The sequence below is a fragment of the Rhizobium herbae genome (genome assembly GCF_017873135.1).
Classification (GTDB): Bacteria; Pseudomonadota; Alphaproteobacteria; order Rhizobiales; family Rhizobiaceae; genus Pararhizobium; species Pararhizobium herbae.
The window spans coordinates 841,396-897,377 of record NZ_JAGGJV010000001.1 but is presented as its reverse complement, the minus strand read 5'-3'; the positions used below and the strand labels follow the sequence as shown (position 1 = coordinate 897,377).

Genomic DNA, 55,982 nt, shown 5'->3' with positions numbered 1-55,982 from the left:
CCCGGGTCTCACTGTCACATTTATCATACTTATGCGCCATGCGCATGGCACCCATGCTGCAATGCACCTAGCCGCGTTTCAAAAATAGTCTATAAACCCGCTCAACGAACACGGACGCAAATCTGTTGTTCATGCGAATGCCAGATGGCAAGAGCTGCACGGTCTGAACATGGTTGGTCATCCTTCTCCTCCTCCCTCCGGGTGGCCAATTTCAGACTGTGAAGAGTCCGCTTGAGCGCTCCTCCTCCTCAAGCTCGCGGACATGACCGGCTTGCCGGTCAGCGGGCGATGCTTCGGCATCGCCTTTGTTTAGAAAACCCGCTTGTCCATGACGGACAGGCGGGTTTTTCCTTTTCAGGCCTTTAGAAAACGCCGCCTCTTACGGGCGGTCGAGATGGATCGTCACCCAGCCGTTGCGCCAGATGGTGCGCACATGGCGCAGATGCTGGCCGTTATAGGCCGAGAGCACTTTCCAGCGCTGGGACGCGAGAATTCCCGAGAGAATCACCGAGCCGCCGGGTGCCAGATGGCTGGCGAGCTGCGGCGCCATCCTGATCAGCGGGCGGGCGAGGATATTGGCGATGATCAGGTCGAAAGGTCCATGCGCGGCAAAGGCCGGCGAATGGAAGCCGGGGGCTGTCACTGTTGTGATACCCGTGGCGATGCCGTTGCGTTTGACGTTCTCGGCTGCGACTCGGGTGGCGATCGGGTCGATGTCGGTTGCCAGCACCGGAACCGGCTTCAGCTTGCGCGCCGCAATCGCCAGCACGCCGCTGCCGGTGCCGAGATCGAGCGCATTGCGGACCTTGCGGGCGCGCATGACGGTTTCGATGACCTCGAGGCACCCTGCCGTCGTGCCGTGATGGCCGGTGCCGAAGGCCTGGCCGGCGTCGATCTCGATGGCGATATCGTTGAGGCGGACCTTGTCGCGGTCATGCGAACCGTGGACGAGGAAACGGCCGGCGCGCACCGGCGACAGGCCTTCCAGAGACTTGGCAATCCAGTCGACATCCGGAATGATTTCCCGCTCGATCTTGGCATTCGGGAATTGCGCGGCGATGACGGCGGCGAAGCGCTCGCGCATGGCCTCTTCCTCGTCGAAGTCGAGATAGAGCGAGGCTTCCCAGATGTCCTTCTTCTCGTCCATCTCCATCGTGGCGATGGCGTAGCCCTCATCCTCGAAGGCATCTGTCATCAGGTCGAGCGCGACTTCGGACAGTTTCTCGGTCGTGGTGATGAAGAGGCGCAGGTCGCTCAATGTCTTTGTCCTTGTCGGCAAGTGCTTGCCGTTGGGACGGCTTGCGCGGCTCTAGCATGCCTGCCGATCAAACGTAAAGCAAAGTCGGCACCTTAAGACCTGGTGAGGTTTTCCAGTTTCTTGACAGCGGTATCCGGGTTCTCGCCATAGGCGATCGTACCGGTGAACTTGCCTTCGGCATCCAGCAGGAAAACCGACGCTGTGTGGTCCATCGTATAGTCGCCGCCCGGGTTCTTTTCGTCCAGTGGAACTTTCTTCGCATAGACCCGGAACCCCTTGACCATCTCCATGACCTTGTCCGGCGGACCGGAAATGCCGGTGATGCGCTTGGAGACGTTCGAGACGTACTGGCCAAGAATTTCCGGCGTGTCGCGCTCCGGATCGACGCTGATGAAATAGGCCTGCAGCTTGGTGCCGTCCGGATCGACCTTTTCCAGCCAGCCGTTCAACTCGAACAGGGTCGTCGGGCAAACTTCCGGGCAATGGGTGAAGCCGAAGAACAGGGCCGTCGGCTTGCCGGTGAAGGCCTTTTCGGAAATCGGCTGGCCGGTCTGGGATACGAGTTCGAAGGGAACGCCGAACGGGCCGGCGGCGATCTGATCCTTGGAGGTAGTCATCTCGTAGCTGAGCCAGCCGAGTGCGGCTGCGACCACGGCGACGGCCGCCCAAAGAACGATGCGAAGTGCTTTCATGATGATGTCCGGTCCGGTTCGCCAATCTCGATGACCAGATAGCCCTTTGGCACCGGCGTTGCAAATGGTCGCGCAGCCAGCGTCAAAATGCGGCAGGTCCGGTCAGAAGCACCAGGAGAGACTGTTTTCCGCCATTGTCAGGAACATCTCCGGCCCCTGGACGATCCATCCGAGAAAGGCCGCGGAAAACAACAGAAAGCCCGCGCCGGCCAAGGCTATGATCATCAGCGGTTGCGGGTGCTTTCTGGCATCATCTTGCATGGCGCCGATGATACCCTTCGGCTTTCCATATGAAAAGCCGCAATCGATGCGTTCGCGGTCCGGTTGGGGGGGCGCCGGTCATGACGCCGTTAGAATTAAGCGGCCATTTTAGCAAATGTTTAATTTCTGTTTGCCATGTTCGGAATGCGTGAAGGAGTACGAATCTCTTTGCCGACATGACGTCGCCGGTTCTTATCCAGCCCGGTCTCCCGCATCATCGTCCGCCAGGCCTCTTGAGGGGCAAACTGGCCGGCGCCTCTAGCAGCCTCGCGTCGTCCATGCCCAAGGCATCGGGTTCCGCCGAAACCGGGAAGAATTCTGATCATGAACAACAATGCCATCAAGCAATCCGGTGCCTATCTGGAAATCGTTTCCTTCCATCTGGGCGATCAGGAGTTCTGCATCGACATCATGGCTATCCGCGAAATCCGCGGTTGGGCGCCGGTGACACCGATGCCGCATACGCCGCCTTACGTTCTCGGTCTGATCAACCTTCGCGGCGCCGTCATCCCGGTCATCGACATGGCCTGCCGCCTCGGCATGAAGATGACCGAGCCGTCGGAGCGCTCGGCGATCATCGTCACCGACATTGCCGGAAAGCTGGTCGGCCTGCTGGTCGAGCAGGTTTCCGACATGATGACGATCAAGAGCGAGGCCCTGCAGCCGGCGCCGGAGATCATTCCGGAGGCACAGCGTGCCTTCTGCCGCGGCATCGTTGCCTTGGAAAAGAGCATGGTCTGCTTCCTCAACCTCGATACGGTCATCGCCGACGAACTGGCGCAGGCCGCTTAAGCCGAACATTTATGGTGAGAACCGCGGAGACCGCCTGGGCTTGACCCGGCGGTCTCCGCGCGTTTTGCGCTGGTGTCAATCACCCCGCGCGAACCTATGGCTTGGCCCGCCGCTTGCGTCGGTCTAGTCTGAGCCCGCCGGGAATCCCTCGGGCATTGAAAGCCGCAGCTGCCGGAATGATGGAGACCGCCCGTGAAATGTCTTTTGCTCGTCGATATCCAGAACGGCTTCTGCTCCGGCGGAAACCTTGCCGTGCCGAATGGCCAGGATATCGTGCCGATTGCCAACCGGCTGATCTCGGAGGGTGAATATGATCTGGTGGTCGCATCACAGGATTGGCACCCGGCGGACCATGGCAGCTTTGCCTCGCAGCATCCCGGCAGCCGTCCCTTCGAGATGGGCACGCTGGGCGGCGAGCCGCAGATGCTCTGGCCCGATCACTGCGTGCAGGGAACAAGCGATGCCGATTTCCATCCGGACCTCGACACGGCACGGGTCGGCTATGTCCAGCGCAAGGGGCAACGCCGCGACGTCGACAGCTATTCGGCGTTTCGCGACAACGACCATTCCGCCTTGACGGGCCTGTCGGATTATCTCGCCGAAAAGCGGGTCGACGTTCTCGATGTCTGCGGGCTTGCGACCGATTATTGCGTCAAGGCCTCGGCGCTTGACGCCAAGGCGATGCTGCCAGGCACGGATATCCGCTTCGTTGCCGATGCCAGCCGCGGGATCGATGCGGCCGGGGTCGAAGCTGCAATAGCCGAAATGGCAGCGGCGGGCATCCGTATCATCACGTCCGCCGATGCGATCGGTAGCCGTTGATTGCGTCACACACGATGATGGGCTTACTTCGGCGCGCCGTTCGTCCAGGTCACCGGCTGCTCGAACAGCGGAATGGTCGAGATCGACATCTTGGCGGAACCGTCGGTCAGCTCGCGCGAATGGGCAAGATAGATCAGCGTGTTGTTCTTCTTGTCGTAGATGCGCGTGACGATCAGTTTCTTCCAGATCAGCGACAGTCCTTCACGGAATACTTCCTCGCCCTTCTGGCTGAGGCCGATATCGCCGATTGTCACCGGCCCGGTCTGGCGGCAGGAGATCGAATTGTTGGACGGATCCTCGAACCAGTTGCCGTTTTTCAGGCGGTCGATGACGCTGCGGTCGAAATAGGTGACATGGCAGGTCACGCCTGAAACTTTCGGGTCGGTTACAGCATCGATGGTGATGTCGTTGCCGAGCCAGTCGACACCGACTTCGCCGACCGTTTCGGCTTGCGCTGGAAGGGAAACAAAGCTTGTCGCAAGAAGTGCGCAGACACTGACGAGGCGGATGGGAAGCGGCATTTTGGTTCTCCGGATGCGATGCCATCTCACATAGGATGTCTGGCCGGCAAAGCAAGTCTCGGCGCCGGAGCTGCACTGGGTGCCGCTTGAGATGTCAGCCTGTACTGGACAGGGGCCGCGCTGGGCCTATCGCGCCGGCTGTGGCGGCCCGCATCTGGGCGGCAGCGCCGGCCAGCGCCCGGGCACTGGCAGCCGATGCCGCGTGCAGGCTTCCGGCGATGCTCAGCCTGTCACGTCCCATCGCCTTGGCCTCATAGAGCGCCACATCTGCCTGCACCATGGCTTCGGCAAGCGAGCCGCCCGGATCGGCCATGGCGATACCGATGCTGACGGTCATCGCGATGCTCGTGCCTTTGGCGCTGGCCGGGGTCGTTCTGACCGCCGTGCAGATTGCCTCGGCGATTTCGGCCGCTTCCAGCCTGCCGATGCCGCGCATCGCGATACCAAATTCCTCGCCACCCAGGCGGCCGAGAATACCGCGTCCGGCAAGCGTTTCGCGTACAGTCCTGGTGAAGTGCGCGAGCGCCACGTCGCCGCCAGCATGGCCATGGAGGTCGTTGATCTGTTTGAACCGGTCAAGATCGAGCAGCATGAACGCCGTCTGGCGACCAGACGCCTTTTCGGCTGAAAAAATCCGCTCGAGTTCTGTCATGAAGGCGCGGCGCGACAGGGCGCCGGTCAGATCGTCATGGGCGATCATATGGCGGAGATTGGCGATCACCCATCCGTGCAGCATCAGGATAATGCCGAGAAAAAACAATGGCATGACCAGTGCCCGGGCAGCCAGGATCGCTGTCGTCCAGAGCGGCTCCGCGGCGCTGCCGAACGCGTCGAAACCAGTGGTAACGGTCGCGGCCCGCAAGGCGTGAAGGGTAGCGACCGCGAAGGCGGTAACGCAGCAAAACAGCATATAAGGCGCGATCGCCCGCTCCTTTGGCCAATGGCGGACGATGCTGGCGCCGATGAGGAGGCAGATCAGGCTCGAGAACCCGGCGCCGACCGATACCCGCGCCGCAAGGCTTTCGACCGCATAGCTGAAGAACAGCAGCACCATGGTGAGGCCGGCAAGGGTGATTGCGACCGGCCAGATGCCGAGCGGCGGCCTGCCGAGGAACTCTCTGAAGCCCTTCAGGGTGAGCAGGCAGGCGGCGACCGTCAATGTCGCACCGCCCACGGTGTGGAACCAGGCGGGCGCGACACTTGCCGCCAGGCTGACCGATGCCGCAAGGGCTGCGAGCGCGCAGGCGGCGCAGAAACGTGCGATACCCGGCACACCGGTCGTGCGCAGAGACAGGAGCACGGGGAACATCACCACGAGGGAAATGACTGCGATGGCGGAAAGAAAGCTCATGGGCACGAATTCCTGCCGAGTGGGCGCTCAAAAAAGTTTTGGTCCGTTCATGCGGATAAGCTCGAATTGGTATTATTGGCGCTTTAATTTTTTCGGCCGAAATTCGCTGCAATTTTACCCAATCTACCCGTGCCGGCACAATTTCCACGGGTATTTGGGAAGTTTCCGGTCAAGCGGGGCAAAGTTGTGCGAATGGCGCGCCGAAATCACGTCCAAGTGGTATTGCACGCCGCCGATTTCCGCGGTGATTCGCTGGCGGCTTCGATGAACTTCAGACCCCAGCCGTCCCCGCCCAGCGGGGTCTCACGGCAGATATCCGGTCCGGCGGCAAAGCCGTCGGACGACAGGGTGATGTCGAGAAAAATGCCGCTCATGTGAGCGTCTCCTTATTCTCGCCAAAAATAAAGGCTCTGAGACCGGACGCAAATGCGGAATTTTGAGCTTCGGCTTGAACGCTGGCGGCGATGCGCCGGTGTTCCAGGGGCTCTACAGACCATGATGTCCCGGGCGGGAAGGGATGCCTTTTTCGCCTTTTTTGCCCGCGGCAGGTGCCGCTCCTCCTATGCCCACCATGCTCCGCGATATTCTCGGAGCCCGCGTAAAGGAATTGGTTACCATACTTTGTCATTCTTTGGATCGACCGGCAGGCCCAGGCAAGCGCACGATTTGGCGCATGGCGGGCATTGGACCGGCTTCGGCGGCAATGCGTCTCGTTGCCTTCCGATTGAGTAATGCGTTTCGGGTAACGAGTATCATGGCGTTAGCGGTTGAAAAGTTAAGTCACGTCGCCTCTTCCGGCAGGGCGGGTTCCCGTCCAGGGACGGCGCCGCGGTTCTTGTCCGGTGCGACCATTGTCGGCATCGGAATTGCCGCCTCGGTCTGGATGGTCGCAACCTTCGCGGCGATGCAAACCATGGGGCCTTCGCTGCCGTCCGGCAAACCCGCTCGATTGGAGGCCTCGCTTGGGCTGAACGCGATCGTGCGCGCCGCCCCGCAGCAGCGCGTGGTGCGGCTTTCCAAGTTTTCCCGGCTCACCGTCCTGCCGCGCATGAACCTCGTCGCCAGCGTTGTCCCAGCAAGGAGCATCGCTGCCGTCGCCATGGTCAAGCCGGCGGTGGACTTTGCCGAGAAGACACAGGTGCTGGCGCTGGCGAAGGCTGCGGCGGCCAGAGGTGACGGCGTGATTACCGGCTCGACGCCGGTCGTGGCCAATGCGCTTGTCGAAACCGTCTCGCTCAAGGACCAGGGCCTGACCAAGCCGTTCAGTCTCGTCATGCCGCAGCCCGCGTCTTCGCTGGGCGGCATGTTGCCGGATCTCGGGCCGCTGCCGCTCGCCAAGCCGAAAAGCCTGGCCGATAGCGCGGACAGGACACCTGCCGACAAGACACTGGCCGACAAGACACTGGCGGACCGGGCGAACAGGAAGCCCGCGGTGAAGGAACTGGCCTATGCCAAGCCCGATTTCCCGATGGACGACGACAACGAGGTTCGCCCGACCTTCCGCGGCAAGAAAGGCATCGCCTACTACGATATCTCGGCTGGCGTCGTCTACATGCCGAACGGCGAGAGGCTGGAGGCGCATTCCGGCATCGGCAAGATGCGCGACAATCCCGACTATGTTCACGTCAAGATGAAGGGGCCAACCCCGCCCGGCACCTACAAGGTGACGCTGCGCGAATCGCTGTTCCACGGTGTCGAGGCCGTGCGCCTGACGCCGATCGACGGCGTCGCACCGCACGGCCGCGACGGCCTTTTGGCCCACAGCTACCTGCTGCGCAACCGCGGCGATTCACACGGCTGCGTCGCCTTCGAGGAATATCCGCGCTTCCTGAAAGCCTTCAAGCGCGGCGAGATCAGCCAGATGGTCATCGTCAAGAGCATGAAGGGTTTCTCCGCGCCGAAGCGCACCTTTGCCTCGCTGTTTTCCAAGGGGGCCTAAACCGAGACCTCTCCGCTAGAGCGTTTGAAGATGAAGCGCTCTGGCGGCTCTATTTGCTCATCGCGTGTCAGCCGTTGGCCCGGCCGCCTTTTGTATGATCGGTCTCCTGCCAACGGATCAGGAGACAGCCTATCCCGCAATATGCTAATATGCTTATGTTGGGAGAGGAACATGTTTACTCCAGATCGGGCGATCCTCGCCGCGCTTGGTTTTCTGGTCTGCGCCGCAACGCCGCTGGCTGCAGCCGAGTCGATCGGCAAGGCGGTCCATATCAAGACAGTGGTGACGGGCGCGAGCGGTGATCTGTCGGTCAACGACGCGGTTTACCAGGACGAACGGATCCGGACGTCCAAATCCGGGCTTGGCCAGTTCGTGTTCCGGGATGGCACCAAGCTGGCGGTAGGGTGGGGCTCGTCCGTCGTGATCGACAACTTCGTTTTCGATGGCTCCCGCACGGTGAAGAAGCTGACCGTCAAAGCGGCGAAGGGTACGTTTCGCTGGGTCAGCGGAAATTCGAAACACGCGGCCTATGAAATTTTGACGCCCGCCGGGACGATCGGCGTGCGCGGAACCGCGTTTGATTTCTATGTCGGTGCCGATGGCACGACCGCCGTCGTGCTTTTGAACGGCGCGGCCACATTCTGCGGCGCGGGCGGCTGCAGGCAGTTGACGCGGCGCTGCGACTGCGTGGTCGCCAGGCCCAACGGACGTCTCACCGATACCCGTCGCGTGGACCGCGGTATCTTCAAGACCCTCGGCAACAGCCGGGCGCTACCGTTCCTGTCGGGCAATCAGACGCTTGCCGCGACCGCGGGCGCTGGCGGCTGCGGGCTTGCCAGCGCCGCGGAAATTCCGCGCGATGACATCACACCCCGCGATATCCGCAAGGCTCGCCCAACGCCGAGCAAACCAGGGAAAGAGGACAAGCCTGACGAGGAAAAGCCGCGCCCCGAGCCTGACAAACATCACCACCATCACCATGACGATCATCACGGGCATCACGGGCATCATGACAAGCCCGACGGACACGGCAAGCATGACAGGCCGCACGGCGATCGCGACAAGCATGACAGACCGCATGGTCATCGCGGCGATCATGGCCATAGGGACGGTCAAGACAGGGGGAAGTCAGATAGAGGATAATACTCCTGCTCGGAGATAGCGCAGATCACCTGGACCCCACCTTATCTTTTCTCGCCGCCGTGTTCGGAAAGTGTTCGGCCCTGCGGGTGATGCGGCGATAGAACTCGGCCAGATCGACAGTCAATCCCGAGGCCTTGCGTTTTGCAGTACGCAGGGCCGCGCGCGCAGCCGGCGATCGCGAAGCCAGGGCCTCGATCAGCTGCCCGTGGGCATGCTTCAGGTCGATAAACTCAGTTGACCTGGCGAGGCCCTCGTCGCCTACCACCGCGAAGGTCCGCGTTCGCGTACTCCTTCCCTTCAGCGCCAGCGCCCCGGCCTCGATCAGGGCATATTGCGGCGCCAAATCTGCCGTACTCTCCGACACGAGAATGTCGAAACAGACGTCCTTACAGGCCGTCTCGATGCGTGCGGCAACATTGACCGTGTCGCCGACGGCCGAATAATTGAAATGAGTCTCTGCCCCCATGTTTCCGACGCAGGCAATGCCGGTGTGAATGCCGATGCCGATGCCGACGGTCTGTCCATTGCCAAACCCGAACGCGTCGTCGGCGTTGAGGTGGGCAAGCGTTTCGCGCATGGCCAATGCCGCGTGAACCGCCTTGCCGGCATGGTCTTTGACGTCGACGGGTGCGTTCCAGAAGGCCATGATCGAATCCCCGATGAACTTGTCGAGCGTCCCTTCGTTCTCGATGACGTGGCGGCTGAGGGCGTCCAGAAATGTGTTCAGGAATGCGACGACGGCGGTGGGCGCCAGCCGCTCGCTGATTTCGGTGAAGTTCCGGACATCCACGAACATGACGGTCAGTTCCCGGTCATCGCCACCGAGACGAAGGGCGTCCTGCGTATGCTCGATGCGGTAGAGAAGCGAGGGGGAAAGGTAGTGGCCGAAGGCCGCGCGAACCTCCCTGCGCTCCCGGTCGATCACCAGGAAGCGGAATGCGGTCGCCGAGAAATGCGTGATCGATCCGCTGATGATCGGCGCCAGGGGATCCAGCAGAAGGCCGCCGTAGAGGAAGGCGAGCCAGGAGGCGGCAAGCGCGAGCGCCGTGATCAGGATGCCGCAGGCAAGCGCCATGGCGGGACTGACGAATGTGGTCAGGATGACGAGCGCCGTGCCGACGATCGCAATCGCCAGTATTTCGAGGCCGTCCGCCCAGTCGGGGCGCGATAGAAACCGCCCGGAGAGGATCTGCTCGACGGTCTGGGCCTGGAGCGAGACGCCGGGCACGTTGCGCCCGAGCGACGTCGTGCGGATGTCCTGGAGGCCCGCGGCCGAGGTTCCGATGAAGACGATGCTGCCCTCAATGGTCTTGGCTATTTCGGGGGAGACACCGCCGGCGGCCAATATCTGCCGCGCCGAAATATACCTGTCCGCTCTGTCGGGACTGACATAAAGCCAGAGTTCGCCGGCTGCCGTCACCGGGACGACGAAATCACCGACCTTGATCAAGGTAATGGTGTCCGGCACATCGGGCGCGTTGGCCAGCACATAGGTGGATGCACCCTGTGCGACGCGCAGCGCTTCGAGTGCGAGATTGGGATAGAGCTGCTCGCCGTCGCTCAGCAGCAGCGGGACGGTGCGCACCACCGCCGACGGATCGCCGGGATTCAGGCTGATATGCCCGATGCCGGCCGCTGCGGCTGCAAGCTGCGGCCGCAGCGGCGTGGCGCTGTCGAGGCGGGGAGGCGCATGGAAGGGCGGTTCGCCCGTAAAGGCAAAGCCGGCCTTCATTTCCGGCCGGTAATGTCCCTCGTTGGACAGGGCAAAACCGAGTACGACCGGCTTGTCCGCTATTGACCGGGCGAAAATCTCGTCATTGTCGGGCAGCTGCCCCAGCAGCGACGGATCGATCCCCACGACATCGCGCATGACCGTGCGCGGCGAAAGGCGGTCTGGTTCGGAGAAGAGAATGTCGAAGGCGATGGCCGACGCCCCCATCCCGGAAAGCCGGTCCACCAGCATGGCCATGCGATCCCTCGGCCACGGCCACTGGCCGAATTCCCTGAGCGAGGCTTCGTCTATGTCGATCACACGGACCGGCATGTCCTGGAACGCCCTCGGGACAATGCGTTGATACTCGTCGAACGCGACTTCGCGGGCCTGCCGCATGAGCGGCGGATCGCCGGCCCGCAGGATCGTCAGGATCGCGACGATCACCAGACCGACAATGACGCCAACTTGCTGTGCGCGTGTCATGATTACGCCATCTGCCCCTCGTGTGACGGGAGCCTAGCACAACGAGCGGCGATGCGGAAAACAAGACCCGGCGGCGATTGTTTCCACGATGGCAGGCTCAACGGCCGGGTTGTCTTTTTTTGCCAAGCTGACTGGATCTGCACCGGTTACAAGTTCACCGTTCTCAGCAGCCGGGAAGAGGAAATGGCGAAGGGCCTGCTGAGTGGCGGCGAGATGAAGTTCTATCCGCAGGGCGCCCTTACCAGGCAGGAGACCAATTCAGTCAGGCCGAAGCCCAGGAGTAGCTGAACAGTTTAAAGTAACATTTTCAGGGAGTTGTGATGACGCCTCGGATTGGCGGCGTCCAATTCAGGCCAGCGGGTCAGACGATGATTTCCGTTCCGGGACGCCAACGCAATTTGGCGAGGCTCCGCTGAGCGAGGTGTTGTTCGAAAAACCTTGAGCTTGTCGCAGGGAATAACTCCACACAGTCAAAGATCTACGTGACGTGCACCCTTGACCCCGGCAAGCTCCTTTGGTTCCGGGGCGCTCGCGATCCATACCGAACCGCTTTCCTCAGCGCCAAACTAACTAATTGATATACTGAGAATAAGTGTTGGATGCTACGATTAGATAAGACGCCCACGGATTTCATGCCGGAGGCTTTCCGAGCGCCGGGCTGGGAATTGCATGGAAGCCAAAGGCGGCCGATGGTCGCCTTTGGCTGGAAGCCGCATCGAGCGGCCTTTTCGTGTTACAGGACGAAATACCCCTTCGACAGCGAGATCGCATCATCCAGGTGAATGGCGAAATCAGCCGTCTTGTCGCCGTTGGTGTCACCATAGATGTAGGTGTCGGAGGCCTGCTTGACAGTGCGCAGTTCGCCGGCCTTGCCGGTGAAGGCGGCGGCGCCCAGGTACGTGAATGCCTGATCGCCTGAAGCTGACGCATTCGCGTCGATGGCCGACAGGTCGATCCGGTCACCGCCGGTACCCGAGAAGTCGAAGATCGTGTCGCGGCCGCTGGTCGACACGGTCGTGTCGGTCAGCGCTTTGAAGGCGAAGGTGTCTGCGCCCCTGGCACCCGTCAGATCATCGGCGCCGAGGCCGCCATAGAGCGTGTCATTGCCGCTGCCACCGTTCAGGACATCATCGCCTGAGCCGCCGGCAAGCAGGTTAGCACCACCATCGCCGGTAAGCTTGTCGGCGTAGCTTGAGCCCGTCAGCTGCTCGATCGACACATAGACGTCGCCCTTGGCGTCGCCTGTGTTGATGGAACTGTTGGCAAGACTTGCAGTCACGCCGGCCGTGGCACCGATATAGGACGCAGTGTCCGTCCCGGATCCACCGTCAAGCTTGTCGGCGCCGGTACCGCCGTTCAGGACATTACCGCCGGCATTGCCTGTCAGGGTGTCGGCGTAACTGGAGCCGAGCAGACTTTCGATGTCCGTCAACTTGTCGCCAGTTGCGTCGCCACCAGATGCCGTACCTGCCAGGAGGCTAACCTTCACGGCTGCCGATGAACCAGCATAGCTCGCGACGTCGGTATCTGCGCCGCCATCCAGAACATCCGCGCCAGCGCCGCCCTTAAGGAGGTCGTTACCCGCGAGCCCCTTGTAAGTCTCGTTACCGCTGCTCGTATTTCCGGCAACAGGCAAACTGTCGTCACCTGTGGTGCCGGTATAGACAACTGTATCCGGTATATCCGGCGTGTCCGGTGTGTCAGGCAGGGTATCGAGATCAGTATTGCCGTAAACGATCGGTTTGTTGTCGTAGAAGGCGAAATCACCGTAAGCGCCATCGCCGATCTGGTTGTTGATGATCTTGATCGTCGAATCGTCCACCGGGCCGCCGCCGAAACGGCCGTCGAGATAGACGGTGTAGCCACCGCCGGCCAGACGGTTGTTTTCGACCGTGATGTTCGACAGGCCACCAAAGTAGTTGTCGAGCATCACCGCCGAGGTCTGGCTCTGATCGACGATAACGGTGTTGTGGAAGATGTGGATGTCGTGACCGGCATTGACCTCGATGCCGTCATAGTGAGCTTCGCTGCTGCCGCGGAAATCATGAATGTAGTTGTCGCCGATTTCCGACGGACCGCTGACATTGATACCGTTTTCGATGTCGTGGATATCGTTGCGCAGGAAGGTCCCATGGCCGTAGATGCCGTTACCACCCGCGCCGCCGTCAATTTCACTGTCCTGCAGCGTGAAACCGGTCGCGCCGTCCATGACCTTGATGGCTGTCCATGCTCCATTGGACGACACCTTGACGTTGCTCATCGTGACGTTCTTGGCATCGATGATGACATCGCCCGTGATGTCCATGTTGCTGATGACGGCGTTGTCCTGCGTGATATGCAGCGTGCCGTTATACTTGGTCAGGGCTACCCCGGCCTTGAGGCCTGTGTTGGTTGCATCGGGAAAGCCTGCCGCTTCGGCACTCACCGCGCTGGTGGCCACGGCATCGGCCGCTACGGCTGTGCTCAGCGTGCTGGTGGCATTGGCGGATTTCGCAGCCGCCTGAAAACCTTCGGTACCTTCCGCGCTCAGAGCCGTTTTGGCAAGAGTCGTTCCGGATGCGCTCTGCTCGTTGCCAGCCTGGGAGATGCTGACCCGAGCAGCGTCGATAGTTGCGCTGTCGTCAGTCGATATCGATGAATTGGAGACGAACTTGAAGGGCCTGTCGTCAGAAATCCCTTCCTCGTGGCGAACGTCGCGCGCACCAAAACCTTCCATGACATGAAAATCGTGATCGGCGGTGTCGAAGGAACTATTCAGCGTACCTTTGGTTGGAACCGTTGCCTCATGAGACTCGTTTGCTTTGTCCTGGTCGATGATGCCAAGAGGATTGACCTCCAGGTAATCGTTCGCCAAAAAACCACTTTCGGTTGCATTCAGTAATGTTCGTGCCACTGTACTATTGCCTTTCTCCTCAGCCTTGAACCCCGTTTCAAGAATGTCCTACTACCAAATCTGGCTACCTCTTTTAGATGAGCCGGATCTGCAATAGGGAGGAGTAATACGGCTTTAGGATATGTGCAACGCAGCTAAATCGCTGAAGTATATTGTGGCACTCTGCCTCTTTCATGCCTTACTGTTGCCGCAAAAAATGCGGGTCAAGCCGCTCGTACTGAAATATTTGCCGAATTTTAAGCGGCTCATTTCAACCTAAATTTTCGCCGTATTTTTAAACATTGACAGAAACTCACAACCTTTTGTGTGACTACTGGCTTGAAAAACCTCATAAAAAATTTGAATGCTTGTCCGGTTCGTCTGAGAACTGGAAAAGGAGAAACACGTGCGTCTTTTTTTTTAAAAAATAATCTTGCGCAACCAGGGTAACTAAAGGGCGTGCATCTCGGCTACTTCGGCGCGATTTCGAGTGCGATGCGAAATAGAAGGGCTCACAGAATCGGGCAATAAGGCGCTAGTCCGGCAGAGCCGGATTCAACCATGGGTTGGGTCTCCGTTGTGCAAGGTTTTCTTCGAACGGTTGGTACGCGTAGTCGGGTACGGTCATGTATCAGGCCTTTGCTTGCGGCTCGATTTTGACCGCTGACCGGTATTGGTCTGCCCGCTGAAAAGTGGTCTTTTTTGAAGTATGGCCTAATGGGCAGGGTAAATCGATGGCGGAGGCCATCCGCTCGATAGGCGTGACGGAAGTCACAGATTACCGCTGGCGGGCAGAATACGGTGGCCTGAAAGGCGATCAGTTGAAGCGCCTGAAGGAATTTAAGACCGAGAATGCCCGGATTTGGCGGGCTGTTTCCGATCCGACCCTGGACAAGATGATCCTTGCGGAGGCTGCGAGGGGAAACTTTTAAGCCTCGCCCGCCGCCGTGGGTGTGCAGGTCATGTCACCAAAAAGGACCACTTTTCAGGGGGCAGACCACTAATACAATCTTTTTAAACCCGCTCCACAAACCCGTCCAGCACCCGCTTCTGTCCGGCCCGGTCAAAATCGATCGTCAGCTTGTTGCCCTCTATGCCCGCAATATTCCCATTGCCGAACTTGATGTGGAACACCCGGTCGCCGACGGTGAACTTGGAGGGTTCGTCGATCTTGGACTTGGCGATCAGTTCGCCGTCGATGGTGCGGGCCTTGGGGCCGCTCTCGCCGTAGCCGATTCGGTCGATGGAGACGCCGGAGCGGTTGCCCCAGTTGTCGCGGGTGGCGTCGGTCTTGTTGGCCTGGGCGCGTTTCCAGCCGGGGGTGGAATAGGTATTGGCAAACGGTTCCTGCTTGTCGAAGCGCGACTGGCCGTAGCCGCCGCGATTGTAGCCGCCATAGGACTGGTCGGCTTCCGACACCTCGACATGGGTGACCGGCAGTTCGTCGAGGAAGCGCGAGGGCAGGGTGGATTGCCACAGGCCGTGGATGCGGCGGTTGGAAACGAACCAGATGTGGCAGCGGCGTTTTGCCCGCGTCAGGCCGACATAGGCAAGGCGCCGTTCTTCCTCCAGGCCTGAGCGACCGCCCTCGTCGAGCGCGCGCTGGTGGGGAAACAGGCCTTCCTCCCAGCCGGGCAGGAAGACGGTCTCGAATTCCAGGCCCTTGGCCGAATGCAGCGTCATGATCGAGACGGCGTCGAGCTCGGCGTTCTGCTCGACATCCATCACCAGCGCGATGTGTTCGAGGAAGCCGCGCATGCTCTCGAACTGCTCCATCGAGCGGATCAGTTCCTTCAGGTTTTCCAGCCGGCCCGGCGCTTCGGCCGACTTGTCGTTTTTCCACATGTCCGTATAGCCGGACTCTTCGAGGATGGTTTCGGCCAGCTCGGTGTGTGGCGTGGTCTCCAGCAGGCCCTGCCAGCGTTGGAACATGGTGACGACGTCGAACAGCGACTTGCGCGGTTTCGGCTTCATCTCGTCGGTTTCGACGATATCGGCGGTGGCTGCCAGCATCGGGATGTCACGCTTGCGGGCATAGTCGTGCAGGGCGCGCACGGTGGTGTCGCCGAGGCCGCGCTTGGGGGTGTTGACGATGCGCTCGAAGGCGAGATCGTCGGCCGGCTGGCAGACGAGGCGGAAATAGGCGAGCGCGTCGCGGATTTCCAGCCGCTCGTAGAAGCGCGGACCGCCGATGACGCGGTAGTTGAGGCCGAGCGTGACGAAGCGGTCTTCGAACTCGCGCATCTGGAAGGAGGCGCGCACCAGGATCGCCATGTTGTTGAGCGGGTGCTGGTTGCGCTGGAGCTGCTCGATCTCCTCGCCGACGGCGCGGGCTTCCTCTTCCGAATCCCAGGCGGCGTGGACCTGCACCTTGTCGTCGTTCGGATCGGTGCGGTCGGTGAACAGCGTCTTGCCAAGGCGGCCTTCGTTGTGGGCGATCAGGTGGGCGGCGGCACCGAGAATGTGCTCGGTGGAGCGGTAGTTGCGCTCCAGCTTGATCACCTTGGCGCCGGGGAAGTCCTTTTCAAACCGCAGGATGTTGTCGACTTCGGCGCCGCGCCAGCCATAGATCGACTGGTCGTCGTCGCCGACGCAGCAGACGTTCTGCGGCACGCCTTTCGGACGCTGGGCGAGCAGCCGCAGCCACATGTACTGGGCGGTGTTGGTGTCCTGATATTCGTCGACGAGGATATAGCGGAACTTGTCGTGGTACTCGCGTAAGACATCCGGGTTGGTGCGGAACATGCGGATCGGATGCAGCAGCAGGTCGCCGAAATCGCAGGCGTTGAGCGTCATCAGCCGGGCCTGATAGGCGGCATAGAGTTCGCGGCCCTTGCCGTTGGCGAAGGAGCGGGCGTCGCCTTCCGGGATCTCGGCGGGGCCGAGCCCCTTGTTCTTCCAGCCGTCGATCATCTGGGCGAACTGCTTTGCCGGCCAGCGCTTGTCGTCGATGCCGTCGGCCTGGATCAGCTGCTTGATCAGGCGCACGACATCGTCGGTGTCGAGAATGGTGAACGAGGACTTGAGGCCGACCAGTTCTGCGTGGCGGCGCAGAAGCTTGACGCCGATCGAGTGGAAGGTGCCCATCCAGGGCATGCCCTCGACGGCGCCGCCGACGAGAACGCCGACGCGCTCCTTCATTTCGCGGGCAGCCTTGTTGGTGAAGGTGACGGCGAGGATCTGCGAGGGGAAGGCACGGCCGGAGGCGAGGATATGGGCGATGCGGGTGGTCAGCACGCGGGTCTTGCCGGTTCCGGCGCCGGCCAGCACCAGAACCGGGCCGTCGAGGGTTTCCACCGCTTCGCGCTGTTCCGGGTTCAGGCCGGAGAGATAATCGGGCACCCGATGCTGGTCGCGCGCGGCCATGGCGCGGGCGGCAATACCGGCGCTCTTTGGCGAAGGTGGCGCCGCCTCGAAGGCGCCGCCGGCGGGTGCCAACGGTGCCGGCTGCGGGCCGCCGCCACGCTGCGGGCGCGGCGCCGGCTCCTCGTCGAAGAAGGGAATATCGTCAAAACCATTGCTCATGCGGCTCAATGTAGTGATTCGGAGCCGAAAGGCCAGAATTCCGTTCTGCTTTTATTCTGTGAAGTCCTGCTTCTTTGCGGTTACAATCGCTTTTCCGCCGCGATCAGGGACGATGATCTGTATCGAAGGCCGGATCGACGGGAACCTGCAGCGCGGTCGCCAGCTGGTTGGTCTTGGCGGCGAGCGATATGACGCGCAGCAGGTCGGCATGCTGTTCGTCCGTCATGCCCTTGGCTTTTGCCGCTGCCGTATGCGAATGGGCGCAGTAGCCGCAGCCGTTGGTGACCGAGACGGCGATATAGAGCATTTCCTTGACGAGCGGATCGAGCGCGGACGGCGTTGCCATCACGGTCTTCACCTCGGCCCAGGTCTTTTCGAGCAGGTCGGCGTCGAAGGCGAGGTAGTGCCACATATTGTTGATGAAGTCGGACTTGCGGGTGGCGCGGATGTCGTCGAACACGGCTTTGACGCGGGGATCGGCTTCCGGGCTCTGATGTCTTGCGATGGTGCTCATGGGGTCCTCCGATCGTGGCCAAGCTATTGGCGCCAAGCGGTTTTGTCGAGCGCCGCTCCAGCCCAGGGAATTGAAAAGGGCTTTTATTACAATTGCGTAATGATGGCATTCCGGGATTGCCCGCAATGCGGCAAAAAGGGATAGTTGCGGCTAGTGACGGGTTTCGCGCGCCACAGTGGCCGGAACCCCTGGTTTCAATTGGAGTTCCGCATGCGGCTTTGGAAGCAGCTTTTGATCTGCCTGGTCATTCTCGTCGTCGGCCTTGGCGTCTGGGTTCGCTTCGTGCCGGGCGCCGCCGCGATGCTTTCCAAGGCTGGCGTGCCGCAGCAGCTGATCGCCTATGCCGCGAAACCGGCGGATGCCGCCAAGGATGGGCAAGGTCAGGGCGCACAAGACCAAGCTGGGCAAGGGCAGAGTGGACGAGGGCAGGGTCGGGGCCAGGGTGGCGGTGCGCCGCTGGTGGTCACGCAGCCGGTCGACAGTGCCGTCGTCAACGACAGGTTGAATGCCATCGGCAACGGCGAGGCCATCCTGTCGGTCAGCGTCACGCCACTTGCGACCGGCAATTTGACCGAAGTGCTGGTGAAGTCCGGCGACCGCATCGGCAAGGGGCAGGTGATTGCCCGCCTCGACAGCGACGAGCAGAAGATCGCCGCCGCGCAGGCGAAAGTCGCGCTGGACAGCGCCCGCGAAAAGGTCGAGCGCAACCGCAAGCTCGGCAACGCCGTATCGGTCGCGATCCTGCGTGAGGCCGAATTTTCCATGCAGGCAGCCGAACTGGCGTTGCAGACGGCGGAGCTGGACCTGAGACGCCGCGACATCGCCGCCCCGTCCGGTGGCATCGTCGGCATCATCACCGCGCATCCGGGCGATTACGTCACCACCTCGACGCCGATCGCCGTGGTCGACGACCGTTCGCAGATCCTTGTCGATTTCTGGGTGCCGGAACGCTTTTCCACCAAGATCGCGGTCGGCCAGGATATTTCTGCGACGGCGATCGCATTGCCGACCTCGGAGCTGTCCGGCGTCATCGACGCCATCGACAACCGCGTCGATCAGGCCAGCCGGACGCTCAGGGTCCGCGCGCGGATCGACAATCCGGACGACACGCTGAGGGCCGGCATGTCGTTTTCCGTTTCCGTGCGGTTTCCCGGTGATCACTATCCGACGGTCAATCCGCTGGCGATCCAATGGAGCGCCGATGGCTCCTATGTCTGGCGTATCGAGGCGGAAAAATCGCAGAAGGTTCCGGTCAAGATCATCCAGCGCAATTCCGACAAGGTGCTGGTCGACGCGGAATTGGCCAAGGGCGATGCCGTGGTGATGGAAGGCGTGCAGCGCCTGCGGGACGGCGGGGCCGTTCGCATTGCCGGCGAGCAGCGGCAGCAAAAACAGAAGCCGCAGCAGGGTGACCAGGAACAGAAGGTCTCCGAGGCGGAGGCCGCCAAATGAGCGGCGGGTCGGAACATCAAGGCGCCGGCCGGACGGCCGGCTTTACCGCCCTTTTCATCCGCCGGCCGATCTTCGCGCTGGTGGTCAACACGCTGATCATCGTCGCAGGGCTCGCGGCGTTGAACGGCATTGAAGTTCGCGAGCTGCCGCAGGTCGACCAGCCCGTCGTCTCCGTCAACACGACCTTCGACGGCGCTTCGCCGGAAACGGTGGACCGGGAGCTGACCTCGGTGATCGAGGGGGCGGTGTCGCGCGTGCAGGGCATCAAGGGTATCTCTTCGACCTCGCAATACGCCCAGAGCCGGGTGACGCTGCAATTCTCTGACACGACCGATATCGGCCAGGCGTCCAACGACATTCGCGATGCGCTCGGGCGGATATCGAACGACCTGCCTGATGATGCCGACGAGCCGCGCATCGTCAAAGCCGATGCCGACAGCCAGCCGATCCTGCGGCTGGCGCTGACATCCGACACGCTGTCGATGGAAGACCTGACGCTTCTGGCGGAAAACGAGATCACCGACCGGCTGGCGGCCGTCGAGGGCGTCGCCGACGTGCAGATCAACGGCGACCAGGAGAAGATCTTCCGCATCGACATCAACCAGTCGAAGCTTGCCGGACGCGGGCTTACGGTCGCCAATCTGCGCACCGGCCTTGCGAGCGCATCGCTCGATGTGCCGGCGGGATCGCTGACCAGCGTCAACCAGGACATTTCGGTGCGCGCCACCGCCGACCTGCAGACGCCGGAACAGTTCGAAAACCTCATCCTCGGCGATAATGTCCGCCTCGGCGACATCGCGACGGTGACGCTCGGTCCGGACATCGGCACCTCGTCGCTGCGCTCGGACGGCCGTCAAGGTATCGGCCTCGGCATCATCCGGCAGGCGCAGTCCAATACGCTCGATATTTCCGAGGGCGTGAAGAAGGCCGTGGCGACCATCGCCGAAATCCTGCCGAAGGGAACCCAGCTCAAGGTCACCAGCGATGACGCTGTCTTCATCGACGGCGCGATCCACGAGGTGGAGATCGCGCTGGTCGCCTCGGTGATCATCGTCACGCTGGTCATCTATCTCTTCCTGCTCGACTGGCGGGCAACGCTCATTCCGACGCTGACGATGCCGATCGCGCTGATCGGCACCTGTGCGGCGATCTATCTCGCCGGTTTCTCGATCAACATCCTGACGCTGCTGGCGATCGTGCTGGCAACAGGCCTGGTGGTGGATGACGCGATCGTGGTGCTGGAAAACATCGTGCGACGGCGCGGCGAGGGGATGGGTCCCAGGGCGGCGGCCGTGCTTGGCACGCTCGAGGTGTTCTTCGCCGTCATCGCCACCACCGCGACGCTTGCCGCCGTCTTCGTGCCGCTGTCGTTTCTGCCGGGGCAGACGGGCGGTCTTTTCCGCGAATTCGGCTTCGTGCTGGCCTTTGCCATTCTTTTGTCCGCCTTCGTGTCGCTGACGCTTTGCCCGATGCTCGCATCGCGCATGCTCAAGCCGCATGGCGAGGAACATGGCCATACGGGGTTCATGGGCAGGATCGGCGCCTTCGCCGCCGCGTTCTACCGGCGGTCGTTGCGGGCCTGCCTCAATTCACCGCTGATCGTTTTCATGGTCGCCATCATGGTGACGGCTGCCGGTGGCGGGGCGTTCACGCTGCTGAAATCGGAGCTGACGCCGACCGAGGACCGGGCGCGCATCATGCTGCGGGTGCAGGCGCCGCAGGGCGTTTCGCTGGAATATACGCAGGAACAGATGCGCCGCGTCGAAGATGGGCTGAAGCCGCTGGTCGACAATGGCGAGATCGCCAATGTCTTTTCCGTTTCCGGCCAGGGCGGCTCCGTCAACACCGGTTTCATGGTTCTGACGCTGGCGCCGTGGAGCGACCGCGACCGCACGCAGCAGCAGATTTCGGCTGATATCACCAGGATAACGGCGAATATTCCGTCGATCAGGGCTTTCCCCATCCAGCCGAACAGCCTCGGCATTCGTGGTGCCGGCAACGGCCTGCAGGTGGCGCTGGTCGGCAACGACTATGCGAAACTCGGCGATGCCGCGTCAAAACTGGTGCGCCAGATGGAAGACAGCGGCCGATTCGAAAACGTCCGCCTGAACTACGAAGCCAACCAGGCACAGCTTTCCGTGACGATCGATCGCGAGCGGGCTTCCGATCTCGGCATCGATATCGTCGGGCTGTCCTCGGCGCTTCAGGCCATGCTCGACGGCAACAGCGTGCTGGATGTCTATGTCGAGGGCGAGTCCTATCCGGTCAAGCTCTTGTCGACGACCAATCCGGTCAACGATCCGACCGACCTGCAGAACATCTTCCTGAAAACCGGCGACGGCAAGATCGTGCCGATGTCGACCATCGCTTCCGTCGAGGAAAAGGCGGTCGCACCGCAGTTGTCGCGCGAGCAGCAGTTGCGCTCCGTCTCGCTTTCGGCGGGTTTGACCTCCGGCATTGCGCTTGGCGATGCCCTGACGATGGTGGAGCAGATGGCCGAACCGCTGTTGCCGCCGGGTTCGCGCGTCGTGCCGCTGGCCGAAGCCGCGACGCTGAACGAGAACGCCAATGGCCTCTTCGTCACCTTCGGTTTTGCCATCGTCATCATCTTCCTGGTTCTGGCGGCACAATTCGAAAGTCTCGTCAGCGGGTTGATCATCATGACGACCGTGCCGCTCGGGCTCGCCTGCGCCGTCTTTGCCATGCTGCTCACCGGCAATACGCTGAACATCTACAGCCAGATCGGGCTGGTGCTTCTGGTCGGCATCATGGCGAAGAACGGCATCCTGATCGTCGAGTTCGCCAACCAGCTGCGCGACCGTGGCGAGGATCTGCGTTCGGCGATCGAGAATGCGGCGAACATCCGTCTTCGGCCGGTGATGATGACGATGATTGCCACCATCGTCGGTGCGGTGCCGCTGGTGCTGGCGAGCGGCGCCGGCGCCGAGGCCCGCGTGGCGCTTGGCTGGGTGCTGGTCGGCGGTCTCGGACTTGCGACCGTCGTGACGCTCTATCTGACGCCGGTCGCCTATCTGGTCATCGCCCGGTTCACCAAGCCGCATGTCGACGAGGAGCGGCGGCTGCAAAGTGAAATGCAGCACGCCGAAACCCTGCAACTGGCAGAGGCCGCCGAATAAGCGGGACGCGGCCGGTCGCGCGTGATGGGCTATTTATCCCCTGTGTCTCGACAGTCTCACATTGTCGCAATTCTTTGCTAGAGCCTTTCTGGTAACAGATGAGGTTCTGGACAAACTGATTCCGATTTGCACAGTAGCGCGTTGAAATCTAAGAATTTCCGCTACGTGCGGCGGTTGTTCGGGGGAGGCATATGGCGTTGAAGGCGATCAAGGCGGGTAACCGCAACGAAACCGGCATAGCCGCCGCCCTGCGTTTGATGAGCGACCGGTTCGGCGATCGTTTCCAGACCGGCGAGGCCATCCGCGCCCAGCATGCCCACACCACGACCTATATTCCGGCACAGCTGCCCGATGGCGTCGTCTACCCCGACAGCGCCGCCGAGGTGGAGGCGATCGTGGCGATTGCCAGCGAACACGGCGTGCCGCTGATTGCCTTCGGGACGGGCTCGTCGCTTGAAGGCCATATCAATGCGCCGCATGGCGGCGTCAGCGTCGACATGAGCCGCATGGACAAGGTGCTTGAGGTCAATGCCAGCGATTTCGATTGCACCGTCCAGCCGGGGATCACGCGGGAAGCACTGAACGTGTATCTGCGCGATACCGGCCTGTTCTTCCCGATCGATCCGGGCGCCAACGCCTCGATCGGCGGCATGGCCTCTACCCGGGCGTCCGGCACCAATGCGGTGCGCTACGGTACGATGAAGGACAATGTGCTGGCTGTGACCGCGGTGACGGCGGGGGCCAAGGAAATCCGCACCGCCCACCGCGCCAAGAAGTCGTCCGCCGGCTACGATCTCACGCGCCTGTTCGTCGGGGCGGAGGGCACGCTCGGCATCCTCACCTCGATCACGCTCAGACTGCAGGGTATCCCCGAACTGATCGCCGGCGGCGTCTGCTCGTTTCCATCGGTGGGTGACGCCTGCAACACGGTGATCCTGACAATCCAGTCGGGCATTCCCGTCGCCCGCATCGAACTGCTCGACGCCTTGCAGATGAAGGCGAGCAACGCCTATTCGGGACTGTCCTTTCCGGAAGCGCCGACGCTGTTCGTCGAGTTTCACGGAAATGCTGAGAGCGTCGCGCTGCAATCGAAGCAATTTGCCGAGATTGCCGCGGAATTCGGCAGTTCCGAATTCCAGTGGACGGCCAATACGGAGGAGCGCAATGCGCTGTGGAAGGCGCGGCACAATGCCTACTGGGCGCAGAAGAGCCTGGCGCCCGGCCTCGCCATTCTGTCCACCGATGTCTGCGTGCCGATCTCGCGGCTTGCCGACTGCGTCGAGGCAACCCACGAGGATATTGCCGCGCACGGTCTGATCGCGCCGATCGTCGGCCATGCGGGGGACGGCAATTTTCATGTCGGGCTGCTGTTTGACGACAAGGACGATGCCGACATCGCCAAGGCGGAGGCTTTCGTTGCGCGCCTCAACGGGCGGGCGCTGGCGATGGACGGCACCTGCACCGGCGAACACGGCATCGGTCAGGGCAAGATGCCGTTTCTCGAAGCGGAGCTTGGCGATGCGCTGGATCTGATGCGGCAGGTGAAGCGCGCGCTCGATCCCGGCAATATCTTCAATCCGGGCAAGATTTTTGCGATGTGAAAACGATGAGTGGGTGTTAAGGAGTGGTGGACGACGCCAAGGGCGCTATCTTCCGCAGTCAAATGAGATAGGAACTTTCAACTGGTGCTTTCGCGAATTCTGGTCTTCATCGGTGGTCTTCTGGTCGTGGCGCTGTTTGCCGCGCTGATTGCCCCGCTGTTCGTGGACTGGACCGATTTCCGCAAGGATTTCGAGCGCGAGGCAAGCCGGATCATGGGCAAGCCCGTGGTCGTTCACGGAAGCGTCGATGCCCGCCTGATTCCGTTTCCTTCGGTCACGCTCAACGACGTCCGTGTCGGTCAGTCGGAAACGGGCGAGCCGCTGATCCAGGTCGAGCACTTTTCGATGGATGCCGAGCTTGCGCCGTTCCTGTCCGGCGAGGCGCTGATCTTCGACATGCGGCTGGAATCTCCGAAGGCGAAGATCAGGCTTTTGCCGGACGGAACGCTCGATTGGGCGCGGGGACGCAAGGCTTCCATTCCGGCAAAGACCGTCATTCTTGAAAATGTTGCCATTACGGGCGGCCAGATCGATTTCATCGACGAGCAGACCGGACGGACCCGGCGGGTCACCGGGCTTGCGGCGGATCTTTCCGCCCGTTCCCTGGCAGGCCCCTGGAAGATGGAAGGCCGCGCGGCGCTTGATGGCGAGGCGGGCAGCTTCGCCTTTTCCAGCAGCGAGGCCGACGAGACTGGCACGCTCGGCCTGCGGTCGCGACTGACGCCCGACAAGCGGCCCTTCGGCGTCGAGCTCGATGGCGACCTGAAGATCGTCGACTTCAAGCCACTCTACCAAGGCAAGTTCACGCTGACGGAAAACAAGCCGGCGGAAGCACAGAAGTCACAGGATCAATCGGCGGCCCTGCGGGTGACCGGCGAATTCGAGCTCAACAACGAGCGCATCCGCGTGCCTGACTACAGGCTGGAGATCGGCCCCAAGGACGACCCCTATCTGGTGACCGGCGAGGCGACGCTCGATACCGGCAAGGAGCAGGAATTCCTGCTTCTGGCCGATGGCCAGCAGATCGACGTCAGCCGCATCGGCAATACCGGCGAGGCTGGAAAAACCGGACGCGATCCGGCGATTTCGGTCCGTCAGCGGCTTGCGGCGATCATGGCGATCGCAGCCGACATTCCGATCCCGCAGGTGCCGGGCAGGGCCAGCCTGAAATTGCCGGCGATCGTCATCGGCGATACGACGGTGCGCGACGTCCGGCTCGACCTGCGGCCGGACGGGGCCGGGTGGATGGTCGACAACGCGGTGGCGCAACTTCCCGGGCGCACGCAGTTCGAGGCCAAGGGACGATTGCAGCTGAGCGGGCAACGGGCCTTTCGCGGCGAGATGCTCGTGGCTTCCAACCAGCCGTCGGGGCTTGCGACCTGGCTTGCCGGATCCGTCGATCCGGCCATCCGCAAGCTGAAGACCGCCGGTTTTTCGGCGCGGGTGAACCTGACGGACACGCTGCAGGAGTTCGAACGGCTGGAAGTGGCGGCGGGTCCCGCCGTGCTGCGCGGCCGGATCGAGCGGCAGGCGCTGGACGGCGTGCCGCCGAACCTGTCGCTGCAGCTCAAGGGCAATAAAATAGACCTGGAGGCGTTGCAGGCGCTGGCCGGGCTGGTGGCCGGCGATGCCTCCACCGCGACGGTGCTGTCGCATACGATTGCTGCGGATCTTTCGGCCGAACAATTCTCGGCTTTCGGCGAGGATGCCAGCGACGTGCAAATGGTCGCAACCTTGAAGAACGGCCAGTTGCAGGCCGAGCGCGTGTCGATCGGCAATATCGCCGGCACGCAGCTTGCCCTGTCGGGGCGGATGAGCGGCGAAATGACCGCGCCGGTGATCTCGGCCAAGATGAAGCTGGCATCGCCTGACCTGACGTCTTTCCTGAAGATGATCGAACGTCATGCGGAGGCGCATCCGGCCCTGGAAAGGCTGGTCAAGAGCGGTCCGTACTACAGCGATGCGGCGCTTGACCTGACGCTGTCGGCCGGCAGCCAGGACGGCAAGGCGCCGGTGACGTTCGGCATTATCGGCACGGCGAACGGGACGAAGATCGCCGCCAACTATCAGGCGCCCGATATCACGCAAGCGCTGGCAGGGCAGGGCATCCTTCTGGAAGCAACCATGGAAAACCCGTCGACGCCGATCCTGCTCGGCCAGATGGGGTTCGATCCGCTGCCGTTCGATGCCGACGAGAATGCCATTCTGTCGGTGAAGCTGCAGGGCACCGACAGCCAGAAGGCCAATGCCGGTTTGACCTTTACCACGGCGCGGACCTCGCTTTCGGCAAACGGCGATATCGATCTTTCGCGCGACAAATTCCTGTCCGGACAGTCGAAGATCACGTTGGAAAGCCAGGACTTCGAACCGTTCCTGCTGTTGCAGGGAATTGGGCTGCCGCAGATGGGCACCGGCCTGCCGCTGGCGCTGAAAGCCGATATCGCGACAACGCCCGAGGCTGTGACGTTCTCTGCCATCGAGGGCAAGGCGGACGGCAATGCATTTTCCGGCACGTTTGCAATCGACCGGAAAACTCTGGGCAAGGCGACGGGCCAGCTGGCGCTCGATACGCTTGATTTAACCTGGCTCGGCGAGGGTATCCTGGGCGCCGTTCAGAACGCTGCGAGCGGCGATCTGTCCACGTCGCCCGTGGTCCAGCCGGCCTGGAGCGGGCTTGATGTGGCGCTCGATGTTTCCGCCAAGCAGTTCTGGCCTGGCGTCTATGGCGCCGTCTCTGACATGACCGGCAAGCTGGCCTGGAAGGGCGACCAGGTCGAGATCGACGCGCTTGCCGGCGGCTGGCTGGGCGGCAAGGTCGACGGGCGGTTGCTTTTGGGCAATGGCGACGGCTCCGGCTTTTTCCAGACGCGGCTCGACCTCAAGGACGGCGATCTTGCTGCGGCGGCATGGAAAACACGCGGTGCGGCGGTTGCCGAGGGCAAGTTCGACCTGTCGCTCGCCATGGAAGCATCCGGCAAGACGGCGCGGGCGATGGCGGAATCCGCCAGCGGCTCGGGAAGCGCGACGCTGCGCGACGCCGTCGTGCACGGTTTGAACACTGCGGCGCTGCCTGCGATGATGGCCGCCGCCGACCATATTCAAGGGGAGATTGCTCCGGATGTGGTCAAGCCGCTTGCCGAGAAGGAAGTGCTGTCGGGGCAGGCGGTACTCGGAGCTGTGACCGTGCCGTTCAGCATTGCGGGCGGCACGCTGCGGGCGCAGAACGTGACGGCGGGCGATGCGGCGGCCGATCTGTCCGGAAATCTGGAAATCAGCTTTCCGGACGAGCGGATGAAGGCCGATATCGATATCGATTTCCGGCCGGGCGAAGAGGCGCTGACCGGTGCCGAGGCTCAGGTGAGCCTCGATTATGCGGGGCTTCTGCAATCGCCGGGCCTGACGCTCGATGCCACCGATCTGTCCAATTTCCTGTCGCTCAGGGCGTTTGAGCGCGAGCGCCGCCGCGTCGAGACGCTGCAGGCGAATGTGCTGGAAAAACAGCGGTTGCGCCGCGAAGTGGCGCTGTACAAGGCCAATGCCGTCGAGCGCGAGGCCGCGCGTCTGCGGGCCGTGGAAGAGCAGCGCCGGCGCGAACTGGCTGCCGAGGCGGCTGCTCGGCAGAAGGCCGAAACCGATGCCAAGGCACTGGCCGAGAAGAAGGCGGCGGACGAGGCCGCGGCTGCCAGGGCTGCGGAGGACGCGGCCCGAAAGGCCGAGGAGCAGAGAAGCCAGAGCCTGTTGCCGTTCGATCCGACCGGTGGCGTGGTGCGGGGCGGGGAATTGACCGCGCCGCAGGACGGCACCACTCAGCAACCTGCGCAGCAGCAGCCGGTTCTACCTACCCCGCAGCAAGGGCTCAACTTTGAAGTGCTGCCGGGTGTGAAGGCGCAATAGCCGCTGCGAAGGTCATCGGAATCTTACAAGGCGGGCGTGCGGTGCCGTCGCGCTTTCTCCACGCTCAATGCCCATGGGATTTGATCCAGTCCAGCACATGGACCCGGAGCGCCGACGACAGATTGCTGTCTGCCGGGCGCCCGTCATCGATCTCGGCGATCAGTTGCGCAAGCGCTATCTGCCGGCTCCCGGCGATCGCTTTCAGCTCCTGCCAGAACGGCTCCTCCAGCGAAAAACTGGTGCGGTGGCCATGCAGCGTCGCGGAATGCTTGCGGATCACGATGTCGCCTCAGAAAGTGAATCACCTTTTTCTGAAAGTGATTCCGGAGATTGGGCTTGTCTGTTGATTTTACATTGAATTGAAGGGTTTTGGGCGCCGCGATACTTACGTCTTGTGGTCGGAATCATCCGGCGGCGTCTCGCGCTTGCCCTGATCGAGGGCCTTGCCGGCCTTGTCGTTGAGCGCCCTGGTCAACTGTTTTTCCGCCTTGGTGCGGCCGAAGGAGATGCGGTTCTGATCGGCCGTCTTGTCCTTCTCCGTCCGTGCCTTCTGCTTGCGGAACTGACGGAGATTGACGACGTCGCCGGTCATGGTGAACCTGTCTGGAATCTGGTTTCAGTTCTTCTTGCGGAAGGAATCGAGCGAGATCACCGATCCGCCCTCCTTCTTGCCGTCGTCGCCGGGCTTGGCGGCGGCTTCGGTCTCGGAATCGCCAGACTTTTCTGCCGTCGCGATCGGGTAGGCGGTGATTTCCGCGCCTTCGTCCTCTTCGATGGCCGCGACATCGAACTCAAGCTCGAAATTGACCGAAGGGTCATAGAAGCCGCGGATGGCATTGAAGGGGATGACCAGCTTTTCCGGGGTGTCGGAGAAGGACAGGCCGATTTCGAACAGCGTCTCGGTGACCTTCAGGTCCCAGAACTGATGCTGCACGACGATGGTCATCTGCTCGGCATACTTGGCCTTCAGGTGCTGGGAAATGCGTACACCCGGCGCGCCGGTCAGGAACGTGATGAAGAAATGATGATCTCCGGGAAGGGCACCTGTCGCTGCGACCTCGATCAAAACCTTGCGGATGACGCTGCGAAGGGCGTCCTGCGCGAGTATGTCGTAGCGGATATGGTCTTGGCCCATAAGATCCCCGTCTTTCTTGTAACTCAACTCTGTCACACTTATGCCATCGGCTCTGTACGCAGGAAAGTCCTGACATACGAGTCATTTGCATCATCTATAGACCATTTCAAGGCATTGGAGAAGGCAAAGGGAAGCGGGGAGAAGCTGAAGTGCAGGGGGAGAGTAGTGGAGGTTTCTGTTGCCAGGTACCTCCGAACCCCGCCTTACGGTGCGAACCGGAAGGACTTGATTTGAAGTGTCACACTGCGATTAAGCAGCGAGACGAGCTTCCGCATAGTTGTCGTTTGCAACTACAATTTTAGCCCGATAACGGTGGTACAATGCCGAGCAAAAAGTCGATCTTTACACCCTTGTCGATCCTATTTCGCCCCCATCAAAAGCCGGTCGGTAAGTGATTCCTGACCGGTTTTTGGTGGAGGCGCCGGGTACCGCCCCCGGGTCCAATAGGCTTATTCCATCGCCTGTTTATCACCATAGCCGCCCGAAGACGGCAGGGGAGATATAGGTCTTAACGTGCGCCAAGAAAAGGGCCTTTTCGAAAATAGAGCATGGACTTCCTGTCCGTACCCGGCGGATTGGCCTTGACTTGCTCGCAAAGCGTGAAAAAACTCACGTTGCGCACCTTTCATCAGCAACGACGCGCAACGTGAAGCCAAACCGTGTGAGGAGACACCATGACGGATTATCTCGCAGATGTTCAGAAATACGACAGCGGCGCCGACGAAGCCGTGGTGAGCAAGATTGTCAAGCATCTGGGCATCGCGTTGCGCAACAAGGATTCCTCGCTCGTTTCAGCCTCCGACCCGACGGAACTCGACCGCGTCAAGGAAAAATGGTGCGGCAAGAAGCTCGGTGTCACCGGGCCTGACGCCGATGCCGCGGTGGATGCCGTTGCCAAGACCATGGCCGGCGACCGGTCGAAGTCTCGCGTGACGTTCTATTATCTGGTGGCAAAACACCTCGGCAAGCTCGCGACGCTTTGATCGCAAGCCTGGGGACGCCCGGGATTTACCGATTGGTTCGCCGCCGACTTGCGCCTATTTTAGCGCGACACGAATCGGCGGCGGACCCCATGAAACAATATCTCGACCTCTTGCGCCATGTGATGGAGACCGGCACCGACCGCAGCGACCGGACGGGAACCGGGACGCGCTCCGTCTTCGGCTACCAGATGCGGTTCAATCTGGCGGATGGCTTTCCGGTGCTGACCACCAAGAAACTGCATCTCAGATCGATCATCCATGAGTTGCTCTGGTTCCTGAAGGGCGATACCAACATCGCCTATCTCAAGGACAACGGCGTCAATATCTGGGATGAATGGGCGGATGAGAACGGCGACCTCGGTCCTGTCTACGGTTACCAATGGCGCTCCTGGCCGACCCATGACGGTCGTCATCTCGACCAGATCGCGGCCCTCGTCGAAGGCCTGAAGACGAACCCGCATTCGCGCCGTCACATCGTCTCGGCCTGGAACCCGGCGCTGGTCGACGAGATGGCGCTGCCGCCATGCCACTGCCTGTTCCAGTTCTATGTTTCCGACGGCAAGCTGTCCTGCCAGCTGTACCAGCGCTCTGCCGATGTCTTCCTCGGCGTGCCCTTCAACACCGCCTCCTATGCGCTGCTGACCCTAATGGTGGCGCAGGTCTGCGGCCTTGAGCCCGGCGATTTTGTCCACACGTTCGGCGATACGCATATCTATCAGAATCATTTCGATCAGGCGCGCGAGCAGTTGACGCGAACGCCGAAGATCCTGCCGAGGATGGTCATCAATCCAGACGTGAAAGATCTGTTTTCGTTTAAATTCGAAGACTTTGAGCTCGTCGGTTACCAGGCCGATTCACATATCAAGGCGCCGGTCTCGGTTTGAATGCAATGATGACATGGTGGCCGGACAAGGTCACCAACAGTTGAACTGTCGGGGAGGACCATATGCTGACATTGATCCATGCGCCGATGTCTCGATCGGGTCGAATCCTGTGGCTGCTTGAGGAACTGGGAGCGGAGTACGACATCCGCTACGTCTCCATCCGCCGCCGGGATGGTTCCGGCGGCCCGGACGACAACAACCCGCATCCGCACAAACAGGTTCCGGCGCTCTTGCACAACGGGGCACTTGTGACCGAATCGATCGCGGTTGCCCAATATCTCACGGAGCTTTATCCCGGGTCGGAGATGGGCCGGCCGGCCGGCCATCCGGAGCGGGGCGCCTACCTGTCCTGGCTTGCCTATTATGCCGGGGTGATCGAGCCCTGCGGAACCGCTTTCATCAGCGGTATGACGCAGAGCAATCCGGTCCTTGCCAAGGGGTATGAGGAGATGTGCGCGCATGTGGTCGCGACGCTCGACAAACAGCCCTATCTGCTGGGCGCAACGGTCAGTGCGGTCGATCTCATGCTTGGCGGCGCTCTTTCATGGATGCGCAGGCTCTTGCCGGAAAGCATCAGCGTCGATCGTTATGTGCAGACTTTGACAGCGCGTCCGGCGCTTGCCCGCGCCCGCGAAATCGACAGCAAGCCGGATGGGTTTCATGACTGAGCCGAGAGTAACCATTGTCGTCGCGGTGTCCTCGAACGGCGTGATCGGCCGCGACGGCGGGCTGCCGTGGCATCTGCCGAGCGACCTCAAGCGCTTCAAGGCGCTGACGCTCGGAAAGCCTGTCATCATGGGACGCAAGACATGGGCCTCGATCGGAAGGCCGCTGCCGGGACGTCCCAACATCGTCATCAGCCGCGATGCCGGTTTTGCGGCCGACGGCGCAACGGTCGTTCAGTCGCTGGAGGCAGCGCTCGTCGAAGCGCGCCGGCGGGCGGCGGAACTGGGTGCGGGCGAGGTCTGCGTTATCGGCGGCGGCGAGATCTATCGCCAGGCCATCGGTCTGGCCGATATTCTGCATGTGACCGAGGTCGCTGCTGCAATCGACGGGGATACCCGCTTTCCGCCCATCGATCCGGATATTTTCGACAAGATCGCAGATGAGCCCCTGCCGCAGGGCGAAAAGGACAGCCACGCCATGCATTTCTCGATATGGCAGCGGAAAAACTGAGCAATGCTAACTATTTTGCCGGATTTACGGTGAAGTTGGATGCGTCGCGTTGAAAGCCGTTCTGGAGATACCTATAACGGTCTCACATCATGGCCTGCGGCGTGTCCGCGGGGCATTGATCTCGGAATTTTTTCTATGGAAGAGGTATGAATGCCCTGGAGCAATCAGAACGGTGGCGGCGGCGGTCCTTGGGGCGGCGGCGGCGGCGGAAATAAAGGCCCCTGGGGCCAGGGGCCGAACCGCCCGCGTGGCGGTGGTGGCGGCCGCGGCAATGGCGGTCCGCCGGATCTGGAAGAAATCTTCCGCCGGGGTCAGGACCAGCTGAAAAGCGTCGTGCCCGGCGGTTTCAACGGCGGCGTCGCCGCGATCATCGGTCTTCTCGTCGTCGGTTTCGTCCTGATCAATTCGATCTACACCGTCCAGCCGGACGAGCGCGGCGTCGAAATGCGTTTCGGCAAGCCGAAGGACGAGATTTCCATGCCGGGCCTGCACTACCATTTCTGGCCGCTTGAAACTGTCGAAATGGTCAAGATCACCGAGCAGCAGCAGAATATCGGCAGCAAGTCCGGCCTGGGCGACCAATCGGCCGCCGGCCTGATGCTTTCGGGCGACCAGAACATCGTCAACGTTCAGTTTTCCGTGCTGTTTTCCGTAACCGACCCCAAGGCCTATCTCTTCAATGTCGAAGATCCGTCCGACACGCTGCAGCAGGTTGCCGAAAGCGCCATGCGCGAAGTCGTCGGCCGCCGTCCGGCACAGGACATCTTCCGCGACAACCGTCAGGCGATCGCAGCCGACGTGAAGACGACGATCCAGGCGACGATGGACAGCTACGGCGCCGGCATCTCCGTCAACACGGTCGCCATCGAGGACGCGGCTCCGCCGCGCGAAGTCGCCGATGCGTTCGACGAAGTGCAGCGCGCCGAGCAGGACGAAGACCGTTTCGTCGAGGAAGCCAACCAGTACGCCAACCAGGTACTCGGCAAGGCCCGCGGTCAGGCAGCCCAGCTCCGCGAAGAGGCGGCCGCCTACAAGGGCCGTGTCGTCAAGGAAGCACAGGGTGAGGCACAGCGCTTCATCTCGGTCTACGATGCCTATGCCAAGGCTCCCGACGTGACGCGCAAGCGTCTCTATCTCGAAACGATGCAGAGCGTTCTGGGCAAGTCCAAGAAGGTCATCCTCGACGAGAAGAACGGCCAGGGCGTGCTGCCCTATCTGCCGCTCAATGAAATCGGCAAGCCCGCGCAGTCGGGAGGGGCCCAGTAATGAACAACCGTCTTCCCTATATTCTGATCGGCATCGCGCTGGTGCTGATGGTGGTCTATTCCTCCGTCTTCATCGTCAACCAGCGCCAGCAGGCGATCGTCGTGCGCTTCGGCCAGATCAAGGACGTCAAGACCGAGCCGGGCCTCTATTTCAAGCTGCCCTTCGCCTTCATGGACGCTGACCGCGTTCAGTACGTCGAGAAGCAGGCACTGCGCTTCGACCTCGACAATATCCGCGTGCAGGTTTCCGGCGGCAAGTTCTATGAAGTCGACGCCTTCGTCGTCTACAAGATCGCCGACGCACGGCGCTTCCGCGAAACGGTTTCCGGCGACCGGGAATCGGCCGAATCGCGCCTTCGCACCCGTCTCGACGCCTCGCTGCGCCGGGTCTACGGTCTTCGTGGCTTTGAATCGGCACTTTCCGAAGAGCGTGCATCGATGATGCGCGAAGTGCGCGCCGACCTGAAAACCGACGCCGAATCGCTGGGCCTCAATATCGAGGATGTCCGCATTCAGCGCACCGACCTGACCCAGGAAGTCTCGCAGCAGACGTTCGAGCGAATGAAGGCCGAGCGTCTGGCGGAAGCCGAACTGATCCGCGCCCGCGGTAACGAGAAGGGCCAGACGCGCCGTGCCGTTGCCGACCGTCAGGTTGTCGAGTTCGTTGCCGAAGCGCAGCGCGATTCGGAAATCCTGCGCGGTCAGGGCGAGGCCGAGCGGACTGCTGTCTTTGCCGATGCGTTTGCGCGCGATCCGAAGTTCTTCGAGTTCTACCGGTCGATGACCGCCTATGATCAGGCGATCGGCAGCCCGGATACGACGCTGGTTCTGTCGCCGGATTCGGAATTCTTCCGCTATTTCAACAGTTCGGATGGCGCGCCCGCGCCCTCCGCCACTCAGCCCGCTGCAGGAAACTGATCGGCGAAATGGGTGATTTTCTGACAGGAATTGCATTTTTCCTGATCATCGAGGGGCTGGTGTACGCACTGGCCCCTTTGGTTTTGGTGGAAATGGCGAAACGATTGCCCCATATTCCGGAGCAACAGTTGCGGCTGTTCGGGCTTGTCTCCGTCGCTATCGGCGTCGCACTTGTCTGGATGGTGCGAGGATAGGACATGACACATAAATTGCTTATTCGCCTGGTGGACGCAGAATATGCGATCACACGGCTCAACATCGGGACGCCTCTGCCGGAATGGCTTGCGGGGGCGGGGTTCTGGGCGGTCTCGAGTTCGCGCGAGGAGATGACGCTCGTCTGCCGGGCGGCGCGCATTCCCTCCAATATCCAGTCGTCGGGCGGCTGGCGTTGTTTCCGCATCGAACAGCATTTCACCTTCGATGTTCCCGGCGTACTCGCCTCCGTGCTCAACCCGCTGTCGGACGCCGGTGTCGGCATCTTTGCCAATTCGACCTTCAGTACCGATTACGTCTTCATCATCGGCTCGGATCTCGACAAGGCCGTGGCGGCATTGAAGGCGCATGGTCACGAGATCATGACCTGAGAGGTCCGGCGCGAGGCGTCGCCTGGGACGTTGACGAAAAGATGACTGGACGCGTCCCGAATCCGCCTTATCTTCGAGCAGATTATACGCCACATTAGGCGGCGGGAGGCTGACGGAGAGCCAATCTCCCAGCCGCGATACCCGCCAGCCTGACGACCATATTTCCTGCCGGCCGGTTTTGCGGCGGTATGCCATCGCAAATCGAGAGGACCCCATGGGCTTGTCCATCCGCGCTTCCTTCTTCCGGTCCGTCACGCTTGCTGCGAGTGCCGCGCTGCTGTTGAACTCCGTGCCGGTGCCGTCCGTCGCGCAGGCCCAGACGAAGCCACCGGTGCTGACGCAGCAGGGCCCGGATTCCGTTGCCGATCTCGCGGCCGGACTTCTCGACGCCGTCGTCAACATATCGACCTCGCAGAACGTCAAGAACGACGATCAGGCGCCGATGCCGCAGGTGCCGGAAGGCTCGCCGTTCCAGGATTTCTTTGACGAGTTCTTCAAGGGGCAGGGCGGTGAGGGCGGCGATCGCCAGCGTACCGTCAACTCGCTCGGCTCCGGCTTCGTCATCGATCCGTCCGGCATCATCGTCACCAACAACCACGTGATCGAGGGCGCCGACGATATCGAGATCAATTTTGCCAATGGCTCGAAACTGAAGGCCAAACTGATCGGCACGGACACGAAGACCGACCTTGCCGTGCTGAAGGTCGAGCCGAAGAAGCCGTTGACGGCCGTTCCGCTCGGTGATTCCCGCAAGATGCGGATCGGTGACTGGGTGATGGCCATCGGCAATCCGTTCGGCCTTGGCGGCACGGTGACGGTGGGGATTATTTCGGCCCGCGGCCGCAACATCAACGCCGGTCCCTACGACAATTTCATCCAGACCGATGCCGCGATCAACAAGGGCAACTCCGGCGGCCCGCTGTTCAACATGAAGGGCGAGGTCATCGGCATCAACACGGCGATCATTTCGCCGAGCGGCGGATCGATCGGCATCGGGTTCTCCGTTCCGACGGAGCTTGCCGGCAACGTCATTTCCCAGCTGAGAGAATTCGGCGAGACCCATCGCGGCTGGCTCGGCGTGCGCATCCAGCCCGTCAACGCCGATATTGCCGAGAGCCTGAAAATGGATACGCCGAAAGGTGCCCTCGTCGCCGGCATCATCAAGGGTGGTCCTGTCGATGGCGGAGAAATCAAGACGGGCGACGTGATCATCAAGTTCGACGGTCGCGATGTCGTCGAGATGCGTGACCTGCCGCGTGTCGTGGCTGAAAGCCCGGTTGGCAAGGCCGTCGATGTCGTCATCATCCGCGATGGCAAGGAAATGACCGTCAAGGTGACGCTCGGCCGTCTGGAAGATGGCGAAAACCTCGCCGAAGCGGAGGCCGCCAAGACACCGGAAAGCGAGGAAGGCACCGATCAGGCAGAACCGCCCGCCGCCGATCTGCCGGCATCCGACGTGGTGCTTGGCATGAAGCTCGCCGTTCTCGACGCGGAAAGCCGCAAGACCTATGGAATTTCGGAGGATGTCGAGGGGGTCGTGGTCGCCGACGTGCAGCCGCAATCGGCAGCCGCAGAACGGCGGATCGCATCCGGCGATGTCATCGTCGAGATCGGCCAGGAAGCGATGAAGACGCCGGAAGACGTGTCGGCTCGGGTCGAGGAACTGAAGGCCGACGGCCGGCGCAATGCGCTGCTGATGATTGCCAACAAGACCGGCGAACTGCGGTTCGTGACGGTGCGGATCGAGTAGGCGGCCCTGCCGGGACCGTCGTGCAGTCGAACGAGGCGGGCCGTCAGGCTCGCCTTTGCCGCTTCAGCCATTCATCCCGACTGATTGCATAGAGCACATGCCGCCTGAGATGCGGCGCTGTGTCGGGCACGCGTGGATGCACAAAGTCACGCGCCGGGTCATGGCGCAAACCGAGGCGTTGCATGACGGCGGTGGAGCGTGTGTTGTTTTCCACCGCGAAGGAGACGATTTCGGCAAGCCCGTGCGTTTCAAAGCCATGGCGCAGCATCGCTTCCGACGCTTCCGTGACATAGCCGTGCCGCCAGAACCGAACAGCCAGCCGCCAGCCGATTTCGACCGTCCCGTCCGGCAGGCACGGTTCCAGGTCGGTGCGCGCCAACCCGAGAAAGCCGATCGGCTCGTCCGTGTCCTTCAGCGCCAGGGCGAAGAAGCCAAGCCCGGTTTCGCCGATCCGGCGCCGGACTTCGTCCATCAGGGCATCGGATTCCTGCCGCGAGCGCCTGCGCGGAAAAAATTCCATGACTTTCGGGTCGGCGTTGATTTCGGCAAAGAGCGGCCGGTCGGTCTCCAGCCAGTTGCGGACGCGCAGCCGCTGCGTTTCCAGAACGATCACAGGACGAAGTCCGTTTTTCTGTAGCCCTGGATGTAGAGCAGCGCGGTGAGATCGGCATGGTCGATGCGGATTTTCACCTGGGAGGAGACGACAGGCTTGGCATGCAGGGCAACACCGGCACCGGCCAGATGCAGCATGCCGAGATCGTTGGCGCCGTCGCCGACGGCAAGGGCATCGGCGGTCGAAATGCCAAGTTTCGTGGTGATGTCCACCAGCGCATCGACCTTGGCCTGCTTGCCGAGGATCGGCTCGGCGACGGCACCGGTGAGAAGGCCGTCCTTCTCAAGCAGAAGATTGGCGCGGTTTTCGTTGAAGCCGAGCATGGCGGCGATCGGGCCGGTAAAGACGGTAAAGCCGCCGGAGACCAATGCGGTGTAATAGCCCTTGGCTTTCATCGTCGCGACCAGTTCGCGGCCGCCCGGCGTCAGGGTGATGCGTTTTGCGATGACCTCGCCGACCACGCTGAGCGGCAGGCCCTTGAGCAGGGCCACGCGCTCGATCAGGGCCGGTTCGAAAGCGATCTCGCCGTTCATCGCCCGGGCGGTGATTGCTGCGACCTTGTCCTTCAGTCCGACTTCGGCAGCCAGTTCGTCGATGCATTCCTGGCCGATCATGGTGGAATCCATGTCGGCGATCAGAAGTTTCTTGCGGCGGGTCTCGGCGTTCTGGACCACGACGTCGATGGGTGCGTCGCCGACCACGCCGCGCAGCAGCGCTTCCAGCCAGTCGAGATTGCCGCCGTCCTTCAGCGCGATATCGCAGGCGATGCCGTCGGCCAGCCAGTAGAGTCCGGACGCATCGACCGTGGCGGCCGCCTCTTCGGCGAGCGCCGCGGTCAGAACGGGATTTGACGGATTGGCAACAAGCGTGGCAACGAAGGCCATGATGAAAAACCTTGAGATTGGACAGGACGCAATCCTGATAACCGGGCCGACCGCCAGCGGCAAGTCCGCTCTCGCCATCGAGATGGCGAAACGGCACAATGGCGTCGTCATCAATGCTGATAGCATGCAGGTCTACGATACGCTGCACGTGTTGACGGCGCGTCCGTTCGAGACGGACATGCAGGGCGTGGCGCATCATCTCTACGGCCATGTTCCGGCGTCGCAACACTATTCCACCGGCGAATGGTTTCGCGATGCCATCGCGGTTCTGGCGGCGATCCGCAGCGAGGGGCGGATACCGGTCTTCGTTGGCGGGACAGGGCTCTACTTCAAGGCGCTGACCGGCGGCCTGTCGGATATGCCCGCGGTTCCGTCTGACATACGGGACGACGTGCGGCGCCGGTTGCAGGACGAGGGGGCCGAGGCCTTGCATGCCGTGCTGGCGCAGAAGGACCCGGAAACTGCGGAGACCCTGCGGCCGGGCGACGGCCAGCGGATCGCGCGGGCGCTGGAAATAGTCGAGGCGACCGGTCAGTCGATCCGCGTTTTCCAGGCGCGCCAAGGGCCGGTTGCGATCGATCCGGGCCAAGCCTTGAAGATCGTCGTGCTGCCGGACCGGGCCTTGCTGCGTCGGCGGATCGACCGGCGTTTTGCCGGAATGTTGGACAGTGGTGCCGTCGAGGAGGTGAGGGCACTTCTGTCGCTCGATCTCAAACCGGCGATGCCGGCGATGAAGGCGATCGGCGTGCCGCAGATCGTAGCCATGCTTGCAGGCACGATGAGCAAGGCAGAGGTCGTCGAAACGGCCTCTGCCGCCACGCGGCAATATGCCAAGCGGCAGATGACCTGGTTCCGCAATCAACTGGACGACAGCTGGTTGCGATGGGACCCGGAAAAGGACGATAGCACCTGAACCTGTGACCTGCCCGGCAAGAGCCGCCGAGCCGATCTTGCACCAATTCCCTATGGCTACTTGCGGATAATGCTGCTCAGCGGCTTTTTCAACAGGCTCTCGCGCAGGGATGGCCGGGGCTGGTCCGAGGCAGGGTGCGCGAAGCCTGGCATGCTGCGGTGCGGTGCCCGGTAGGGATCGGGCCGCGGTTGTTCCGGCGGCTCGTCCGAAAGCAGCTGGTTACGGATCTGGTTGAAACGCTCAAGCTGCGGATTGGCAGGCTCGGCCCGCGGCAGCATGGCCGGATTGTAGGGCTCGACGGCCGGCGTATCCATCTCGCGCTGCGGCGCCGCTGTCGTCCTGCCAAACGCACCGTGGTCGACGAAGCCGTCATTCATCGAAGCGATATCCTGATCGAGCCCGCCGAGGCTGGCCGAATAGGCCTGCTGGAAACCGGAAATATCCGGTCCGTTCATCGCCCGCATGCGCGCCACGACTGTGCGCAGATCGACGGTGTCGGGGGTTTCGTCTGTCACCTTGGCGGTAACGCCATTGGCTTTCGGCAGGTTTTGCTCCTCGACGCGGGTAAACCGCATCCGCATCGGCACGGCCACGGCTTCACCGAAGGCAATCGCCTCGCCATTGCCGATCGAGGAAATGAAGCTGGTCGTCGATATCGACGAATTCGGGATCGCCGAGCGGATGATATCCTGGTCGCGATCGTTGGACAGGCGCATGGCAAAGACAGTCGAGCACTGCGACAGGATGGTCGGATCGAGTTCTCCGGGACGCTGCGTGATGATGCCCAGCGAGACGCCGTATTTGCGGCCTTCCTTGGCAATACGGGCAATGGCCTGTCGTGTCGGCATGAAGCCAAGGCTGGCATCGGCCGGGACATAGCGGTGCGCCTCCTCGCAGACGACCAGCATGTGAACGCCGCCGTTGCTCCACAGGCCGATTTCGAATGCCATGCGGCAGAGTACCGAGGCGACCGAATTGACGACTTCGGATGGGATCCCTGCGAGCTGGAACGTCGTGATCGGTCTGCCATCGCCCGGAATGCGGAAGATCTTGGCGATCGTCTCCAATATCGTATCCGTGATGGTGTTCGACGAGAACATGAAATTGTAGCGCGGATCATTGATCGCGCCGATCACCTTGACCTTGAGCGAACGAAGATGCGGCTTGTCGCTTCGTCCTTCCAGCCGGCCGATGCGCTCATCGATCATCGCCAACAGATCGGCCATGCGATAGGGGACCGGCGTATCGGCGGTGATCGAGCTTTTTTCGCTGGTGCGGCGTGCAAGACCGGATTCCGCCGAGCCCTTGAACGCCCTCTTCGCTTCCGGAATGACATCGCGAAGGATATCGAGCTCCTCCGGTATGGGGGCACGGCCGCGGAAAATAACCTCGGCGAACTCCTCGAGTTTCATCAGCCAGAAGGGCAGGTCGAGATTGTCGGTATCGATGACCACGGCGATGTCTGGAAAGGCTGCGGCGAATTCGTTATGCGGATCAAGGATCAGCACGCGCAGCTTCGGATCGGAGGCGATTGCCTTGCGCAACAGCAGGCTGACGGCTGTCGACTTTCCGACGCCGGTAGTGCCGACGATGGCGAAATGCTTGGAGAGCATCGAGGGGATGTGGATGGCGGCGTCGAGGCTCTCGTCCTGGGTCAGCTTGCCGATGATGCAGGTATCGTTCTTGCCGGTGTCGTAGATGCGGGCAAGGTCGGCGGCACGGATGCGGTGGGCGATGGCGCCGAGATAGGGATACTGGCTGATACCGGCGGAAAATTCTTCCTTGCCGGTCTGCCCGACATGGACTTCACCCATCAGTTCCACTTCGATGCGGAACGTGTTGTCGAGTTCCTCGCCCCATTCGTTGGTGGCCGTCTGCATGGAATAGACGAGGGCGACGACGCGGTTCTCGCCGACGGTGATCGAAATCAGCCGGCCGACGGACCAGAGTTCAGTCAGCGAGGTCTCGCCGTTCTCTGCAATGGCAGCGATGGTCGCACGCGAACCGCCGCACGCAACGACGCGGCCGAGGAAGCGGTTGCCCCGTTTAAGGGCATCGCGTCTATCCTGCTCTCCGGCACTGATCGAAGAATGAAGGTCATTGTTCAGCAATACGAAACCTCTGGCCAAGAGTGTTTCACATTATCGAAAGGGATTTAATAAGTTGTTTCTTAGGCTTGCGCGAGTTTGTGCCATTTTGAACGCGCTCCGGTTGTTTTCGGGAAAGACGTTGACGGGGCTGACAATTCTGTTTATCTATCGCGCCCATGATAAAGATCGCAGCAATTCTTGTGGTGGGACGGCGCATGGGCAGGATGGTATAACCATCCGGCGATAGCCACCCATGCGCAAAACACGAGGCCCTCACGGGGCCTTTTTTTATGCCTTCAAACACGATACTCACAGCCAAAACTCAGAAACATGGACGGAAACAGGCCAATGAGCGGCACAGACAATCAGACGCAGGCTAACCAGATGACAGGGGCGGAAATTGTTCTTCAGGCACTGAGGGACAATGGTGTGGAGCATATTTTCGGTTATCCGGGCGGAGCCGTCCTGCCGATCTATGACGAAATCTTCCAGCAGGAGGATATCCAGCACATCCTCGTGCGCCATGAGCAGGGCGCCGGCCATATGGCCGAGGGTTATGCGCGTTCGACCGGCAAGGTCGGCGTCATGCTGGTGACCTCCGGTCCGGGCGCGACCAATGCGGTCACGCCACTCCAGGACGCGCTGATGGACAGTATCCCGCTCGTCTGCCTGACCGGTCAGGTTCCGACCTCGCTGATCGGCTCGGATGCCTTCCAGGAATGCGATACCGTCGGTATCACGCGGCCGTGCACCAAACACAACTGGCTGGTCAAGGACGTCAACGAACTGGCCGGCATCATCCATGAAGCCTTTCGCATTGCCCAGTCCGGCCGTCCGGGACCGGTCGTCGTCGATATTCCGAAGGATGTCCAGTTCGCCACCGGCACCTATACGCCGCCATCGGCCGCCCGGGTCCAGAAGAGCTACCAGCCGAAGCTGCAGGGCGATATGCACCGGATCGAACAGGCCGTCGAGCTGATGAAGGGCGCTCGCCGTCCGGTGATCTATTCCGGCGGCGGCGTCATCAATTCCGGCCCGGAAGCATCCCAATTGCTGCGCGAACTGGTCGAGCTGACCAATTTTCCCGTCACCTCGACGCTCATGGGACTGGGCGCCTATCCGGCATCGGGCAAGAACTGGCTCGGCATGCTCGGCATGCACGGGACATACGAGGCCAACATGGCGATGCACGACTGCGACGTCATGGTCTGCATCGGTGCGCGCTTCGACGACCGGATCACCGGCCGCCTCAATGCCTTCTCGCCGAACTCGAAGAAAATCCATATCGACATCGATCCGTCGTCGATCAACAAGACCGTTCGCGTCGATGTTCCGATCATTGGCGATATCGGCAATGTTCTGGAAGACATGGTTCGCGTCTGGCGTGCCTCGGGCAAGGATGTCGACAAGGCGCGGTTTGCCGACTGGTGGGAAGGCATCGCCCGCTGGCGCGGCCGCAACTCGCTCGCCTACAAGATGAGCGACGACGTCATCATGCCGCAATATGCCATCCAGCGGCTCTACGAGCTGACCAAGCATCGCGACACCTACATCACCACGGAAGTCGGCCAGCACCAGATGTGGGCGGCGCAGTTCTACGGCTTCGAGCATCCGAACCGCTGGATGACCTCGGGCGGCCTCGGCACCATGGGCTACGGCTTTCCGGCGGCGATCGGCGTCCAGGTCGCCCATCCCGACAGCCTCGTCATCGACATTGCCGGCGATGCGTCGATCCAGATGTGCATCCAGGAAATGTCCTGCGCCGTGCAGCATAACCTGCCGGTCAAGATCTTCATTCTCAACAACCAGTACATGGGCATGGTCCGCCAGTGGCAGCAGCTGCTGCACGGCAACCGCCTGTCCAATTCCTACACAGAAGCCATGCCCGATTTCGTCAAGCTGGCAGAAGCCTATGGCGGCGTCGGCATCCGCTGCGACAAGCCGGCCGATCTCGACGCGGCCATTCAACGGATGATCGACAGCCCGGCTCCGGTGATCTTCGATTGCCGCGTCGCCAATCTCGCCAACTGCTTCCCGATGATCCCGTCGGGCAAGGCGCATAACGAGATGCTGCTGCCGGACGAAGCCACGGACGAAGCGGTTGCCAACGCGATCGACGCCAAGGGCCGCGCACTGGTTTGATGGAATAGGAAAAGGATAAGATCATGAACGCACATCTTCAGCCGACCGGCTCCGCCTATTTCATCGCCAAGGAAACCGAGAAGGCGGAAAACCATACGCTTTCGGTTCTCGTCGACAACGAGCCGGGGGTTCTTGCCCGCGTCATCGGCCTGTTTTCCGGCCGCGGATACAACATCGAAAGCCTGACGGTGTCAGAGACCGAGCACCAGTCTCACCTGTCGCGCATCACCATTGTCACGCGCGGCACGCCGCATGTGCTGGAGCAGATCAAGGCGCAGCTGGAGCGTATCGTTCCGGTACATCGCGTGGTCGACCTGACGGTGCGCGCCGCCGAGCTCGGCCACGACCGGCCGATCGAGCGGGAAGTGGCTTTGGTCAAGGTCAGCGGGCAGGGCGAGAGCAGGGCGGAAACGCTGCGTCTGGCCGATGCCTTCCACGCCAAGGTGATCGACGCGACGCTGGAACATTTCATCCTCGAAATCACCGGCAAGTCTTCAAAGATCGACCAGTTCGTTGCGATCATGAAGCCGCTCGGCGTCCTCGAAGTCTGCCGCACCGGCATTGCGGCGATGAACCGCGGCCCGCAGGGGATGTGAATGAACAGGTGGCCGATGATCCGCATTCTGGCGGCGTCGGCCGCACTCCTTTTCGGCGTGACCGTTGCTGTGGCAGCCGGTCGTCCCGGCAAGGTCACCGAAAACGACCGCCAGGGTGTTCTTGATATCGTTGCCGCGCAAGTCGAAGCAAACGACGAGATCCAGTCGCACTACAAGGTCTGCCCGGCAGAGATCGCCAACGCGGCGCGCCCATTCTGGCGCGAGCTGTTTCCAGGCGAAGACATCAGTCGGGAAAGCTGCGGCGAGGATATCAAAGCTTGCTACCGCACCTGCATGGAGGAAGGCAGCGCGGCTGCATGTCTGGCGCTTGGCTACACGTTGCAGGCGGCCAGTCCTGTCGTATCACCGCTCTGGAGCCAGATGCTGTTCGCGCAGGCCTGCGCCGCGGGCAGCAGCGGTGGCTGCACCAACCGCGCCGCCGGCATTCGTAACGGGCAGTTTAGTGGCGATCCGATGCTGAACGCCGAGCGCGACCACCTGAGAGGTTGCTTTCTGCGCACGTTCACCCTGACGTGTAATGAGGACGATCCTTGGGGCTGCACGATGCTCGGCCAGTCCTATCAGTATGGAGAGGGCGCACCAGCGGATAGGGGCGCGGCAAAACGCTTCTACGAAAAATCCTGTGCCATTAGCGACGATTTTCCAGCCTGCGATTTCGCACGGAACCGGTTGAAAGAGCTCGAGTAGATCGTCTAAATCATCTCCAGCGGCATCTTCCTTCCCGGCGGTGGGAAAGCCCTGTCGAGGATGGCCAGATCGTCATCCGTCAGATGCACTTCGACCGTCGCCCGGTTTTCGCGAACGCGTTCCTGGGTGCCGGTTTTCGGAATGACGATGACGCCGGGATTGCGGATCAGGAACGCAAGGGCGACCTGTGCGACCGTCGCCTGATGGGCCTTGGCGATGTGGATGAGATCGGGGTGGCGCATCAGTCGGCCTTCGTCGAGCGGCGAATAGGCCATGATCGGAATGCCGCGGGACTGGCTGTCCTTCAACAGGTCGTATTCAATGCCGCGGCGGGCAAGATTGTAGAGTACCTGATTGGCTGCGACATGGCCGCCATCCGGCACGCCCAGAAGTTCTTCCATATCGTCCGGATCGAAATTGGAGACGCCCCAGGCTCCGATCTTGCCCGCCTGCTTCAAGCTCTCGAATGCCTCGACGGTTTCACGGAGCGGATAGCGGCCGCGCCAATGGAGCAGGTAGAGGTCGATATGATCGGTGCCGAGACGCTTGAGGCTTGATTCGCAGGCCCTGATCGTGCCGTCGCGGCTGGCGTTGGACGGCAATACCTTGCTCACCAGGAATGCGTCGTTCCGGCGGCCCCTGATCGCTTCCGCGACAATCCGCTCGGCACCGCCGTCGGCATACATTTCGGCGGTGTCGATCAGCGTCATGCCGAGATCGAGGCCATGGCGCAGGCATTTGGCCTCCTCGGCGGCGCTCGTCTTTTTCTCCCCCATATGCCAGGTGCCCTGACCGAGCACCGGGATAGTCTGACCCGACGGGAGGGCCGTTGTGGGAATCGGGTCTTGCATTGAAATCCTCTCGTGGCCGCAGCAGCCGTCTAGTCGTAGGAACGCTCAATGTCTCATTTAAGGCGTATGCGGTCGCGACAAAGGGGCCGGCACGCAAAAAGATCAAAGCGGCTCTTCAGCCTTCTTGTCACCCTGACAAGTTTCGGGTGGCTCTCACCGATAGGTCAGCTAGATTGACCTAAAATATCGGGAGGATTCCATGCAGGCCGACACGCTTCTGGCGTTGTTTCTCTTTGCGTTCACGACGTCGATCACGCCGGGGCCGAACAACATGATGCTGTTCGCATCGGGGGTGAATTTCGGCTTTGCCCGCACCATTCCGCATATGTTCGGCATCGGCGCCGGCTTCCTGACGCTGCTGATCGCCGTCGGCCTCGGGCTCGGGGCGCTGCTCCATTCGGTGCCGATGCTCTATACCGCGCTGAAATTCGCGGGCGGCGCCTATCTGGTCTGGATCGCCTGGAAGATCGGCTCGTCGCGGACGCTGTCGGAAGGCAAGGCCGGTGCCGTGCCGATGACCTTCCTGCAGGCGGCCGCGTTCCAGTGGATCAACCCGAAGGCCTGGGTCATGGCAGTGACGGCGATGGCCACCTATACGAGCGAGCAAAGCTATCTGACGAGTGTCCTCATCGTCGGTGCCATCTTTGCGATCGTCAACGTTCCCAGCGTCTCGACCTGGGCCGGTTTCGGTTCGGCGCTCAGGCAATGGCTGTCTGTTCCCGTGCGGCTGAAATGGTTCAACATCACCATGGCGGTCTTGCTCGTGCTCAGCCTTTGGCCGATGCTGCGCTAACCGTGAATCGCGGACGGCTTCGCGGCAAAACGAGGATATGAGCATGTCTGGCCTGGTTCCCTCCATCCTTACCGGCCTTGCTTTCATCTCCGGAGCGCTTGCGATCGTCTTCGGCAGTTATTTTCTGGCGCGCAAGATGCTCAATCCCGGGCTGGAAGGCGATCGGACCCACGACGCAGCGGCGACCGTTGCCGTGCGTATCGCCGCCTTGCATGGCCTTATTCTTGCTCTGGTCTATGCCCAGGAACTCGACGACTACAAGGGGATCCGCAACAATCTGATGGAGGAGGCCGTTGCCATAGCCGATGTCTACAACGATGCCGGGCGATATGGCGGGGCGGTGGTGGTGCCGGTCCAGCATGGTTTGGCCAATTATGTCGCCACCGTCGTCGGCGAGGAGTGGGAGATGCTCGGCGACCATCTGGGTTTGTCGCCCAAGGCATGGATACAGTGGAACGACGTCTATGATCGGCTGCTCGATCTGACGCCCGAAACGGATCGCCAGCGCTACCTGAGCAACAGGATGCGAGACCGGGCGACGGCGATTGCGCGTTACCGGCAAATCCGCGAGGAAACCGCAGCCGGAGGGTTCGGCGGGATGTTCTGGGCGCCGGCGCTGATCGGGCTTTGCCTGCTTTCGATCCCGTTCTACGTTTATCGCCCGACCCGAACGCATATGTTTCTTCTGTCGATTTTCGGGGCCTATTCGGGCGTCGTTCTCTTCTTTATTTTTGCCTTTTCGAACCCGTTCGAGCAGCCGGGCAGGCTGGAACCGGTGGCTTTCGAAAATCTGTTACGCGGCGACATCGGCAAGAGTTTGCCATCCGCCGCATCGAGCGGAGAGCTCAGCCAATGACATCCGAGGACGCCATGCACAATCACGATGACCACGACGACGAGCATGATCACGACAACCATTTTTCCGACATGCAGGCGCGCGTCAAAGCGCTGGAAACGATCCTGACGCAGAAGGGGCTGATCGACCCGGCGGCGATCGACGCGATCGTCGAGACTTACGAAACGAAGGTCGGCCCGCGCAACGGCGCCCGGGTGGTCGCCAAGGCCTGGAGCGAACCGGATTTCGCCGAATGGCTGCGCAGCGACGCGACGGCGGCGATTGCCAGCCTTGGGTATACGGGGCGGCAGGGCGAACATATGCGGGCCGTGTTCAACACGCCGGAAACCCACAATCTCGTCGTCTGCACGCTGTGCTCCTGCTACCCCTGGGCCGTGCTTGGCCTCCCGCCGGTCTGGTACAAGGCGCCGCCGTATCGCTCGCGCGCCGTGATCGATCCGCGCGGCGTGCTGGAGGAATTCGGCGTAACATTGCCTGAGACCAAGAAAATCCGCGTCTGGGATTCGACGGCGGAGTTGCGCTACATCGTCATTCCCGAGCGTCCAGCCGGAACCGAAGACCTTGATCATGAGGCGCTTGCCGATCTGGTAACGCGCGATTCGATGATCGGCACGGGGCTGGCGAACCCGGCTGGAGATGCCCGATGAACGGCGCGCAGGACCTTGGCGGCCAGCATGGCATGGGGCCGGTGGCGCCGGAGATGGACGAGCCGTATTTTCATGCCGAGTGGGAAAAGCGGGCGCTCGGGCTGACGCTCTCCTGCGGTGCCTTTGCCGCCTGGACGATCGACGAAAGCCGGCATGCGCGCGAGAGCTTACCCCCGGCGACCTATCTTTCGGCCAGTTACTACGAAATCTGGACCCGCGCGTTGGAGACCCTGCTGAAGCGGCATGGTTTCGTTTCCGCCGCCGAACTGGCCGCCGGTCAGATGCTGGAAAAGGGCAGCGAGCCGAAACGCATCCTGACGGCGGACATGGTGCCGGCCGTGCTGGCCAAGGGCGCACCTTGTAATCGCCCGGTGTCCGCTGGACCGGTCTTTGCCGCCGGCGAGCGGGTGCGCACGAAAAACTTCAATCCCGAGACCCATACGCGGCTGCCGCGTTATGCCCGCGCCAGGACGGGGATCGTCGAGGCGGTGCAGGGCGCGTTCGTCTTTCCCGACGACAACGCGCATGGCAAGGGCGAGAATCCGCAATGGGTCTATACGGTTGTTTTCGACGCGGGCGAAATCTGGGGCGAGGGTGCCGATCCCACGCTCACCGTTTCGATCGATGCCTGGGAGAGCTATCTTGAACGCGCATGAACCTTCGCTCAACGGATCTCCGGGGCTGCCGAAATCGAACGAGGGCGATCCGGTTTTTGACGAACCCTGGCAGGCGGAAGCCTTTGCCATGACAGTGCGTCTGCATGAAAAGGGCGTGTTTTCCTGGAGCGAATGGGCCGAGGCCCTGTCGCATGAACTGTACAAGCCTGGCCGGCGGGCTGATGCCAGCGACTATTTCGATTGCTGGGTCGCAGCGCTGTCGCGCCTCGTCACCGAATTGTCGATCACCTCGCAGGACAACCTCGACCGGTTGACACAAAGCTGGCAGAGAGCGGCGGAGGCGACACCGCATGGCAAGCCTATCCTGCTGGAAAACGATCCGGAACGCTGATGTCGCGTTTCCGATCGAATTGAGCGGGGCAGCCTGAGAAGGGGGCGGGATGGTCTCGCATCCCGCCTATCGTTACGGAAGCTTTCTGCCTGAAAATCAGCTCTCGAACTGGCGGTAACATTCCTCGGCGATCTCCTGCAGTTTTGCGCGGCTGACTTCGCCGGTGACCGCGTATCCGATCGTGCCATCGATCCAGTAGAAGGTTTCCAGAGCGCCCGCGGATTCGAAGCGGAAGCTGGTTTCGCCGTTTTCAGGGTTTTTCCCGAGAAGGACCGTGAGCCTCTGTCCGGCTGCGTCCTGATACATCAGCATCGCGCCGGCCTTGCCGTTGACGGGCAGGAGCCTGCCGCCGACGAGGGAGAATCCCAGGGCTTTGAGATCCGGCGCAACGAGCTTGTAGTCGAGGCGCTTGCCGAGCCAGGTGACCAGATGGTCCTCCTGATCGGCGCCGACCTCGACCGGATGGCGCTTTTCGCTGGCATAGATGAGGAATGCCGTCTTGGATTGATCTGGCAGGCTTTCAAGCGCAGCTGTGTTTTCGATCGGTGCGGACTGGCTGAGCAGCCGATCGCCGTAGATGCCGGCCGCCGCACCCGACAGAAAGAGCATCAGCGAGGCGGCGATGAGGGCGGTCTTGCGCCAGAGCATCGAGGATGATGTGGCTGGATGCGCCGGGCGCAACAGGCTGCCGTCGTTTGCGTTCGGCTGGGCATAGTTCGAGAACGCGGCCTTCAACGCCGCTGCCTGCGCCTGCCATTGCCGGACCTCGGCCGCTTCTTCGGGATGGTCTTTCAGCCAGAGCTCGATCTTTCGTCTGCGCTCCTCGTCGAGAAAGCCATCGACGAAAGCGTGAAGGTCGGCTTCGGTGACCGTGTTGGGATCGTCTGTCATTTCGGTCTCCGGAGCGTAACGATGTTGTTCTGCGCTAGCTGTGCCGCCATCTGCCGGCGCGCGCGGGACAGGCGGGACATGACGGTGCCGATTGGAATGGCCAGCATGTCGGCGACATCCTGGTAGCCGTATCCTTCGATGACGATGAGCATCAGCACCGAACGGTGGTCGGGGCTCAGCGCATTCAGGGCCTGCTGCAGCCTGGTTTTTTCCAACGGGTCGCCGGACGTATCCTCCGCCGTCAGGCCGAGCGTATCGTCCAGTTCGACGGACGGATGCTGGCTGAAGCGGCGGTGCCGGTCGCGGTAGAGATTGGTCATGATCGTGAAGGCCCAGGCGCGCAGATTGATGCCGCGCCACTGGTCGCGGCGGACAAGCACCTTCTCGACGCAATCCTGCAAGAGGTCTTCGCCGTCGCTGTCGGATTTGGCAAGACTGCGGGAATAACGCCGCAGCGACGGCACCAGCGACAGGATCTGCTTCTCGAACGTATCCGCGGAAGGGGGGCTAACCCCCTTCGCGCGCTGATCCTGATCAGGGGCGTGCGGCATCCCAGACCTTTCCAACCCCGTCACCGGTGGCGTCGCCCTTTTTCTTGTCCTTGACCCAGAAGTAGAGCGGCATGCCCTTCAAAGCCCATTGTTTCTTGCCATCCTTGCGCTCGACCAGCGTATAATCGCCGTCGGCCTTGGCGGATGCATCGCCGAGATAGGGCGGCCAGTTGATGGCGCATTTATCATAGCAGTAGGATTCGCCCTTTTCATCCTTCTTGTAGGTGTAGAGCGTCATGCCGTTTTCGGCCGCGACAACCTTGCCCTTGTCGGTCTCGACGGTCTGGACGGCCGGAGCGGCGAAGGCGGAAGCGGCTGCTGCGATGGAAAAGGCTGTCACGAGCGGCAGAAATCTCATTGGATGTGTCCTCTCTGATATCGTTGCGAACGAACCGCCTTTTTCAGCCGGCTCGACCATAAGACACATCAGGGCCGCTTGTTATTCCCAGTCTTTCGAAAAACTTATCGGGGAGGCGTTGCCCGCGACGCGACGAAGCGGGCGAGCGACGGGCCGACGGCCATGACCATCAAAAGCCGCGCCGTCTGCAGCGCCATGACGAAGGGTACGTCGACATTGCTGGAGGCGGCGATGATGGCAATCGAATCCATGCCGCCGGGGCTGGTGGCGAGATAGGCCGTCAGCGGATCGATGCCGACCACCCTGACGAGAATATAGGCAAGCAGGCCGGAAAAGCTCATCAGCACCAGGATCGATACGACCGTCGGGATCAGGGCGCGGCGGGCATGGGCGAGGATCGGCCGGGTGAAGCCGAGGCCGATGTTCCAGCCGAGCAGGGCGTAGCTGATTGCCAGCAGCCATTCGGGGATCTCGATCACCAGCATGCCGCTGACGCTGAGCAGCGACCCGAGCAGAAACGGCACGAGAAACACGCCGGCGGGCAGACGCAGCCATTTGCCGAGACAGCCGCCGGCGATGGCAATACCGAGCGTTTCGAGGAAGGGGATGAGGTGGATCGGTGCGAACCAGACGATTTCCGGTCCCGGTCCGTCGATGCCGGCCCAGTAGCGGGCGACGAGCGATGCTGCGGCGGCGACGAAGACGACGCGCAGATATTGCATGAAGGCGACCAGACGGACGTCTGCTCCGTAGGCATCGGCCATGACCAGCATTGAGGTGGCCGCTCCCGCCGAGGAGCCCCAGATCGCCGTCGTGCCCGGCAGGATGTTGAGCCGGCTCATGACGTAGCCGCTGAGCGTGCTCATGGCGATGACCGAGAGGACCATGGCGAGAAACAGCGGCCAGTTTGCGAAGAAGGTGACCAGAATACCCGGGCTGATGGTCTCGGCAATCATCGTGCCGATCAGCGCCTGGGCGCAGAGAAAGGGCAGGCGCGGCAGACGGATGGTGCCGCCGTTCATGCCGACGATCGCACCGGCCACCATCGGCCCCATCAAGAGGGCTGCCGGAATGCCGGTCAATTCGAGAAGGGCGGCGAGCACAATGGAAATCGCGAGCAGAAACGCCCATTGCAGCGCTGCATGCCAGCGACCGACACCCGAGGCTATGGGAGCGGACGGGGTTTCGGAAGGGTCAGGCTTCACATCGGAACTTTCGGATTTCAGAACGCGCAGCGCTTGGGAGGCGGCATGTGGAAATTACTATCATGCGTGCCATTACAGCGATACGCGCGGCGTGTGGCAGTTTCTTGCGGTTGGCCGGTGTTCGGAGCAAAATTTGTAGGCTGGAGAGGTTGTTGTGCGCGCCGGCGCTCCTGCCGCAAGACGCGACAGGAGCGCCCGAATCGGGCAATAGAACAAAGATGGAATTCGCACCGCAACAGGATGAGGCCCTCAAGGCCGTTTCGCGCTGGCTCAAGGAAGGGCGCTCGCCGCTGTTCCGCCTGTTCGGCTATGCCGGGACCGGAAAGACGACGCTTGCCCGTCACTTCGCCGAGAATGTCGATGGCGAGGTCTTGTTTGCCGCCTTTACCGGCAAGGCAGCGCAAGTGCTGCGCTCCAAGGGGGCGACCAATGCCCGGACCATCCATTCGCTGATCTACCGGCCGCGCGGCGAGGAGGAGGTGTCAGACGAGGAGACCGGCAAGACCTCGATCGCGCCGATGTTTTCGATCAACCGGCAGTCGCCTGTCGCCAAGGCGGCGCTGATCATCATCGATGAATGCTCGATGGTCGACGAGGCGCTCGGCAGGGACCTGATGAGTTTCGGGACGCCGATCCTGGTGCTCGGCGATCCCGGCCAGCTTCCGCCGGTTTCGGGCGGCGGCTATTTCACCAATGAAGAGCCCGACTACCTCTTGACGGACATTCACCGTCAGGCGCGCGACAACCCGATCATCAAGCTTGCCATGCAGGTGCGCGAGGGCAAGGAGATCATGCACGGCGACTATGGCACGACGGCCAAGGTCATCTCCAAGAACGAGGTGACGCAGAGCCTGGTGCTTGACGCCGATCAGGTGCTGGTCGGCACCAACAAGACGCGGCGGCGCTATAATATGCGGCTGCGCGAACTCAAGGGGTTCACGACCGAATATCCGCAATCGGGCGACAAGCTCGTCTGCCTGCGCAACGATCCGGCCAAGGGATTGCTTAACGGTTCCCTCTGGCAGGTGATGACCTCGTCCAAGGAAACGGTGAAGCCGGGGATTAACCTGATGATCCGGCCGGAAGACGACGACATGAACCGGGGTGCCGCCAAGATCAAGCTTTTGAAAACGGCTTTCGAGGACGTCGAGGGAGAAATCCCGTGGTCGACGCGCAAGCGCTATGACGAGTTCGACTACGGTTACGCGCTGACTGTTCACAAGGCTCAGGGCTCACAGTGGAATGATGTCGTGCTGTTCGACGAGAGCTGGGCTTTTCGCGACACCCGCGAACGCTGGCTCTACACGGCAATTACCCGCGCGGCCGAGACCTTGACGATCGTAAGATAACGCCTATTCCGCCGAAACGAAGCCCATCAGCACGGCCTTGGCGACTGCCTGGAACCGGTTGTTGCCGTTGAATTTGCGGATGATATCGGATTCCAGCGTCAGCACCGCCGTCAGGTCCATGTCCATCATCGTGGCGATGCGATTTGCCGGATAGCCTTCGGCCATGAAGGCAAGACATTTAGTCTCGATCGGCGAGAGATGAATGGGCGGCAGGGCGATGCGCTGCGGATTGTCGCCATCGGCTGCCGATTCCAGCAGTTCGCTGATCCGCTGCATTTGGCGGCGCAGGATCGATTGCTGGGCTGCGAGCTCCCGCTTTCGGGCATGCAACGCATCCTCAAAGATTTGCGCCGCGTCTTCCTGGCTGGCCGAGCGGCTGAGTGCCGACATCAGATCCTGAATGGCGGCGATCGGCATGTCGATCTCGCGGCAGGCATTGATAACGGTCATTCGCCGGATGTCCTCCAGACCGTAGACCCGCATCGGACCCATTCTTTCGGCTGAAAGCAGGCCCTTTTCCTCGTAGAAATGCAGGGTGCGGTGGGTGACGCCGAAGGCATCCGCCATGTCGGCGATGGCGACATGGTTGTCCGGGATGGTTCCCGGCAAAGGCAGATGCGGCAGAAAGCCGGAAGCGGTTCGGCCCCTCGGCGCTGAAAACAATGTCTTCGTCTGTTCTGGCATGCTGTGAAATAGCCCCCCGCTGCTCAGCCGGCGAGAGAAATATCCTGGAGACGGCAATCCGCCGCTTACGCATCAACATGCGATGCTTGTCTCCTTGGGCTGCTCCTCGATGTCATGCACGCCATCCAAAAAGGATGGATACTCGCGACCATTGTGCTTGCCTGATGAGCGACCAGGCTTTTCTCCCACTTGCACGACAAGAATACACGCGGGGCGTGAAGATGAACAGCTAGTAAGATTAGGGATAAAAACTGGGGTTTTGAGTGGATTTGCGCGTTTCGAGCGGTCAAATACAATTTTTATTGGCGATTTATCGCAGATTTTGTTCGGTTGACCAGAATAACCGGGCGCTCATTACCGAATGAGCGTCAAGGGTAGGGCACCGGCGCTGATGACGAATTTCAGCTTTCGCCGGTGATCGGCCGACAGTTTTTCCTGGCAGGATTTGGCGTCCTGGAAGGCTTCCCGGGTCTGCAGGTGCCGGTAGGTATCCGTCAGCACCATGCATTTCATCAGCGGGCTGTCGATCGCAGCCGCGCTGGCATAGCGGTAGATATGGCCGTCGGAAGACAGGATTTTGGCCGCGAGAGCGAGGCTTTCGTAAAGGGTATCCGCTTCATCGGCCAACTGCGTGCCATCGAGAAAGCCGTCGTAGACCGTCTCGGACGATGCATCGTTGGTGATCAGAATGCGAATACCTGCCGGCGATTTCTGCTGCAGGACCGAAATGGTGAAAGCCAGCGGATCGGCTGTTGTCGATGCGGGCTGCTGCCAGAGCACGGTGCCGGGCACGGCCGCGATCGTCCGGTAATGCGAGGCGGCGCTGCGAAGCGCATCGGCAAAGCGCGCAGCATTTCCGTTGCGCGGCCATTGCGAGCGGACCGTTACTCTCGGCAGGTCGTTGGCGAACTTACGTTCCAGCACCGCGCCATGCAGGCGGGATTGCGCCGGGATATTGACGCTCATGGCCGGCGACGACAGGGGAACGAAAATCAGCAGCGGCAGCACGGACAGAACGGCCAGCGGCGAGGAGAGCGGTGCGGGGAGCCAGGAGAAGCGCTTGTTTCCCGCACGGCGCGGATGCGCGGGTACGCGGTCTGCTTCCGCCAATACAGACGGCGAAATGCTCTGGCGGCGGTACTCGGGCACATAGGTGCCCTTCGGAATATCGATGCGCCATTCGTCCGAGATGCCTTCGCCGGTATAATAGGCAGTCAGCAGTTTGCGGAGCTTGCCGGCATGCACGCGCACCAGAGGGTCGCTATCGGCGTTGAACGCCTGCGGCCGATCGAAAACATCGATGCCGATCGTATAGCCCTTCAGCTGGTGGCCGGTGCCTTCGATCTCTTTTTCGACGACGTATTTGAGGAAGGCGCGCAGGCGCTCGGAGCGTGAGAAGAGAACGCTCGACAAGATGCCGTCGAGGCACTGCCGGATCGTCTGGTCGTCTGGTCTCTCCGGCTGTGCCATCAATACGTTCCCCCCGCAACACCCACCGATTCCGGTACTCCCATATCCGGAGCAACTGTCGATTCGGTCATGTCGAGGCAAAAACGAGAGGTCATTGATTCCGGCTTGGGTCGCTCAGTGGGGTTCCAGCACCGCCGCTCACCGTTTGGGAGCGCATGGCTTGTACTTTGAGTCTCCATTAAATCGGATTTTTGTTTGTTTGTCAGGTGCCGCATTCATTAAACTTGAGTTTTATCTGAAATAAAACCGGTGAACGCGGACTGAGGGATTATTGTAACGGGGACGCTTTCGCTGCGGCCGGTTTGTTGCGAGGATGCGGAGGAACAGCTAGAAAGGGCGCCGTATCGACTGCGGTATCCTTTTGAAAGTGCTGAAATGCCTGCGAAACTCTCCGTGAACCTGAATGCGATCGCGATGCTGCGAAACCGGCGCGATCTTCCCTGGCCGTCGGTGACCGGTCTGGGGCAAATCGCGCTGGAGGCGGGAGCCAGCGGCCTCACCGTGCATCCGCGTCCCGACCAGCGGCATATCCGTTTCTCCGACCTCGCGCCGATCCGCGCCCTGATCGACGATCTCTATCCGCAGGCCGAATTCAACATGGAAGGCTTTCCGAACGAGGAGTTCCTCGAACTTGTCGAGCGCCACCAGCCGGAACAGGTGACGCTGGTTCCCGACGATCCGGCACAGGCGACGTCGGACCACGGATG

Annotated in this window: 51 protein-coding genes, 1 other RNA gene and 2 pseudogenes (1 of these 54 running past the window's edge); 30 read left to right on the top strand and 24 right to left on the bottom strand. The window is 61.5% G+C overall.

Features of this window, described 5'->3' with window-relative positions:
• Positions 1-379: 379 nt before the first annotated feature.
• The 3 genes from J2Z75_RS04455 to J2Z75_RS29500 all read right to left on the bottom strand — a co-directional run bounded on the left by J2Z75_RS04455 (position 380) and on the right by J2Z75_RS29500 (position 2,175).
• Entirely contained in the window at positions 380-1,258 is an 879-nt protein-coding gene (locus J2Z75_RS04455) for a 50S ribosomal protein L11 methyltransferase (RefSeq protein WP_209848189.1), read from the bottom strand.
• A gap of 92 nt (positions 1,259-1,350) precedes the next feature.
• A complete protein-coding gene (locus J2Z75_RS04450) occupies positions 1,351-1,950 on the bottom strand; it encodes an SCO family protein (protein ID WP_209848186.1) in 600 nt (199 codons plus the stop codon).
• A gap of 102 nt (positions 1,951-2,052) precedes the next feature.
• Positions 2,053-2,175, bottom strand: a complete 123-nt coding sequence (locus tag J2Z75_RS29500; RefSeq protein WP_268842032.1) for a hypothetical protein — start codon at positions 2,173-2,175, stop codon at positions 2,053-2,055.
• A 360-nt stretch (positions 2,176-2,535) separates the two neighbouring features.
• Between J2Z75_RS29500 and J2Z75_RS04445 the strand changes: the two genes are divergently transcribed.
• Both J2Z75_RS04445 and pncA read left to right on the top strand, forming a co-directional pair.
• Positions 2,536-3,003, top strand: a complete 468-nt coding sequence (locus tag J2Z75_RS04445; protein WP_209848183.1) for a chemotaxis protein CheW — start codon at positions 2,536-2,538, stop codon at positions 3,001-3,003.
• A 192-nt stretch (positions 3,004-3,195) separates the two neighbouring features.
• A complete protein-coding gene (pncA, locus tag J2Z75_RS04440) occupies positions 3,196-3,825 on the top strand; it encodes a bifunctional nicotinamidase/pyrazinamidase (RefSeq protein ID WP_209848181.1) in 630 nt (209 codons plus the stop codon).
• A 23-nt stretch (positions 3,826-3,848) separates the two neighbouring features.
• Here the strand turns inward: pncA and J2Z75_RS04435 are convergent, their stop codons facing one another.
• From J2Z75_RS04435 to J2Z75_RS04425, 3 genes are all read right to left on the bottom strand, one after another.
• Positions 3,849-4,346 carry a CreA family protein gene (locus J2Z75_RS04435; protein WP_209848179.1) on the bottom strand — a complete coding sequence of 166 codons (498 nt, stop codon included), beginning with the start codon at positions 4,344-4,346 and terminating at the stop codon, positions 3,849-3,851.
• A 94-nt stretch (positions 4,347-4,440) separates the two neighbouring features.
• Positions 4,441-5,697: a GGDEF domain-containing protein gene (locus tag J2Z75_RS04430; protein WP_209848177.1), complete on the bottom strand. Its 1,257-nt coding sequence runs from the start codon at positions 5,695-5,697 to the stop codon at positions 4,441-4,443.
• Between the two features lie 206 nt (positions 5,698-5,903).
• A complete protein-coding gene (locus tag J2Z75_RS04425; RefSeq protein ID WP_209848175.1) occupies positions 5,904-6,071 on the bottom strand; it encodes a hypothetical protein in 168 nt (55 codons plus the stop codon).
• A 461-nt stretch (positions 6,072-6,532) separates the two neighbouring features.
• Here J2Z75_RS04425 and J2Z75_RS04420 point away from each other — a divergent pair, with 461 nt between their 5' ends.
• The gene (locus J2Z75_RS04420; RefSeq protein WP_234937116.1) at positions 6,533-7,636 is read left to right on the top strand and encodes a DUF2778 domain-containing protein; all 1,104 of its coding nucleotides are present in this window, start codon (positions 6,533-6,535) and stop codon (positions 7,634-7,636) included.
• A gap of 171 nt (positions 7,637-7,807) precedes the next feature.
• Positions 7,808-8,779 carry a FecR family protein gene (locus J2Z75_RS04415; RefSeq protein ID WP_209848170.1) on the top strand — a complete coding sequence of 324 codons (972 nt, stop codon included), beginning with the start codon at positions 7,808-7,810 and terminating at the stop codon, positions 8,777-8,779.
• A gap of 25 nt (positions 8,780-8,804) precedes the next feature.
• On the opposite strand, the gene J2Z75_RS04410 is transcribed toward J2Z75_RS04415, so the two are convergent.
• Complete coding sequence (locus J2Z75_RS04410) at positions 8,805-10,976, bottom strand: CHASE2 domain-containing protein (RefSeq protein ID WP_209848168.1); 2,172 nt, start codon at positions 10,974-10,976, stop codon at positions 8,805-8,807.
• 126 nt (positions 10,977-11,102) lie between these two features.
• Here J2Z75_RS04410 and J2Z75_RS29145 point away from each other — a divergent pair.
• Positions 11,103-11,251 (top strand): annotated as a pseudogene (locus J2Z75_RS29145) (type 1 glutamine amidotransferase domain-containing protein); the annotation flags it as partial.
• Between the two features lie 458 nt (positions 11,252-11,709).
• Here J2Z75_RS29145 and J2Z75_RS04405 read toward each other — a convergent pair.
• A complete protein-coding gene (locus tag J2Z75_RS04405) occupies positions 11,710-13,830 on the bottom strand; it encodes a calcium-binding protein (protein ID WP_234937115.1) in 2,121 nt (706 codons plus the stop codon).
• Positions 13,831-14,570: 740 nt separating this feature from the next.
• Between J2Z75_RS04405 and J2Z75_RS04400 the strand changes: the two are divergent.
• Positions 14,571-14,815, top strand: a pseudogene (locus tag J2Z75_RS04400) (transposase); the annotation flags it as partial.
• Between the two features lie 47 nt (positions 14,816-14,862).
• Here J2Z75_RS04400 and J2Z75_RS04395 read toward each other — a convergent pair.
• Both J2Z75_RS04395 and J2Z75_RS04390 read right to left on the bottom strand, forming a co-directional pair.
• A complete protein-coding gene (locus tag J2Z75_RS04395; RefSeq protein WP_209848165.1) occupies positions 14,863-17,373 on the bottom strand; it encodes an ATP-dependent helicase in 2,511 nt (836 codons plus the stop codon).
• 103 nt (positions 17,374-17,476) lie between these two features.
• A complete protein-coding gene (locus J2Z75_RS04390; RefSeq protein ID WP_209848163.1) occupies positions 17,477-17,887 on the bottom strand; it encodes a carboxymuconolactone decarboxylase family protein in 411 nt (136 codons plus the stop codon).
• A 210-nt stretch (positions 17,888-18,097) separates the two neighbouring features.
• Here J2Z75_RS04390 and J2Z75_RS04385 point away from each other — a divergent pair, with 210 nt between their 5' ends.
• The 4 genes from J2Z75_RS04385 (at position 18,098) to J2Z75_RS04370 (ending at position 27,971) form a co-directional block, all read left to right on the top strand.
• Positions 18,098-19,339 (top strand): efflux RND transporter periplasmic adaptor subunit, encoded by a 1,242-nt coding sequence (locus J2Z75_RS04385; RefSeq protein ID WP_209848160.1) that lies wholly within the window; start codon positions 18,098-18,100, stop codon positions 19,337-19,339.
• On the top strand, positions 19,336-22,476 hold the full coding sequence (locus tag J2Z75_RS04380) for an efflux RND transporter permease subunit (protein ID WP_209848157.1): 3,141 nt from the start codon (positions 19,336-19,338) through the stop codon (positions 22,474-22,476). Before J2Z75_RS04385 ends, J2Z75_RS04380 begins: the two co-directional genes overlap by 4 nt.
• A 191-nt stretch (positions 22,477-22,667) precedes the next feature.
• Complete coding sequence (locus J2Z75_RS04375) at positions 22,668-24,077, top strand: FAD-binding oxidoreductase (protein ID WP_209848155.1); 1,410 nt, start codon at positions 22,668-22,670, stop codon at positions 24,075-24,077.
• Positions 24,078-24,161: 84 nt separating this feature from the next.
• Positions 24,162-27,971 (top strand): AsmA family protein, encoded by a 3,810-nt coding sequence (locus J2Z75_RS04370; RefSeq protein WP_209848151.1) that lies wholly within the window; start codon positions 24,162-24,164, stop codon positions 27,969-27,971.
• A gap of 64 nt (positions 27,972-28,035) precedes the next feature.
• Here the strand turns inward: J2Z75_RS04370 and J2Z75_RS04365 are convergent, their stop codons facing one another.
• The 4 genes from J2Z75_RS04365 to ssrA form a co-directional block, all read right to left on the bottom strand.
• A complete protein-coding gene (locus tag J2Z75_RS04365; protein WP_209848148.1) occupies positions 28,036-28,251 on the bottom strand; it encodes a ribbon-helix-helix domain-containing protein in 216 nt (71 codons plus the stop codon).
• 105 nt (positions 28,252-28,356) lie between these two features.
• On the bottom strand, positions 28,357-28,563 hold the full coding sequence (locus J2Z75_RS04360) for a DUF4169 family protein (protein ID WP_209848146.1): 207 nt from the start codon (positions 28,561-28,563) through the stop codon (positions 28,357-28,359).
• A gap of 24 nt (positions 28,564-28,587) precedes the next feature.
• A complete protein-coding gene (locus J2Z75_RS04355) occupies positions 28,588-29,106 on the bottom strand; it encodes an SspB family protein (protein ID WP_209848143.1) in 519 nt (172 codons plus the stop codon).
• Between the two features lie 164 nt (positions 29,107-29,270).
• Positions 29,271-29,637: a transfer-messenger RNA gene (ssrA, locus tag J2Z75_RS04350) on the bottom strand.
• 143 nt (positions 29,638-29,780) lie between these two features.
• Between ssrA and J2Z75_RS04345 the strand changes: the two genes are divergently transcribed.
• The 9 genes from J2Z75_RS04345 (at position 29,781) to J2Z75_RS04305 (ending at position 36,666) form a co-directional block, all read left to right on the top strand.
• The gene (locus J2Z75_RS04345) at positions 29,781-30,089 is read left to right on the top strand and encodes a DUF2853 family protein (RefSeq protein WP_209848140.1); all 309 of its coding nucleotides are present in this window, start codon (positions 29,781-29,783) and stop codon (positions 30,087-30,089) included.
• 89 nt (positions 30,090-30,178) lie between these two features.
• On the top strand, positions 30,179-30,973 hold the full coding sequence (locus J2Z75_RS04340; RefSeq protein ID WP_209848138.1) for a thymidylate synthase: 795 nt from the start codon (positions 30,179-30,181) through the stop codon (positions 30,971-30,973).
• 62 nt (positions 30,974-31,035) lie between these two features.
• The gene (locus J2Z75_RS04335) at positions 31,036-31,641 is read left to right on the top strand and encodes a glutathione S-transferase family protein (RefSeq protein ID WP_209848135.1); all 606 of its coding nucleotides are present in this window, start codon (positions 31,036-31,038) and stop codon (positions 31,639-31,641) included.
• Positions 31,634-32,149: a dihydrofolate reductase gene (locus J2Z75_RS04330; protein ID WP_209848132.1), complete on the top strand. Its 516-nt coding sequence runs from the start codon at positions 31,634-31,636 to the stop codon at positions 32,147-32,149. Before J2Z75_RS04335 ends, J2Z75_RS04330 begins: the two co-directional genes overlap by 8 nt.
• A 150-nt stretch (positions 32,150-32,299) precedes the next feature.
• Entirely contained in the window at positions 32,300-33,415 is a 1,116-nt protein-coding gene (hflK, locus tag J2Z75_RS04325; RefSeq protein ID WP_209848129.1) for an FtsH protease activity modulator HflK, read from the top strand.
• Positions 33,415-34,332, top strand: a complete 918-nt coding sequence (gene hflC / locus J2Z75_RS04320; RefSeq protein ID WP_209848127.1) for a protease modulator HflC — start codon at positions 33,415-33,417, stop codon at positions 34,330-34,332. Before hflK ends, hflC begins: the two co-directional genes overlap by 1 nt.
• An 8-nt stretch (positions 34,333-34,340) precedes the next feature.
• The gene (locus tag J2Z75_RS04315; protein WP_112840202.1) at positions 34,341-34,526 is read left to right on the top strand and encodes a DUF2065 domain-containing protein; all 186 of its coding nucleotides are present in this window, start codon (positions 34,341-34,343) and stop codon (positions 34,524-34,526) included.
• Between the two features lie 3 nt (positions 34,527-34,529).
• On the top strand, positions 34,530-34,916 hold the full coding sequence (locus tag J2Z75_RS04310; RefSeq protein ID WP_209848124.1) for an ACT domain-containing protein: 387 nt from the start codon (positions 34,530-34,532) through the stop codon (positions 34,914-34,916).
• 214 nt (positions 34,917-35,130) lie between these two features.
• A complete protein-coding gene (locus tag J2Z75_RS04305; RefSeq protein WP_407692732.1) occupies positions 35,131-36,666 on the top strand; it encodes a DegQ family serine endoprotease in 1,536 nt (511 codons plus the stop codon).
• Between the two features lie 43 nt (positions 36,667-36,709).
• Here J2Z75_RS04305 and J2Z75_RS04300 read toward each other — a convergent pair whose 3' ends face one another.
• Positions 36,710-37,279 (bottom strand): GNAT family N-acetyltransferase, encoded by a 570-nt coding sequence (locus J2Z75_RS04300; RefSeq protein WP_209848121.1) that lies wholly within the window; start codon positions 37,277-37,279, stop codon positions 36,710-36,712.
• Positions 37,276-38,163 carry a phosphoserine phosphatase SerB gene (gene serB, locus J2Z75_RS04295; protein ID WP_209848118.1) on the bottom strand — a complete coding sequence of 296 codons (888 nt, stop codon included), beginning with the start codon at positions 38,161-38,163 and terminating at the stop codon, positions 37,276-37,278. The genes J2Z75_RS04300 and serB overlap by 4 nt, the downstream gene beginning before the upstream one ends.
• Here serB and miaA point away from each other — a divergent pair.
• Complete coding sequence (miaA, locus tag J2Z75_RS04290) at positions 38,162-39,076, top strand: tRNA (adenosine(37)-N6)-dimethylallyltransferase MiaA (protein ID WP_209848115.1); 915 nt, start codon at positions 38,162-38,164, stop codon at positions 39,074-39,076. The two genes, serB and miaA, sit on opposite strands and share 2 nt — an antisense overlap.
• A 56-nt stretch (positions 39,077-39,132) precedes the next feature.
• Here the strand turns inward: miaA and J2Z75_RS04285 are convergent, their stop codons facing one another.
• Positions 39,133-41,187: an ATP-binding protein gene (locus J2Z75_RS04285; RefSeq protein WP_209848810.1), complete on the bottom strand. Its 2,055-nt coding sequence runs from the start codon at positions 41,185-41,187 to the stop codon at positions 39,133-39,135.
• A 327-nt stretch (positions 41,188-41,514) separates the two neighbouring features.
• Here J2Z75_RS04285 and J2Z75_RS04280 point away from each other — a divergent pair, with 327 nt between their 5' ends.
• Genes J2Z75_RS04280 through J2Z75_RS04270 form a run of 3 tightly spaced genes read left to right on the top strand, consistent with a single transcriptional unit; the run spans position 41,515 to position 44,612 of the window.
• On the top strand, positions 41,515-43,308 hold the full coding sequence (locus J2Z75_RS04280) for an acetolactate synthase 3 large subunit (protein ID WP_209848113.1): 1,794 nt from the start codon (positions 41,515-41,517) through the stop codon (positions 43,306-43,308).
• Between the two features lie 23 nt (positions 43,309-43,331).
• The gene (gene ilvN, locus J2Z75_RS04275) at positions 43,332-43,904 is read left to right on the top strand and encodes an acetolactate synthase small subunit (protein ID WP_060638868.1); all 573 of its coding nucleotides are present in this window, start codon (positions 43,332-43,334) and stop codon (positions 43,902-43,904) included.
• Positions 43,905-44,612 carry an SEL1-like repeat protein gene (locus tag J2Z75_RS04270; protein WP_209848109.1) on the top strand — a complete coding sequence of 236 codons (708 nt, stop codon included), beginning with the start codon at positions 43,905-43,907 and terminating at the stop codon, positions 44,610-44,612.
• 5 nt (positions 44,613-44,617) lie between these two features.
• On the opposite strand, the gene J2Z75_RS04265 is transcribed toward J2Z75_RS04270, so the two are convergent.
• Positions 44,618-45,463, bottom strand: a complete 846-nt coding sequence (locus J2Z75_RS04265; protein ID WP_209848106.1) for an aldo/keto reductase — start codon at positions 45,461-45,463, stop codon at positions 44,618-44,620.
• A gap of 199 nt (positions 45,464-45,662) precedes the next feature.
• Between J2Z75_RS04265 and J2Z75_RS04260 the strand changes: the two genes are divergently transcribed.
• From J2Z75_RS04260 to J2Z75_RS04240, 5 genes are read left to right on the top strand one after another with little or no spacing between them, the layout of a single operon-like run.
• Positions 45,663-46,256, top strand: coding sequence for a LysE family translocator (locus tag J2Z75_RS04260; RefSeq protein WP_209848103.1), 594 nt, complete (start codon positions 45,663-45,665; stop codon positions 46,254-46,256).
• A gap of 43 nt (positions 46,257-46,299) precedes the next feature.
• Positions 46,300-47,112, top strand: coding sequence for a bestrophin-like domain (locus J2Z75_RS04255; RefSeq protein ID WP_209848101.1), 813 nt, complete (start codon positions 46,300-46,302; stop codon positions 47,110-47,112).
• A 14-nt stretch (positions 47,113-47,126) separates the two neighbouring features.
• A complete protein-coding gene (gene nthA, locus J2Z75_RS04250) occupies positions 47,127-47,759 on the top strand; it encodes a nitrile hydratase subunit alpha (RefSeq protein WP_209848807.1) in 633 nt (210 codons plus the stop codon).
• Positions 47,756-48,415 (top strand): nitrile hydratase subunit beta, encoded by a 660-nt coding sequence (gene nthB, locus J2Z75_RS04245; protein ID WP_209848098.1) that lies wholly within the window; start codon positions 47,756-47,758, stop codon positions 48,413-48,415. The genes nthA and nthB overlap by 4 nt, the downstream gene beginning before the upstream one ends.
• Positions 48,384-48,767, top strand: a complete 384-nt coding sequence (locus J2Z75_RS04240; RefSeq protein WP_209848095.1) for a nitrile hydratase accessory protein — start codon at positions 48,384-48,386, stop codon at positions 48,765-48,767. The genes nthB and J2Z75_RS04240 overlap by 32 nt, the downstream gene beginning before the upstream one ends.
• 96 nt (positions 48,768-48,863) lie before the next feature.
• On the opposite strand, the gene J2Z75_RS04235 is transcribed toward J2Z75_RS04240, so the two are convergent.
• The 4 genes from J2Z75_RS04235 to J2Z75_RS04220 form a co-directional block, all read right to left on the bottom strand.
• Positions 48,864-49,658 carry an anti-sigma factor family protein gene (locus tag J2Z75_RS04235; protein ID WP_209848092.1) on the bottom strand — a complete coding sequence of 265 codons (795 nt, stop codon included), beginning with the start codon at positions 49,656-49,658 and terminating at the stop codon, positions 48,864-48,866.
• A complete protein-coding gene (locus J2Z75_RS04230) occupies positions 49,655-50,209 on the bottom strand; it encodes an RNA polymerase sigma factor (protein ID WP_209848089.1) in 555 nt (184 codons plus the stop codon). The genes J2Z75_RS04235 and J2Z75_RS04230 overlap by 4 nt, the downstream gene beginning before the upstream one ends.
• A complete protein-coding gene (locus tag J2Z75_RS04225; RefSeq protein WP_209848086.1) occupies positions 50,193-50,567 on the bottom strand; it encodes a COG4315 family predicted lipoprotein in 375 nt (124 codons plus the stop codon). Before J2Z75_RS04225 ends, J2Z75_RS04230 begins: the two co-directional genes overlap by 17 nt.
• Positions 50,568-50,671: 104 nt before the next feature.
• Positions 50,672-51,772 carry an AbrB family transcriptional regulator gene (locus J2Z75_RS04220; RefSeq protein WP_209848083.1) on the bottom strand — a complete coding sequence of 367 codons (1,101 nt, stop codon included), beginning with the start codon at positions 51,770-51,772 and terminating at the stop codon, positions 50,672-50,674.
• Between the two features lie 218 nt (positions 51,773-51,990).
• On the opposite strand from J2Z75_RS04220, the gene J2Z75_RS04215 reads away from it, so the two are divergent.
• Entirely contained in the window at positions 51,991-53,121 is a 1,131-nt protein-coding gene (locus tag J2Z75_RS04215) for an ATP-dependent DNA helicase (protein ID WP_209848080.1), read from the top strand.
• A 3-nt stretch (positions 53,122-53,124) separates the two neighbouring features.
• Here the strand turns inward: J2Z75_RS04215 and J2Z75_RS04210 are convergent, their stop codons facing one another.
• Both J2Z75_RS04210 and J2Z75_RS04205 read right to left on the bottom strand, forming a co-directional pair.
• Positions 53,125-53,805, bottom strand: a complete 681-nt coding sequence (locus tag J2Z75_RS04210) for a MerR family transcriptional regulator (RefSeq protein ID WP_209848077.1) — start codon at positions 53,803-53,805, stop codon at positions 53,125-53,127.
• 354 nt (positions 53,806-54,159) lie between these two features.
• On the bottom strand, positions 54,160-55,275 hold the full coding sequence (locus J2Z75_RS04205; protein ID WP_209848074.1) for a hypothetical protein: 1,116 nt from the start codon (positions 55,273-55,275) through the stop codon (positions 54,160-54,162).
• Positions 55,276-55,650: 375 nt separating this feature from the next.
• On the opposite strand from J2Z75_RS04205, the gene J2Z75_RS04200 reads away from it, so the two are divergent.
• Positions 55,651-55,982 carry the start of a pyridoxine 5'-phosphate synthase gene (locus J2Z75_RS04200; protein ID WP_209848073.1) on the top strand. Its footprint extends 421 nt past the window's final position, so only the first 332 of its 753 coding nucleotides appear in the window; the start codon lies at positions 55,651-55,653; its stop codon lies beyond the right edge, outside the window.

What these genes read in the sequence shown, in the direction of transcription:
- J2Z75_RS04225 (WP_209848086.1), bottom strand. Translation starts at nt 50,567, where the DNA reads ATGAGATTTCTGCCGCTCGTGACAGCCTTTTCCATCGCAGCAGCCGCT.
- J2Z75_RS04340 (WP_209848138.1), top strand. Translation starts at nt 30,179, where the DNA reads ATGAAACAATATCTCGACCTCTTGCGCCATGTGATGGAGACCGGCACC.
- J2Z75_RS04430 (WP_209848177.1), bottom strand. Translation starts at nt 5,697, where the DNA reads ATGAGCTTTCTTTCCGCCATCGCAGTCATTTCCCTCGTGGTGATGTTC.
- J2Z75_RS04310 (WP_209848124.1), top strand. Translation starts at nt 34,530, where the DNA reads ATGACACATAAATTGCTTATTCGCCTGGTGGACGCAGAATATGCGATC.
- J2Z75_RS04215 (WP_209848080.1), top strand. Translation starts at nt 51,991, where the DNA reads ATGGAATTCGCACCGCAACAGGATGAGGCCCTCAAGGCCGTTTCGCGC.
- nthA (WP_209848807.1), top strand. Translation starts at nt 47,127, where the DNA reads ATGCACAATCACGATGACCACGACGACGAGCATGATCACGACAACCAT.
- J2Z75_RS04205 (WP_209848074.1), bottom strand. Translation starts at nt 55,275, where the DNA reads ATGGCACAGCCGGAGAGACCAGACGACCAGACGATCCGGCAGTGCCTC.
- J2Z75_RS04360 (WP_209848146.1), bottom strand. Translation starts at nt 28,563, where the DNA reads ATGACCGGCGACGTCGTCAATCTCCGTCAGTTCCGCAAGCAGAAGGCA.
- J2Z75_RS04395 (WP_209848165.1), bottom strand. Translation starts at nt 17,373, where the DNA reads ATGAGCAATGGTTTTGACGATATTCCCTTCTTCGACGAGGAGCCGGCG.
- serB (WP_209848118.1), bottom strand. Translation starts at nt 38,163, where the DNA reads ATGGCCTTCGTTGCCACGCTTGTTGCCAATCCGTCAAATCCCGTTCTG.
- J2Z75_RS04450 (WP_209848186.1), bottom strand. Translation starts at nt 1,950, where the DNA reads ATGAAAGCACTTCGCATCGTTCTTTGGGCGGCCGTCGCCGTGGTCGCA.
- J2Z75_RS04280 (WP_209848113.1), top strand. Translation starts at nt 41,515, where the DNA reads ATGAGCGGCACAGACAATCAGACGCAGGCTAACCAGATGACAGGGGCG.
- J2Z75_RS04270 (WP_209848109.1), top strand. Translation starts at nt 43,905, where the DNA reads ATGAACAGGTGGCCGATGATCCGCATTCTGGCGGCGTCGGCCGCACTC.
- J2Z75_RS04335 (WP_209848135.1), top strand. Translation starts at nt 31,036, where the DNA reads ATGCTGACATTGATCCATGCGCCGATGTCTCGATCGGGTCGAATCCTG.
- J2Z75_RS04230 (WP_209848089.1), bottom strand. Translation starts at nt 50,209, where the DNA reads ATGCCGCACGCCCCTGATCAGGATCAGCGCGCGAAGGGGGTTAGCCCC.
- J2Z75_RS04385 (WP_209848160.1), top strand. Translation starts at nt 18,098, where the DNA reads ATGCGGCTTTGGAAGCAGCTTTTGATCTGCCTGGTCATTCTCGTCGTC.
- ilvN (WP_060638868.1), top strand. Translation starts at nt 43,332, where the DNA reads ATGAACGCACATCTTCAGCCGACCGGCTCCGCCTATTTCATCGCCAAG.
- hflC (WP_209848127.1), top strand. Translation starts at nt 33,415, where the DNA reads ATGAACAACCGTCTTCCCTATATTCTGATCGGCATCGCGCTGGTGCTG.
- nthB (WP_209848098.1), top strand. Translation starts at nt 47,756, where the DNA reads ATGAACGGCGCGCAGGACCTTGGCGGCCAGCATGGCATGGGGCCGGTG.
- J2Z75_RS04265 (WP_209848106.1), bottom strand. Translation starts at nt 45,463, where the DNA reads ATGCAAGACCCGATTCCCACAACGGCCCTCCCGTCGGGTCAGACTATC.
- J2Z75_RS04380 (WP_209848157.1), top strand. Translation starts at nt 19,336, where the DNA reads ATGAGCGGCGGGTCGGAACATCAAGGCGCCGGCCGGACGGCCGGCTTT.
- J2Z75_RS04305 (WP_407692732.1), top strand. Translation starts at nt 35,131, where the DNA reads ATGGGCTTGTCCATCCGCGCTTCCTTCTTCCGGTCCGTCACGCTTGCT.
- J2Z75_RS04255 (WP_209848101.1), top strand. Translation starts at nt 46,300, where the DNA reads ATGTCTGGCCTGGTTCCCTCCATCCTTACCGGCCTTGCTTTCATCTCC.
- miaA (WP_209848115.1), top strand. Translation starts at nt 38,162, where the DNA reads ATGATGAAAAACCTTGAGATTGGACAGGACGCAATCCTGATAACCGGG.
- J2Z75_RS29500 (WP_268842032.1), bottom strand. Translation starts at nt 2,175, where the DNA reads ATGATCATAGCCTTGGCCGGCGCGGGCTTTCTGTTGTTTTCCGCGGCC.
- J2Z75_RS04425 (WP_209848175.1), bottom strand. Translation starts at nt 6,071, where the DNA reads ATGAGCGGCATTTTTCTCGACATCACCCTGTCGTCCGACGGCTTTGCC.
- J2Z75_RS04390 (WP_209848163.1), bottom strand. Translation starts at nt 17,887, where the DNA reads ATGAGCACCATCGCAAGACATCAGAGCCCGGAAGCCGATCCCCGCGTC.
- J2Z75_RS04330 (WP_209848132.1), top strand. Translation starts at nt 31,634, where the DNA reads ATGACTGAGCCGAGAGTAACCATTGTCGTCGCGGTGTCCTCGAACGGC.
- J2Z75_RS04355 (WP_209848143.1), bottom strand. Translation starts at nt 29,106, where the DNA reads ATGGGCCAAGACCATATCCGCTACGACATACTCGCGCAGGACGCCCTT.
- J2Z75_RS04375 (WP_209848155.1), top strand. Translation starts at nt 22,668, where the DNA reads ATGGCGTTGAAGGCGATCAAGGCGGGTAACCGCAACGAAACCGGCATA.
- J2Z75_RS04435 (WP_209848179.1), bottom strand. Translation starts at nt 4,346, where the DNA reads ATGCCGCTTCCCATCCGCCTCGTCAGTGTCTGCGCACTTCTTGCGACA.
- J2Z75_RS04415 (WP_209848170.1), top strand. Translation starts at nt 7,808, where the DNA reads ATGTTTACTCCAGATCGGGCGATCCTCGCCGCGCTTGGTTTTCTGGTC.
- J2Z75_RS04345 (WP_209848140.1), top strand. Translation starts at nt 29,781, where the DNA reads ATGACGGATTATCTCGCAGATGTTCAGAAATACGACAGCGGCGCCGAC.
- J2Z75_RS04240 (WP_209848095.1), top strand. Translation starts at nt 48,384, where the DNA reads ATGCCTGGGAGAGCTATCTTGAACGCGCATGAACCTTCGCTCAACGGA.
- J2Z75_RS04445 (WP_209848183.1), top strand. Translation starts at nt 2,536, where the DNA reads ATGAACAACAATGCCATCAAGCAATCCGGTGCCTATCTGGAAATCGTT.
- J2Z75_RS04260 (WP_209848103.1), top strand. Translation starts at nt 45,663, where the DNA reads ATGCAGGCCGACACGCTTCTGGCGTTGTTTCTCTTTGCGTTCACGACG.
- J2Z75_RS04410 (WP_209848168.1), bottom strand. Translation starts at nt 10,976, where the DNA reads ATGACACGCGCACAGCAAGTTGGCGTCATTGTCGGTCTGGTGATCGTC.
- J2Z75_RS04315 (WP_112840202.1), top strand. Translation starts at nt 34,341, where the DNA reads ATGGGTGATTTTCTGACAGGAATTGCATTTTTCCTGATCATCGAGGGG.
- J2Z75_RS04210 (WP_209848077.1), bottom strand. Translation starts at nt 53,805, where the DNA reads ATGCCAGAACAGACGAAGACATTGTTTTCAGCGCCGAGGGGCCGAACC.
- hflK (WP_209848129.1), top strand. Translation starts at nt 32,300, where the DNA reads ATGCCCTGGAGCAATCAGAACGGTGGCGGCGGCGGTCCTTGGGGCGGC.
- J2Z75_RS04235 (WP_209848092.1), bottom strand. Translation starts at nt 49,658, where the DNA reads ATGACAGACGATCCCAACACGGTCACCGAAGCCGACCTTCACGCTTTC.